General features: G+C 71.3%; 51 protein-coding genes and 1 pseudogene (2 of these 52 cut by a window edge). 30 read left to right on the plus strand and 22 right to left on the minus strand.

The genetic code is table 11. From position 1 onward, the window contains the following. The 3 genes in view from IGS69_RS26410 to IGS69_RS26420 are tightly spaced (at most 58 nt apart) and all read left to right on the plus strand, a layout consistent with a single transcriptional unit that may run on beyond the window. Positions 1-395, plus strand: partial view of a DUF5998 family protein gene (locus IGS69_RS26410; protein WP_190902971.1) — the 3' portion only. It extends 193 nt beyond the left edge of the window; only the last 395 of its 588 coding nucleotides appear in the window; the start codon falls outside the window, past its left edge; its stop codon occupies positions 393-395. Further along, complete coding sequence (locus IGS69_RS26415) at positions 395-1,591, plus strand: alkaline phosphatase family protein (RefSeq protein ID WP_190902972.1); 1,197 nt, start codon at positions 395-397, stop codon at positions 1,589-1,591. The genes IGS69_RS26410 and IGS69_RS26415 overlap by 1 nt, the downstream gene beginning before the upstream one ends. A gap of 58 nt (positions 1,592-1,649) precedes the next feature. Beyond that, positions 1,650-2,300: a thymidine kinase gene (locus IGS69_RS26420; protein ID WP_190902973.1), complete on the plus strand. Its 651-nt coding sequence runs from the start codon at positions 1,650-1,652 to the stop codon at positions 2,298-2,300. 13 nt (positions 2,301-2,313) lie between these two features. On the opposite strand, the gene IGS69_RS26425 is transcribed toward IGS69_RS26420, so the two are convergent. Then, positions 2,314-3,117 carry a VOC family protein gene (locus tag IGS69_RS26425; RefSeq protein WP_190902974.1) on the minus strand — a complete coding sequence of 268 codons (804 nt, stop codon included), beginning with the start codon at positions 3,115-3,117 and terminating at the stop codon, positions 2,314-2,316. A gap of 251 nt (positions 3,118-3,368) precedes the next feature. On the opposite strand from IGS69_RS26425, the gene IGS69_RS26430 reads away from it, so the two are divergent. Beyond that, on the plus strand, positions 3,369-4,217 hold the full coding sequence (locus IGS69_RS26430; RefSeq protein WP_190902975.1) for a sulfurtransferase: 849 nt from the start codon (positions 3,369-3,371) through the stop codon (positions 4,215-4,217). A gap of 135 nt (positions 4,218-4,352) precedes the next feature. Here the strand turns inward: IGS69_RS26430 and sepH are convergent, their stop codons facing one another. From sepH to IGS69_RS26445, 3 genes and pseudogenes are all read right to left on the minus strand, one after another. Then, positions 4,353-5,381 carry a septation protein SepH gene (gene sepH / locus IGS69_RS26435; RefSeq protein WP_190902976.1) on the minus strand — a complete coding sequence of 343 codons (1,029 nt, stop codon included), beginning with the start codon at positions 5,379-5,381 and terminating at the stop codon, positions 4,353-4,355. A gap of 484 nt (positions 5,382-5,865) precedes the next feature. Continuing rightward, positions 5,866-7,185, minus strand: a complete 1,320-nt coding sequence (locus IGS69_RS26440) for a D-arabinono-1,4-lactone oxidase (protein ID WP_190902977.1) — start codon at positions 7,183-7,185, stop codon at positions 5,866-5,868. Beyond that, positions 7,148-8,386: pseudogene (locus IGS69_RS26445) on the minus strand (MFS transporter); the annotation flags it as partial. The pseudogene IGS69_RS26445 and the gene IGS69_RS26440, both read right to left, overlap by 38 nt. Before the next feature lie 170 nt (positions 8,387-8,556). On the opposite strand from IGS69_RS26445, the gene IGS69_RS26450 reads away from it, so the two are divergent. Further along, positions 8,557-9,684 carry a ferrochelatase gene (locus tag IGS69_RS26450; protein WP_190902978.1) on the plus strand — a complete coding sequence of 376 codons (1,128 nt, stop codon included), beginning with the start codon at positions 8,557-8,559 and terminating at the stop codon, positions 9,682-9,684. 8 nt (positions 9,685-9,692) lie between these two features. Next, positions 9,693-10,508 carry an inositol monophosphatase family protein gene (locus tag IGS69_RS26455; protein ID WP_190902979.1) on the plus strand — a complete coding sequence of 272 codons (816 nt, stop codon included), beginning with the start codon at positions 9,693-9,695 and terminating at the stop codon, positions 10,506-10,508. Between the two features lie 61 nt (positions 10,509-10,569). On the opposite strand, the gene IGS69_RS26460 is transcribed toward IGS69_RS26455, so the two are convergent. Beyond that, positions 10,570-10,743: a hypothetical protein gene (locus IGS69_RS26460; RefSeq protein WP_190902980.1), complete on the minus strand. Its 174-nt coding sequence runs from the start codon at positions 10,741-10,743 to the stop codon at positions 10,570-10,572. Between the two features lie 416 nt (positions 10,744-11,159). Between IGS69_RS26460 and IGS69_RS26465 the strand changes: the two genes are divergently transcribed. The 4 genes from IGS69_RS26465 to IGS69_RS26480 all read left to right on the plus strand — a co-directional run bounded on the left by IGS69_RS26465 (position 11,160) and on the right by IGS69_RS26480 (position 14,719). Next, the gene (locus IGS69_RS26465) at positions 11,160-11,813 is read left to right on the plus strand and encodes a response regulator transcription factor (RefSeq protein WP_190902981.1); all 654 of its coding nucleotides are present in this window, start codon (positions 11,160-11,162) and stop codon (positions 11,811-11,813) included. A 6-nt stretch (positions 11,814-11,819) separates the two neighbouring features. After that, positions 11,820-13,052: a sensor histidine kinase gene (locus IGS69_RS26470; protein WP_190902982.1), complete on the plus strand. Its 1,233-nt coding sequence runs from the start codon at positions 11,820-11,822 to the stop codon at positions 13,050-13,052. A 406-nt stretch (positions 13,053-13,458) separates the two neighbouring features. Further along, positions 13,459-13,755, plus strand: a complete 297-nt coding sequence (locus IGS69_RS26475; protein WP_003993510.1) for a DUF4193 domain-containing protein — start codon at positions 13,459-13,461, stop codon at positions 13,753-13,755. A gap of 13 nt (positions 13,756-13,768) precedes the next feature. After that, positions 13,769-14,719, plus strand: a complete 951-nt coding sequence (locus tag IGS69_RS26480) for a hypothetical protein (RefSeq protein WP_190902983.1) — start codon at positions 13,769-13,771, stop codon at positions 14,717-14,719. 93 nt (positions 14,720-14,812) lie between these two features. Here the strand turns inward: IGS69_RS26480 and IGS69_RS26485 are convergent, their stop codons facing one another. Continuing rightward, positions 14,813-15,271 (minus strand): DUF3093 domain-containing protein, encoded by a 459-nt coding sequence (locus IGS69_RS26485; protein ID WP_190902984.1) that lies wholly within the window; start codon positions 15,269-15,271, stop codon positions 14,813-14,815. A 58-nt stretch (positions 15,272-15,329) separates the two neighbouring features. Between IGS69_RS26485 and IGS69_RS26490 the strand changes: the two genes are divergently transcribed. From IGS69_RS26490 to IGS69_RS26525, 8 genes are all read left to right on the plus strand, one after another. Next, positions 15,330-15,914 (plus strand): PaaI family thioesterase, encoded by a 585-nt coding sequence (locus IGS69_RS26490; RefSeq protein WP_190902985.1) that lies wholly within the window; start codon positions 15,330-15,332, stop codon positions 15,912-15,914. A gap of 116 nt (positions 15,915-16,030) precedes the next feature. After that, positions 16,031-16,600: a dUTP diphosphatase gene (dut, locus tag IGS69_RS26495; protein ID WP_190904653.1), complete on the plus strand. Its 570-nt coding sequence runs from the start codon at positions 16,031-16,033 to the stop codon at positions 16,598-16,600. 1 nt (position 16,601) lies between these two features. Next, positions 16,602-17,354, plus strand: a complete 753-nt coding sequence (locus IGS69_RS26500; protein ID WP_190902986.1) for a DUF3710 domain-containing protein — start codon at positions 16,602-16,604, stop codon at positions 17,352-17,354. Positions 17,355-17,513: 159 nt separating this feature from the next. Then, positions 17,514-18,689, plus strand: a complete 1,176-nt coding sequence (locus IGS69_RS26505; RefSeq protein ID WP_190902987.1) for an alginate lyase family protein — start codon at positions 17,514-17,516, stop codon at positions 18,687-18,689. 175 nt (positions 18,690-18,864) lie between these two features. Further along, a complete protein-coding gene (locus IGS69_RS26510) occupies positions 18,865-21,408 on the plus strand; it encodes a sensor histidine kinase (RefSeq protein ID WP_190902988.1) in 2,544 nt (847 codons plus the stop codon). Then, positions 21,405-22,088 (plus strand): response regulator, encoded by a 684-nt coding sequence (locus IGS69_RS26515; protein ID WP_190902989.1) that lies wholly within the window; start codon positions 21,405-21,407, stop codon positions 22,086-22,088. Before IGS69_RS26510 ends, IGS69_RS26515 begins: the two co-directional genes overlap by 4 nt. A gap of 96 nt (positions 22,089-22,184) precedes the next feature. Then, entirely contained in the window at positions 22,185-22,583 is a 399-nt protein-coding gene (locus IGS69_RS26520) for an OB-fold nucleic acid binding domain-containing protein (protein WP_104781211.1), read from the plus strand. A gap of 3 nt (positions 22,584-22,586) precedes the next feature. Continuing rightward, the gene (locus tag IGS69_RS26525) at positions 22,587-23,321 is read left to right on the plus strand and encodes a DUF3159 domain-containing protein (protein ID WP_190902990.1); all 735 of its coding nucleotides are present in this window, start codon (positions 22,587-22,589) and stop codon (positions 23,319-23,321) included. A 175-nt stretch (positions 23,322-23,496) separates the two neighbouring features. Here IGS69_RS26525 and IGS69_RS26530 read toward each other — a convergent pair whose 3' ends face one another. Together IGS69_RS26530 and IGS69_RS26535 are read right to left on the minus strand one after the other, a co-directional pair. Further along, positions 23,497-24,171, minus strand: coding sequence for a potassium channel family protein (locus IGS69_RS26530; RefSeq protein ID WP_190902991.1), 675 nt, complete (start codon positions 24,169-24,171; stop codon positions 23,497-23,499). Then, positions 24,171-24,842, minus strand: a complete 672-nt coding sequence (locus tag IGS69_RS26535) for a potassium channel family protein (RefSeq protein ID WP_094053911.1) — start codon at positions 24,840-24,842, stop codon at positions 24,171-24,173. Before IGS69_RS26535 ends, IGS69_RS26530 begins: the two co-directional genes overlap by 1 nt. A gap of 248 nt (positions 24,843-25,090) precedes the next feature. Here IGS69_RS26535 and IGS69_RS26540 point away from each other — a divergent pair, with 248 nt between their 5' ends. The 3 genes from IGS69_RS26540 (at position 25,091) to IGS69_RS26550 (ending at position 29,830) form a co-directional block, all read left to right on the plus strand. Next, positions 25,091-26,029: an adenosine kinase gene (locus IGS69_RS26540; protein WP_190902992.1), complete on the plus strand. Its 939-nt coding sequence runs from the start codon at positions 25,091-25,093 to the stop codon at positions 26,027-26,029. A 299-nt stretch (positions 26,030-26,328) separates the two neighbouring features. After that, positions 26,329-28,380 carry an APC family permease gene (locus tag IGS69_RS26545; protein WP_190902993.1) on the plus strand — a complete coding sequence of 684 codons (2,052 nt, stop codon included), beginning with the start codon at positions 26,329-26,331 and terminating at the stop codon, positions 28,378-28,380. Between the two features lie 121 nt (positions 28,381-28,501). Next, the gene (locus IGS69_RS26550; RefSeq protein ID WP_190902994.1) at positions 28,502-29,830 is read left to right on the plus strand and encodes a class I SAM-dependent RNA methyltransferase; all 1,329 of its coding nucleotides are present in this window, start codon (positions 28,502-28,504) and stop codon (positions 29,828-29,830) included. 202 nt (positions 29,831-30,032) lie between these two features. On the opposite strand, the gene IGS69_RS26555 is transcribed toward IGS69_RS26550, so the two are convergent. From IGS69_RS26555 to mftA, 10 genes are all read right to left on the minus strand, one after another. After that, positions 30,033-30,596: an adenylate kinase gene (locus tag IGS69_RS26555; protein WP_190902995.1), complete on the minus strand. Its 564-nt coding sequence runs from the start codon at positions 30,594-30,596 to the stop codon at positions 30,033-30,035. A gap of 129 nt (positions 30,597-30,725) precedes the next feature. Continuing rightward, entirely contained in the window at positions 30,726-31,400 is a 675-nt protein-coding gene (locus IGS69_RS26560) for an SDR family NAD(P)-dependent oxidoreductase (protein WP_190902996.1), read from the minus strand. Positions 31,401-31,442: 42 nt separating this feature from the next. Further along, positions 31,443-33,383 (minus strand): acetate--CoA ligase, encoded by a 1,941-nt coding sequence (gene acs / locus IGS69_RS26565; protein WP_190902997.1) that lies wholly within the window; start codon positions 33,381-33,383, stop codon positions 31,443-31,445. Between the two features lie 343 nt (positions 33,384-33,726). Continuing rightward, positions 33,727-35,229, minus strand: a complete 1,503-nt coding sequence (gene mftF / locus IGS69_RS26570) for a mycofactocin biosynthesis glycosyltransferase MftF (protein WP_190902998.1) — start codon at positions 35,227-35,229, stop codon at positions 33,727-33,729. Further along, a complete protein-coding gene (locus tag IGS69_RS26575) occupies positions 35,226-36,011 on the minus strand; it encodes a mycofactocin-coupled SDR family oxidoreductase (protein WP_190902999.1) in 786 nt (261 codons plus the stop codon). The genes mftF and IGS69_RS26575 overlap by 4 nt, the downstream gene beginning before the upstream one ends. Further along, entirely contained in the window at positions 36,008-36,757 is a 750-nt protein-coding gene (gene mftE, locus IGS69_RS26580) for a mycofactocin biosynthesis peptidyl-dipeptidase MftE (protein ID WP_190903000.1), read from the minus strand. Before mftE ends, IGS69_RS26575 begins: the two co-directional genes overlap by 4 nt. Before the next feature lie 40 nt (positions 36,758-36,797). Continuing rightward, on the minus strand, positions 36,798-37,970 hold the full coding sequence (mftD, locus tag IGS69_RS26585) for a pre-mycofactocin synthase MftD (RefSeq protein ID WP_198427728.1): 1,173 nt from the start codon (positions 37,968-37,970) through the stop codon (positions 36,798-36,800). Between the two features lie 46 nt (positions 37,971-38,016). Then, positions 38,017-39,240: a mycofactocin radical SAM maturase gene (gene mftC, locus IGS69_RS26590; protein ID WP_190903002.1), complete on the minus strand. Its 1,224-nt coding sequence runs from the start codon at positions 39,238-39,240 to the stop codon at positions 38,017-38,019. Further along, positions 39,240-39,563, minus strand: a complete 324-nt coding sequence (mftB, locus tag IGS69_RS26595) for a mycofactocin biosynthesis chaperone MftB (RefSeq protein WP_232543648.1) — start codon at positions 39,561-39,563, stop codon at positions 39,240-39,242. The genes mftC and mftB overlap by 1 nt, the downstream gene beginning before the upstream one ends. 9 nt (positions 39,564-39,572) lie before the next feature. Beyond that, on the minus strand, positions 39,573-39,686 hold the full coding sequence (gene mftA, locus IGS69_RS26600; protein ID WP_190903003.1) for a mycofactocin precursor MftA: 114 nt from the start codon (positions 39,684-39,686) through the stop codon (positions 39,573-39,575). 379 nt (positions 39,687-40,065) lie between these two features. Between mftA and mdo the strand changes: the two genes are divergently transcribed. The 4 genes from mdo to mftM all read left to right on the plus strand — a co-directional run bounded on the left by mdo (position 40,066) and on the right by mftM (position 45,166). Then, on the plus strand, positions 40,066-41,358 hold the full coding sequence (gene mdo, locus IGS69_RS26605) for an NDMA-dependent methanol dehydrogenase (RefSeq protein ID WP_190903004.1): 1,293 nt from the start codon (positions 40,066-40,068) through the stop codon (positions 41,356-41,358). A 76-nt stretch (positions 41,359-41,434) separates the two neighbouring features. After that, entirely contained in the window at positions 41,435-42,613 is a 1,179-nt protein-coding gene (locus IGS69_RS26610; protein ID WP_190903005.1) for an AAA family ATPase, read from the plus strand. Between the two features lie 26 nt (positions 42,614-42,639). Further along, complete coding sequence (locus tag IGS69_RS26615) at positions 42,640-44,163, plus strand: VWA domain-containing protein (protein WP_232543649.1); 1,524 nt, start codon at positions 42,640-42,642, stop codon at positions 44,161-44,163. A gap of 28 nt (positions 44,164-44,191) precedes the next feature. Further along, entirely contained in the window at positions 44,192-45,166 is a 975-nt protein-coding gene (mftM, locus tag IGS69_RS26620) for a mycofactocin oligosaccharide methyltransferase MftM (protein WP_190903007.1), read from the plus strand. A 70-nt stretch (positions 45,167-45,236) separates the two neighbouring features. Here mftM and IGS69_RS26625 read toward each other — a convergent pair whose 3' ends face one another. The 3 genes from IGS69_RS26625 to IGS69_RS26635 are packed head-to-tail and all read right to left on the minus strand — an operon-like array spanning position 45,237 to position 48,554. Next, on the minus strand, positions 45,237-45,902 hold the full coding sequence (locus IGS69_RS26625; RefSeq protein ID WP_190903008.1) for a MadR family response regulator transcription factor: 666 nt from the start codon (positions 45,900-45,902) through the stop codon (positions 45,237-45,239). After that, positions 45,899-47,269, minus strand: coding sequence for a MadS family sensor histidine kinase (locus tag IGS69_RS26630; RefSeq protein WP_190903009.1), 1,371 nt, complete (start codon positions 47,267-47,269; stop codon positions 45,899-45,901). The genes IGS69_RS26625 and IGS69_RS26630 overlap by 4 nt, the downstream gene beginning before the upstream one ends. Positions 47,270-47,279: 10 nt before the next feature. Further along, positions 47,280-48,554: an iron-containing alcohol dehydrogenase gene (locus IGS69_RS26635; protein WP_190903010.1), complete on the minus strand. Its 1,275-nt coding sequence runs from the start codon at positions 48,552-48,554 to the stop codon at positions 47,280-47,282. Positions 48,555-48,779: 225 nt separating this feature from the next. Between IGS69_RS26635 and IGS69_RS26640 the strand changes: the two genes are divergently transcribed. The 5 genes from IGS69_RS26640 to IGS69_RS26660 all read left to right on the plus strand — a co-directional run bounded on the left by IGS69_RS26640 (position 48,780) and on the right by IGS69_RS26660 (position 53,496). Next, positions 48,780-50,021 (plus strand): helix-turn-helix domain-containing protein, encoded by a 1,242-nt coding sequence (locus IGS69_RS26640; protein ID WP_190903011.1) that lies wholly within the window; start codon positions 48,780-48,782, stop codon positions 50,019-50,021. Between the two features lie 247 nt (positions 50,022-50,268). After that, positions 50,269-51,786, plus strand: a complete 1,518-nt coding sequence (adh, locus tag IGS69_RS26645; RefSeq protein WP_190903012.1) for an aldehyde dehydrogenase — start codon at positions 50,269-50,271, stop codon at positions 51,784-51,786. Beyond that, positions 51,786-52,190 (plus strand): DUF779 domain-containing protein, encoded by a 405-nt coding sequence (locus IGS69_RS26650; RefSeq protein ID WP_190903013.1) that lies wholly within the window; start codon positions 51,786-51,788, stop codon positions 52,188-52,190. Before adh ends, IGS69_RS26650 begins: the two co-directional genes overlap by 1 nt. A 432-nt stretch (positions 52,191-52,622) precedes the next feature. Beyond that, on the plus strand, positions 52,623-52,916 hold the full coding sequence (locus tag IGS69_RS26655) for a hypothetical protein (RefSeq protein ID WP_190903014.1): 294 nt from the start codon (positions 52,623-52,625) through the stop codon (positions 52,914-52,916). A gap of 364 nt (positions 52,917-53,280) precedes the next feature. Further along, entirely contained in the window at positions 53,281-53,496 is a 216-nt protein-coding gene (locus IGS69_RS26660; protein ID WP_190904783.1) for a hypothetical protein, read from the plus strand. A 76-nt stretch (positions 53,497-53,572) separates the two neighbouring features. Here IGS69_RS26660 and IGS69_RS26665 read toward each other — a convergent pair whose 3' ends face one another. Then, positions 53,573-56,937, minus strand: partial view of an AAA family ATPase gene (locus tag IGS69_RS26665; RefSeq protein WP_190903015.1) — the end only. The gene runs 4,921 nt beyond the window's last position; only the last 3,365 of its 8,286 coding nucleotides appear in the window; the start codon falls outside the window, past its right edge — the gene reads right to left on this strand; its stop codon occupies positions 53,573-53,575.

The raw sequence follows: 56,937 nt of genomic DNA on the forward strand, positions 1-56,937 counted from the left end.
ACAACCGCTTCATCGTCAGCCACACCGACGAGCAGGCCGCCGACAGCACCTCCCCGACGCCGTACGCGACGACGTCGACGGAGTCCGTGAAGATCGGCCGCATCTCGTCGGTCGTGGTCAGCCGCGTGGTCGCCAATCCCGAGTCGTACAAACCGGGGACCCTGCCCCGCGAGGTCGTCCTCACCATCGGCTGGGGCGCCGTCTCCCGCATCGACCTGGAGCCGGCCGCGTGCGGCGACCCCAACTGCGAGGCGGACCACGGCTACACGGGCAACTCGACGGCGGACGACCTCAGCCTGCGCGTCAGCGAGGCCGGGGACGGACCGGAGACCGTGCGCGAGGCGCTCGCCTTCGCCCAGTCCCTCTCCGAGGCGACCGCGGACACGACCCGCTGATGGCACAGCCCAAGACGGCCTGGGACGACCACCCCGAACCGCTCACCGTCGCCTCCGCGCCCGTCCCCGAGTACGGCAGCGGATCGCTCGCCGACCTCCTGCCCACCCTGGCCGCCGGACTGGGCGTGCCGGGCATGAGCGCCGCGATCACCGAGCTGACCCCCGCCGACCGGAACTGCGTGTTCTTGATCGACGGCCTCGGCTGGGAGCAGCTGAAGGCGCACCCCGAGGACGCCCCCTTCATGACGTCCCTGCTCGCCACCTCGCGCGGTGGCACCGGGCGTCCGCTCACCGCCGGCTACCCGGCGACCACGGCGACCTCGCTCGCCTCGGTCGGCACCGGCCTGCCCCCCGGCGCGCACGGCCTGCCCGGCTACACCGTCCGCAACCCCGACACCGGCGAGCTGATGAACCAGCTGCGCTGGCAGCCGTGGACCCCGCCCGGCCCCTGGCAGCCGTACCCCACGGTCTTCCAGCTGGCGCACGCGGCCGGGGTGCACGCCGCGCAGGTGTCCTCGCCGACCTTCGAGAACACCCCGCTGACCAGGGTCGCGCTCAGTGGAGGAACGTTCCTCGGGCGGCTGCCCGGCGAGGACCGCATCGACCTGGCGGCCGAGCAACTGGCCGCGGGCGACCGCTCCCTGGTGTACACGTACTTCGCGGAGGTCGACGGCGCCGGCCACCGCTTCGGCGTCGACTCCGATGCCTGGCGCGGCCAGCTCATGTACGCCGACCGCCTGGTCCAGCGCCTGGCCGAGCAACTGCCGCCGCGCAGCGCGCTCTACGTCACCGCCGACCACGGCATGATCGACGTGCCCTTCGACGAGCAGCACCGCATCGACTTCGACGAGGACTGGGAGCTGAGCGCCGGGGTCGCCCTGCTCGGCGGCGAGGGCCGCGCCCGCCACGTCTACGCGGTGCCCGGCGCGGCGAACGACGTCCTGACCTGCTGGCGCGAGGTGCTCGGCGAGCAGTTCTGGGTCGCCTCGCGCGACGAAGCGATCGCGGCCGGCTGGTTCGGTCCGCGGATCGACGAACGGGTGTACGGCAGGATCGGTGACGTGGTCGCGGCCGCGCGGGACGACGTCCTGCTCATCGCCTCGGAGCGGGAGCCGAAGGAGTCGGCGATGGTCGGCAACCACGGTTCGATGACCCCCGCCGAGCAGTTGGTCCCCCTGCTCGAAGTACGCTCCTGAAACAGCCGCACTCCACGCCCCACCTCGTCCTCCCACGCCGAAAGGTGCTCAACTCCACATGCCCGAGCTGGTGTTCTTCTGCGGAACGATGGACTGCGGGAAGTCGACGCTGGCTCTCCAGATCGAGCACAACCGCTCGGCGCGCGGACTGCAGGGCATGATCTTCTCGCGCGACGACCGCGCCGGCGAGGGCAAGCTGTCCTCACGCCTCGGCCTGGTGACGGACGCGGTGGAGGTCGGTGACGGGCAGGACCTCTACGGCCACCTCGTCGACCACCTGTCGCAGGGCGGCCGTGCGGACTATGTGATCGCCGACGAGGCGCAGTTCCTCGCGCCGGAGCAGATCGACCAACTGGCGCGGGTGGTCGACGACCTGAGCCTCGACGTCTACGCCTTCGGCATCACGACGGACTTCCGCTCCAAGCTGTTCCCCGGCTCGCAGCGCCTGGTGGAACTGGCCGACCGGGTGGAGGTCCTCCAGGTCGAAGCCCTGTGCTGGTGCGGAGCCCGTGCCACGCACAACGCCCGCACGATAGGCGGGGTGATGGTCGTCGAGGGCGCCCAGGTGGTGGTCGGCGACGTCACCCACTCCGCCGACGAAATCGGGTACGAGGTCCTGTGCCGCCGTCACCACCGCCGCAGGATGACGGCGGCGACGTCCCGCGCGGCGGCCCTGTCCCCGGACGTGCTGCCGGTGACCTCCGCCTGACGGCCGGACCAGGTCAGCTCGGCCGCTCCAGCAGCGCGAACCGCGCTCCCTCCGGATCCGCCACCCTCGCCACCCGCCCCCGGGCGGTGTCGTGCACCGGCTTCAGGACGTGCCCGCCCAGGTGGACGAGATGGTCCAGCGCGTCGTCGACGTCGGCGACCTGGAAGTACGTCACCCAGTGCGGTCCCTGGTCGCGGGGCAGGGCGTGCCCCACGCCGTGGATGCCGGCGACGGGTTCGCCGCCCAGGTGCAGGGTCACGTAGTCGAAGTCGGCGGAGACCACCGGCTCCTCCTCGTACCCGAACACCAGCCGGTAGAACTTGGCGACGCTCGCCGACTCGAAGGTCAGCAGCTCGTTCCAGGCGGGCGTGCCGGGAACGCCCGAGATCGCGGTGCCGAGGTGCGCGGCGGCCTGCCAGATGCCGAACACCGCCCCCGAGGGGTCGGAGCCGATCGCGAGGCGGCCGGCGTCGGCGGCGTCCAGCGGGCCCACGCCGATCGTGCCACCGCGGCTGCGTACCGTCCCGGCCGTGAGATCCACGTTCTCCGAGGCGAAATAGGGCGTCCATGCGATGGGCAGATGGCGGTCCGGAGGCAGCCGTCCGATGCCGGCCACCTCCCGCCCGTCGAGCAGGGCGCGCACATACGGGCCGAGTTGCTCGGGCCCCGGTCGGAACTCCCAGCCGAACAGCGCTCCGTAGAACTCCTCGGTCGCGTCCAGGCCGTGCACCATCAGGCTCACCCAGCAGGGCGCGCCGGGCGCGTGCCGAGCGGGTGTGTCACCGTTCGGCCCGGCGGACCCCCGTGCGTCGGTCATCGTCACTCTCTTCTCGGCCTCGCGGTGGCCGTGCTCTCCGCAGCCTGGCGGGGCGGCCCTTGTGGGGCGTCCCTTGTCCGGGAGAATGCCCGATGTGCGGGCCCCGTCCCTCGCGGCGCGCTTGTCGGCATGTGTCGTTCAGCTGTACAGCATGTGCTTGTTCCCGTACGCCGCGTGATCGCTTCGCTCCGGCCGAGCAGAGTAGCCGGACACGGACGGCTCGGCCACCCCCGTGCGCGAGGATGGGGACCATGAACGCCATCATCTCCGCATCCGACCTCGCCAGGGATCTCGCGGGCGCCCGGCCGCCGGTCCTGCTCGACGTCCGCTGGCAGCTCACCGCGGCCAAGGCGGCCGGGGAGCCGCCGTTCGACGGCCGGGCCGCGTACCGGGCGGGGCACCTGCCGGGGGCCGTATACGTCGACCTGGACCGGGAGTTGGCCTCCGCGCCGGGCAAGGGCGGCCGGCACCCGCTGCCCGACCTCGAACACTTCGGTGCCGCGATGCGCCGGGCGGGCGTGTCGGCCGGGACGCCGGTGGTCGTCTACGACGGCGGCCAGGGGTGGGCGGCCGCCCGGGCATGGTGGATGCTGCGCTGGACGGGTCACCCGGACGTGCGGGTTCTCGACGGCGGGTTGCCGTCCTGGGAGGGGCCGTTGGACCAGACCGTGCCGGCTCCGGCGGAGGGCGACTTCGTGCCCGAGCCGGGTGCGGGGCTGCTCGACGCGGATGCCGCCGCGGCGCTGGCACGGTCCGGGGTGCTGCTGGACGCCCGGGCGGGGGAGCGGTACCGGGGCGAGGTGGAGCCGATCGATCCGGTGGCGGGGCACATCCCGGGCGCGGTGTCGGCGCCGACCACGGAGAACGTGGGGGCCGACGGGCGTTTCCTACCCGCCGGGGAACTGCGGGCGCGGTTCGAGGGACTTGGCGTGACCGAGGGGGTGCGGGTCGGCGTGTACTGCGGTTCGGGGGTCTCCGCCGCCCATGAGGTCCTGGCGCTGGCGGCCGCCGGCATTCCGGCGGAGCTGTACGTGGGGTCCTGGTCGGAGTGGTCCTCGGACCCGGACCGGCCGGTGGCCGTCGGCCCGGACCCGCGGTGACCTGACAGGAAGAGCCGTACACGAGGAGCCGCACACACAGAGAGCCGTACACGAAGAGCCGTACACGAAGGGAGGGCCGCGCCCGGACAGCGCGGCCCTCGTCCTTCGGCAGCCGGCTCGGCTACTCCTGCTTCGTTACTCCTGCTTCTTGCGCCGCGTCCCGAACACGATCTCGTCCCAGCTCGGGACGGCCGCCCTACGGCCCGGACGCACTCCGTCCGCCTCGGCCTGGCGGTCGGTGGCACCGATGAGCCGGTCGCGATGGCTGCCCACGGAACGCGGCATGAGGACGTCGGCGTAGGCGGAACCGGCCGAGGCCGCGGGAGCCGGAGGCTCCTCCTCCTCGACCTCCGCGACGATGGGCTCCTCCTCGGGCTCCGCCGGGGGGAGTTCCGGAACCACCAGGTCGCCGCGGAAGCTCGGCACCGCCTCGAGCAGGCTGGTCAGCGAGTCGCGTTCGCCCGTGCTCTCCTCGATCGGTTCGGACGCCTGCGCGGGCAGGCTGGGGCGCTCGGGGCGGTCCAGCGGTCTGTCGCGCGGCAGCCGGGCGATGCGGGGGACGAACGGGAAGCTGGGCTCGGGCGCGGCCAGGTCGTCGGACTCGCCGATCAGGGAGCGCGCCTCGTCGTCGACGGCCTGGACGAGCCGCCGGGGCGGGTCGTACGTCCAGCTCGCCGCGTGCGGTTCGCCCGCGACGCGGTAGACCAGCAGGACTTCCCACGTGCCGTCGTCGCGGCGCCATGAGTCCCACTGGACGGTGTCCTTGTCGGCACCGCGCAGCAGCAGCCGCTCCTGCACGGCCTCGCCCAGGGGCGGACCGGAGTTCTCACCGGGGCGGCGGACCGGGGTCTTGCGGGCCCGTTCGGCCATGAAGGCGCGCTCGGCGAGCACGGGACCCTCGAAGCGGCGTACCCGGTCGACGGGGATGCCGGCCATCTGCGCGACCTCTTCCGCGGTCGCGCCTGCACGTATACGCGCCTGGATGTCGCGCGGGCGGAGGTGGCTTTCGACCTCGATCTCGATCTGGCCGAGACGCGGACGGTCGCCGCGCACGGCGGCGCGCAGGCGTTCGTCGATCGGAAGCGTGTACTCCGTAGAGTCGGCAGCCTTCAGCACCAGCCGTGTGCCGTCATTCGAGACGGCCACGACACGCAGTTCGGGCATGGGGACCTCCCGGGTGGTGCCTGCCGACGTCACGTGCGTCGCTGCTTCCGCTAGTCGAGTGTGGCCTGCCCGGGTGCAGCCTGCCACAACCTTGCCGAGTTGCCCGGCGTGTCGGGCGCTGGCCCTGGATCGCCGTTATGGCACGGTTACCTATTCGCAACGCTAAGTGACGAACTCTGTCACCCTGTGCAACTAGCCCCCTCCCGGCGGTCCTTAAAGGCCCTGTGCACCCTCAACGGGCGACCGGACCCAGGGCTCGCAACAGTACTCCATTCGGGCCACCTGCGTGGATTGGCGCGCCGCCCAACTTCTCGCAAGGGGTGGGACTTGGCCGCCCCATGCCCCCGTTCCGGGATCTTGAACGTGGGGAACTTCACGCAGCCACAAGAATCGGAACTAACAGGAACTGGAGGCGGCCTGTGCTCGAGGCGGTGGCCGTCTTCGGCGTGACGATGGCCGGAATCAGCACTCCCCGGTGCCCCCTCTACGCCCCCAGGACCCTCCGCAAGTAGTCGTTCTGGAACCGCCGATCAGGATCGAGACGATCCCGCAGCGCCGTGAACTCGCCGAAGCGCGGATACACCCGGGAGAAGTACTCGGCGTCCCGCGTGTGGATCTTGCCCCAGTGCGGACGGCCCTCATGGGCGGTGAAGATGCGCTCGGCGGCCGTGAAGTAACGCTGGAAGGGCGTCCCCTGGAACATGTGGACGGCGATGTACGCGCTGTCCCGGCCGGAGGCGGTGGACAGCGCGATGTCGTCGGCCGGCGCGGTGCGCACCTCGACGGGGAAGCTGACCCGGAGGCCGGAGCGGTCGACCATCGCTTTCAGCTCGCGCAGCGCCCCGACGACGGCCGCCCGCGGAACGGCGTACTCCATCTCCACGAAGCGCACCCGGCGCGGGGACGTGAAGACCTTGTAGGGGATGTCCGTGTAGGTCCGCGCGGACAGGGCCTTGCTGGAGATCCGGGCGATGGCGGGGATCGTGGCCGGCACCGCGCGGCCGACCCAGTTGGTCACCTGGAAGACGCCGTTGGAGAGGAACTCGTCCTCGATCCAGCTCTTGAGCTGCGGCACCGGCTTCTCGGGACCCGCGCTGCGGTTGTTGCGCTTGGTGTTGGTGCTGCCGGTGTGCGGGAACCAGTAGAACTCGAAGTGCTCGTTCTCGGCCCAGAGTTCCTCGAAGTCGGAGAGGACCTTGTCGAACGGCATCGGCTCTTCGCGGGCCTTGAGCAGGAAGACCGGCTCGACGGCGAAGGTGATCGCGGTGACGATGCCCAGGGCGCCGAGGCCGACGCGGGAGGCGGCGAAGACCTCCGGGTTCTCCTTCTCGGAGCAGCTCAGCACCGAGCCGTCGGCGGTGACCAGCTCCAGGCCCTTGATCTGGGCGGCGATCGAGCCCGAGTCGCGGCCCGTGCCGTGCGTGCCGGTGCTGGTGGCCCCGGAGACCGTCTGCTCCATGATGTCGCCCATGTTCGTGAGCGACAGACCCTCGCGCGCGAGAGCGACGTTGAGCCTCTTGAGCGGCGTGCCGGCCTCCACCGTGACCGTCATGTTCTCGCGGTCGATGTCGCGTATCCCGGTCAGCAGTTGAGGGCGGATCAACACACCGTCGGTCGCGGCTATGGACGTGAACGAATGCCCGGCACCGACGGCCTTCACCCTGAGCCCGTCCTCGGCGGCCCGCCGTACCGCGGCGGCCAGCTCGTCGACCGAGGCCGGGGTGACCTCCCGCGCGGGACGAGCCGAGACGTTGCCGCCCCAGTTTCGCCACGTGCCGTTCTTTCCGTTCGCTGTGCTGCTCAACGGAGCCTCCCCGACGCGGTGCCGGTCGCTTGAGCCGGCGGAACCCGAGGAAACCCACCGCGACCGCGACGGCGCCGGCCACCGCCGGAACCCCGTACCCGGCACGCGCCCCGGCCGCGTCGATCACCCAGCCGGCCGTGGAGGAGCCGAGTGCGACCCCCGCCGTGAGCCCGGTGCTCACCCAGGTCATGCCTTCGGTGAGCTGCGCGCGTGGTACGTGCTCTTCGATGAGGGACATCGTCGTGATCATCGTGGGAGCGATGGACAGACCCGCAACGAACAGCGCCACGGCCAGAAACGGCAAGTTTCCGACCAGTAGGAGGGGGATCATACTCACGGCCATGGCGCAGACGCCCAGCAGCCACCGTCGTTCCGGTGCCCCGGCGAAGTGCAGCAGCCCGAACACCATGCCCGCCACACAGGAACCCGCCGCGTACACCGCGAGGACGAGGCTCGCCGCGGCCTTGTGCCCCTCCTCGTCGGCGAAGGCCACGGTGACCACGTCGACGGCCCCGAAGATCGCCCCGGTGGCGACGAAGGTGGCCACCAGGACCTGGAGCCCCGGCGCGCGCAGCGCGCTGCCGCCGCCGCCCTTCCGCTCGCGCGGGTGCGGCTCGGGTTCGGTGGCGCGCTGCGAGGTCAGCCAGAACACGCCGACGGCCAGGAAGCAGGCGGCGAGCAGCGGACCGGCCTCCGGGAACCAGGCCGTGGACAGCCCGATGGAGATGATCGGCCCGAAGATGAAGCACACCTCGTCCACCACGGACTCGAAGGAGTACGCGGTGTGCAACTGCGGCGTCCCCCGGTACAGGGCCGCCCAGCGGGCCCGGACCATCGCGCCGACGCTCGGCACGCAGCCGATGCCCACGCACGCCACGAACAGCACCCAGTCCGGCCACCCGTAGTGCGCCGCACACAGCAGCAGGGCCGCAGCGGTCAGTGAGATCAGCGTCGCCGGGCGCAGCGCGCGCCGTTGCCCGTACTGGTCGGCCAGCCGCGACACCTGCGGTCCGGCCACGGCGGCGGACAGCGCGACGGTGGCCGACAGGGCACCGGCCAGGCCGTACCTCCCCGTCAGCTGGGAGATCATCGTGATCACGCCGATGCCCATCATCGACACCGGGAGCCGACCGAGGAAGCCCGCAGCGGAGAAACCCTTGGAGCCGGGGGCTGCGAACAGGGCGCGGTAGGGGCTGGGCACGGGGTCTCCGAAGGCTCAGTAAGCTGCGAACGCAGTCGACACAGCTTACGGCCCGGGGCGCCCCGACACACCCGTCCGGAGCAGCCTCGCGGCGCCCGCGGGGCCTGCCTGCCGCGCCGGCGCCACCCCGCCGTTTCCCGGCTGTCAGTGCAGGGTGGCAGGATCGACTCATGCACGACGCGCGCGATGCCAGCCCCTACGACGCCCTGCTCCTGCTCTCGTTCGGCGGCCCGGAAAGCCCGGACGACGTGGTTCCGTTCCTGGAGAACGTGACGCGTGGGCGAGGCATCCCCAAAGAACGCCTCAAGGAAGTCGGGCAGCACTACTTCCTCTTCGGCGGAGTCAGCCCGATCAACGACCAGAACCGCGCCCTGCTGGACGCCCTGCGCAAGGACTTCGCCGAGCACGGCCTGGACCTGCCCGTCTACTGGGGCAACCGCAACTGGGCGCCGTACCTGACGGACACGCTGCGCGAGATGGTCCGCGACGGCCGCCGCCGCATCCTGGTCCTCGCCACCAGCGCCTACGCCTCGTACTCGGGCTGCCGCCAGTACCGCGAGAACCTCGCCGACGCGCTCGCGGCCCTGGAGGCGGAAGGCCTGGAGCCGCCGAAGATCGACAAGCTCCGGCACTACTTCAACCACCCGGGCTTCCTGGAGCCCATGATCGACGGGGTGCTCCGCTCCCTCGCCGAACTCCCCGAGGACGTCCGCGACGGAGCGCACCTCGCCTTCTCGACGCACTCGATCCCGACGGCCTCCGCCGACACCTCCGGCCCCGTCGAGGAGCACGGCGACGGCGGCGCGTACGTGAAGCAGCACCTGGACGTGGCGCAGCAGATCGCCGACGCCGTGCGGGAGCGCACCGGCGTCGACCACCCCTGGCAGCTCGTCTACCAGTCCCGCTCCGGCGCCCCGCACATCCCGTGGCTGGAGCCCGACATCTGCGACCACCTCGACGAGCGGCACGCGGCCGGCGTCCCGGCCGTCGTCATCGCCCCCATCGGCTTCGTCTCCGACCACATGGAGGTCCTCTACGACCTCGACACGGAGGCCAAGGCCCGGGCGGAGGAGCTCGGCCTGCCGATGCGGCGCTCGGCGACCGTCGGCGCCGACCCCAGGTTCGCCGCCGCGATCCGCGAGCTCGTCATGGAGCGTGCCGCCGTCGAGCGCGGCCAGGACGTCACGCCGTGCGCCCTCGGCGCCCTGGGAGCGAGCCACAACGTCTGCCCGGTCGGATGCTGCCCGGCCCGCGCTCCCCGGCCCGCCGCCGCGGGCGCCGACAGCATCTACGCGTGAGGAGCCCCGTGACCGACCCCCTGCACACGGACCTGCTCGCACTCGCCCAGGAGGCCGCCCGCCGCGCCGGCGCGCTGCTGCGGGACGGGCGTCCGGCCGACCTCGCGGTCGCCGCGACCAAGTCCAGCCCCATCGACGTCGTCACCGAGATGGACATCGCGGCGGAGAAGCTGATCACCGGCCTGATCGCCGAGCGCCGCCCGGACGACGGCATCCTCGGCGAGGAGGGTGCCGCCACGGAGGGCACGAGCGGCGTCCGCTGGGTGATCGACCCGCTCGACGGCACCGTGAACTACCTGTACGGGCTGCCCACCTGGGCCGTCTCCATCGCCGCCGAGCAGGACGGCGAGACCGTCGTCGGAGTGGTCGCGGTCCCGATGCGCGGCGAGACCTTCCACGCCGTGCGCGGCCGGGGCGCCCGGGCCACCGGCGCCTGGGACGGCGAGCGCACCCTGGCCTGCCGCCCCGCGCCGCCGCTGGACCACGCACTGGTCTCGACGGGCTTCAACTACGTCGCCGACGTCCGCGCCCACCAGGCGGATGTGGCGCGGCGGCTGATCCCGCTGCTGCGCGACATCCGGCGTGGTGGCTCGGCAGCGGTCGACCTGTGCGACGTGGCCGCGGGCCGCCTCGACGGCTACTACGAGCGCGGCCTGCACCCCTGGGACCTCGCCGCGGGGGACCTCATCGCCCGGGAGGCGGGCGCGCTGACCGGTGGGCGCCCCGGAGAGCGCCCGTCCGGCGAGCTGGCAGTGGCGGGTACCCCCGGCGTCTTCGAGCCCCTCCAGCGCCTCCTGGAGGACTTCGGCGCCTGGCACGACTGAGCAGCGACGACGAAGCGGGCCCCGGCGCTGGATTCGCCGGGGCCCGCTTCGTACTGCCTGATCAGGCGCTCGTCGCGCTGACCACCACTCCGTGCTCGGCAGCGAGTCGGCGCAGGTCGTCGAGCTCGCCCTGCTCCACATCGACGAGGAACTCGTCGCCCTCGTCGCGAGCCCGGGACAGATCGGACTCGGTCGCCCTTATGCGCTGCAGAAGTCCTGCGGTGAATGCGTCCATGCTGCGCCCCCTCGTCCTGGGTCGTGGGTCGATGGCACGGGGGTGTGCCGTTCGGAAGGGACGATCACGCCGCATGTGGATGCCCAGCGCCGCTCGGCCGGGCGGCGACGGTGCCGGACACCCACGCCCGCCCTGCGGAACAGCGGATCGATGCGCACCGCATGGTGGTGCGGCGCCAGCAGAGCGTGATCGTGGGATGTAAAGCCGTCCTCCCCAAGCTCCCTTCCGTGGAAACCTAACCGGAGGAGAAAATCTCGTATTCCCTCCCGGCGGCAGTGCCTCTCACCCGCCTTACCTCCGACTTATGGCCGAAAAGGGCAGGATGGAGGGCAACACACCAAGGCACCGTCGAAGACCCCTGCCCACGTGCGCCCGGTGCCGGGCGGCGCGGGTGGACATGAGGAAGGACCAGGAACGTGCGCGTACTCGTCGTCGAGGACGAGCAACTGCTCGCCGATGCGGTGGCCACCGGACTGCGCCGGGAGGCCATGGCCGTCGACGTCGTGTACGACGGCGCGGCCGCCCTGGAGCGCATCGGCGTCAACGACTACGACGTGGTCGTCCTCGACCGCGACCTCCCGCTCGTGCACGGCGACGACGTCTGCCGCAGGATCGTCGAACTGGGCATGCCGACGCGCGTGCTGATGCTGACGGCCTCCGGTGACGTCAGCGACCGGGTCGAGGGACTGGAGATCGGTGCCGACGACTACCTGCCCAAGCCGTTCGCCTTCACTGAGCTCATCGCCCGCGTGCGCGCCCTCGGCCGGCGCACCAGCGTGCCGCTGCCGCCCGTGCTGGAGCGGGCCGGGATCAAGCTCGACCCCAACCGCCGCGAGGTCTTCCGTGACGGCAAGGAGGTCCAGCTCGCCCCCAAGGAGTTCGCGGTCCTGGAGGTGCTGATGCGCAGCGAGGGCGCCGTCGTCTCGGCGGAGCAGCTCCTGGAGAAGGCCTGGGACGAGAACACCGACCCGTTCACGAACGTCGTGCGCGTGACGGTCATGACCCTGCGCCGCAAGCTGGGCGAGCCGCCCGTCATCGTCACCGTCCCCGGCTCCGGCTACCGGATCTGATACCCCGTGGCAGCGACCCCCGCGCCCCCGCAGGCGCCTCCCAAGCCCACCTGGGACCCCAGAAGGCCCGTGCCGCCCTTCCCGTGGCTGCGCCCGACCATCCGCATAAGGCTCACGCTGCTCTACGGCGGCATGTTCCTGATCGCCGGCATCCTGCTGCTGTCGATCATCTACCTGCTGGCCGCGCAGGCCCTGAACGTGGGCAGCGACCTGCCGTTCAAGATCGTCGAGGGCAAGGTCACCAGCGACATCTGCAACCTGCCGGACCAGGCGTCGCCCTCCGAGTTCAACAACGCCATGAACGCGTGCGTCAACGAGCAGCGCCGGCACGCCCTGGACAGCCTGCTCAGCCGTTCGCTGCTGGCGCTGCTGGGCCTGGCGGTCATCGCCTTCGCCTTCGGTTACGCCATGGCCGGGCGGGTGCTCTCCCCGCTGGGCCGGATCACCCGCACCGCCCGCGCGGTGGCGGGCTCGGACCTCTCCCGCCGCATCGAGCTGGACGGCCCGGACGACGAGCTGAAGGAGCTGGCCGACACCTTCGACGACATGCTGGAGCGGCTGCAGCGGGCCTTCACCGCCCAGCAGCGCTTCGTCGGCAACGCCTCCCACGAGCTGAGAACGCCCCTGGCGATCAACCGCACGCTCCTCGAGGTGCACCTGTCCGACCCGAAGGCCCCGATGGAACTCCAGCAGCTCGGCAAGACGCTCCTGGCCACCAACGAGCGCAGCGAGCAGCTCGTCGAGGGCCTGCTGCTCCTCGCCCGCAGTGACAACCAGATCGTCGAGCGCGGACCGGTGGATCTCGCCGAGGTCGCCGAGCAGGCCGTCGACCAGGTGCACGGCGAGGCCGAGAGCAAGGGCGTGGTGATCCGGGGCGAGCAGAAGCCGGCGGTCGTCCAGGGCAACGGCGTGCTGCTGGAGCGGATCGCGCTCAACCTGGTGCAGAACGCCGTGCGCTACAACATCACCGAGGACGGCTGGGTCGAGGTCACCACCGACGTCCAGCACGGGCAGGCGGTCCTGGTCGTGTCCAACACGGGCCCGGTCGTGCCGGCGTACGAGATCGACAATCTCTTCGAGCCGTTCCGGCGGCTGCGCACCGAGCGGACGGGCAGCGACAAGGGCGTCGGGCTCGGGCTCTCCATCGTCCGGTCCGTGGCCCGGGCGCACGGCGGGCACATCTACGCCCAGCCGCGTGAGGGAGGTGGACTCGTCATGCGCGTCACGCTGCCGATCTGAGATCATGTCGCCGATCAACTCGGCGGCAAACGGGGATGTTCGCTTTGCGCGGAATTTCTGAGGCTGCACCGCGCGCGCACCGTGTGTGATCGATCACAGGGACGCCTTTCCGGCCATCTACTCTCCGTGATCATGCACGCTGTCGGAAAGCCGGGAAAATCCCGGTTTTCGGGGGTCTTGATCACGGGAAGTACAGGGTGAGACGCCTTTGGCGTGCAGCATTCGGACCGTGTACGGTCCCCATCGCCATCCAAGCCGATCACTCGTCAGGAGTCCGGTTGGGTGTCGATTGAGTAACAGACCTTGATGTGAGGCAAAATCTCCGCCTCAGGTCGGGCACAAGTCCGGCCTCTCACGCGTTACGTGCGCTGAAGACACCGCAGACACCCAGAGGGGGAGAGCGACCATGGCCACCGATTACGACACTCCACGCAAGACCGACGACGACGTCGACTCGGACAGCCTCGAAGAGCTGAAGGCTCGGAGGAACGACAAGTCGGCCTCCGCCGTGGACGTCGACGAGTTCGAGGCGGCAGAAGGCCTCGAGCTGCCCGGAGCCGACCTCTCGAACGAGGAGCTGGCCGTCCGGGTGCTCCCGAAGCAGCAGGACGAGTTCACCTGCATGAGCTGCTTCCTGGTTCACCACCGCAGCCAGCTGGCCCGCGAGAAGAACGGTCAGCCGATCTGCCGCGACTGCGACTGAGGACGGGTCGGCCGTGACCGGCTCGACCCCTCCCTGGAAGCGCCGCTTCTCCAAGCGGAAAGCGGACGAAGGGCCGGTGGACGGCCCGCGGTACGGCGCGCGTGACGACGAGCGAGGCTCCACCGGTACAGGGGCGGCCTCGCTCGAACCGGCAGGCCGGGGTGACCTCCCGGCGTCCGTGGACGTCCCCGCACCCGTCGCGAGACGGCGGGCGGGGGCGATCCGGGAGCGGGCCAGGGAAGGCGCCCGCAAGGGCGGCGACCGGGCCCGGGCCGGACTCGCCTATCTCGCCGACCGCATCATCGAGCTGGCCCCGCGCGTGCCCGTACGGGACCTGGCGACGCTGCGCAGACAGTTCCCGGGCCTCGGACCCGAGGAGCTCGCGGACAAGCTCGTGGCAGGCGCCGCGCACGCGACGGCCACGGTCGGAGCCGGTGTCGGCGCGGCCGCGATGCTCCCCGTGCCCCCGGCGATGCCGACGGAACTGGCCGCCGAGGTCACCGGCGTCGCGGCGATCGAGCTGAAGCTGATCGCCGAACTCCACGAGGTGTACGGCGTACGGCCGCCCGGCAACCTCAAACAGCGCAGCACCGCGTACCTCGACTCCTGGTCGGGGGAGCGCGGGATCGACGCGACCAAGCCGTCGACGCTCAGCGTGGCGCTGAACAGCCGCATGAAGCGCGAACTGCGCCAGCGGATCATGAAGCGCATGGTCCGCGGCATGCCGAACCTGATGCCGTTCCTGGTGGGCGCCGCCGTGGGAGCGGTCATGAACCGCGGCGAGACGAGAAAGCTCGCCGGCCGGATCCGCCGGGACCTGCGCAAGATCCAGGTGCCCTGGGAGGCCCTCGAGGCGCTCCCCGCCCTGGAACGTCCGGCGGACGCCCTGGAGATGGGCGAGATCACCGAAGACCCCCTGGGCCGCCACGAAGGTCACCGGCCCGACGGCGGACACGGCGGGTAGCGCGGCGACGACGGACCCGCCGGCAGTACGGCGACGGGCGCTGAGACCTGCCGTCCGTCGCACGGCGGCCGGGTGACATCCCGCGCGGGTGTGCTACGCCGGTGTCTGCGTCCGCAGCGCCTGCGCCAGTCGCTCCGGCTCGCGCGTGGACAGGTACAGATACGGCGTCGGGTCCTGCGGGTCCGTGACCTCCACGCGCAGGGCCGTGGGGATGTACGCGCGCAGCAGGAGGAAGGCGCGCGGATCGGCCTTGTGGGTGCGCCAGGCACGGGCCTCCTCCGCGTCCAGCACCTCCGCCTCGCCCAGCGCCATCAGCGGGATCTTGGCCTCGCCCGCGATCAGAGAGTCCCCGACCACCCGGATGCGGACCGAGCCGTAGGAACTCGCGGCGACGGCCGCGACCGCGGTGCCCCCGGCGAGGCCGCCGAGCATCGGCAGCGTGCCGAACGGGAGCAGGACCAGGGCCATCGAGACGCCCACGAGGAACGAGATCAGCCACCAGGTCCGCGGGGCGGTGAGGCGTTCTTCGTACGGGGCGGCGGAGAGCTGCATGAGGCCAAGCTTGACACGGTGTCGGGAAGGGGCCGACGCGCGGGTAAGGTCTCCGCCTGTGAGTGGTACTTCCGCAGCTCTTCAGCCTCCGGCCGACGCCGTGCAACCGGTGCGACACCCGGACGCACCCGCGCCCGGCGAGCTCCTCGGCGCGCACTACGGCCAGTGCTTCGGCTGTGGCGGCGAGCAGCCGCACGGGCTGCACCTGGAGGCCCGGGCCGGCGAGGGCGTGTCGCTCACCGCCGAGTTCACCGTGCAGCCCGCCCATCAGGGCGCCCCGGGCCTCGCGCACGGTGGCGTGCTGACCTCCGCCCTGGACGAGACCCTCGGCTCGCTGAACTGGCTGCTGCGCACGATCGCGGTGACCGGGCGGCTGGAGACCGACTTCGTACGGCCCGTGCCCGTCGGCACCACGCTGTACCTGGAGGCGGAGGTGACGGCGGTCGCCGGGCGGAAGATCTACTCCAGCGCGACCGGACGCGTCGGCGGCCCCGACGGGCCCGTCGCGGTGCGCGCGGACGCGCTCTTCATCGAGGTGAAGGTCGACCACTTCGTCGACCACGGCCGCCAGGAGGAGATCCAGGCCGCCATGAGCGACCCGGACCAGGTCCGGCGCGCTCGCGCCTTCGAGGTGAACCCGTGAGCCCGATCGGACGCGTGAGCGCCACCGGTCCCATCGGGCCCGACAGCACCACGAGCGTCGGCAGCACCACCAGCCCCGACGGCGGCATCACCAGCCCCGTGAGCCCCGAGAACCCCATGACTCCCACGAGCCCCGCGAGCAGGCCGCCGCTGGACGTGCTGATCCGGCGAGTCGATCCGGACGTACCGCTTCCGTCGTATGCGCAGCCCGGTGACGCCGGAGCCGATCTGCGCACCACCGAGGCGTGCCAACTGGAGCCGGGCGAGCGGGCCGTGCTGCCCACGGGAGTGTCTGTGGCGCTGCCGGAGGGGTACGCGGCCTTCGTGCACCCGCGGTCCGGCCTGGCCGCCCGCTGCGGCGTCGCCCTGGTGAATGCCCCGGGGACGGTTGATGCCGGGTACCGTGGGGAGATCAAGGTGATCGTGGTGAATCTCGACCCGCGCGAGGCCGTGCGGTTCGAGCGCTTCGACCGGATTGCCCAACTGGTAGTCCAGCAGGTCGAGAAGGTTCGCTTCCAAGAGGTGGCAAAACTTCCCGACTCGGCGCGGGCCGAGGGGGGCTTCGGATCCACCGGAGGCCATGCGGCGGTGGACGGGACGAGCGGCACAAGCGGTCAGGCCGCCATGGGCGGTCAGGCGGGTGGGAATCGATACGCTTCGGTCGTATCCGACCGGGAAGGACAGTGACGTGTTCGGACGTCGCAAGAAGAGGGATGCCGCCGAGGACGCGGCCGGCGAGGCCGAGCAGGTCGTCGACGGTGTCGACACTGAGGCGGACGAAGAGCGCGAGCGCCTGAGGCTCGAGCCCGCGCCGCGCCCCGACGGACCCTGGGACGCCTCGGAGGTCCGTGACCCGGGCGAGGGCCGGGTCGACCTGGGCGGCCTGTTCGTGCCGGGCGTCGACGGCATGGAGCTCAGGGTCGAGGTCGCGGGCGACGCGATCGTCGCGGCCACGGTCGTGCTGCGCGACAGTGCCATCCAGCTCCAGGGCTTCGCCGCCCCCAAGCGCGAGGGCATCTGGGGCGAGGTGCGCGAGGAGATCGGCACCGGCATCACCCAGCAGGGCGGCATTGTCGACGAGGTCGAGGGGCCGCTGGGCTGGGAGCTGCGCGCCCAGGTGCCCGTACAGCTGCCGGACGGCACCGGCGGCTTCCAGGTCGTGCGGTTCGTCGGTGTGGACGGCCCCCGCTGGTTCCTGCGCGGGGTCATCTCGGGCCAGGGCGCGGTGCAGCCGCAGGCCGCCGGGCTGCTCGAGCAGATCTTCCGGGACACGGTCGTGGTCCGCGGCGAGGGCCCCATGGCGCCCCGCGACCCGATCGTCCTGAAGCTGCCGAACGACGCCCAGATGGTCCCCGAGGGCGTCCAGCAGGAAGAGGGCTCCCGTTTCGCCGGCGGAATGGGCCAGCTCCAGCGCGGACCGGAGATCACCGAGGTCCGCTGACCCCGCAGAGACACCAGGGCCGTACTCCACCGGGGGTGCGGCCCTTTGTCGTGCGCGGAACCTTGACGACGCATTGGTCTGTACCTACCGTCTCCGTCCAACGCGTCTGTTCATAAAGGCGCTTCACGTTCACATACGAGAACGGAAGGCCCCCCACGTATGCGCAGAACCGCTCTCCTCGCGGCCTCGGCCGTCCTCGTCGCCGGTCTCCTCGCCTGGCCCGCCGATGCCGCTCCCAGCGCCCCCGCCGCCTTCGCCCATCCCGGAGTCACCGTCTCCAAGAGCCAGTTGGACTTCACCCGGTCCAAGGTCAACGCCGGCGCCCAGCCCTGGAAGGGCGCCTTCGACCAGATGATGGCGAGCAAGTACGCCGACCTGAACCGCACGCCCAAGCCCCGGGCGGTCGTCGAATGCGGCTCGTACTCCAACCCCAACCTCGGCTGCACCGACGAGCGCGAGGACGCGATCGCCGCCTACACCCACGCCCTCGCCTGGTACCTCACCCGCGACGAACGGCACGCCCGCAAGGCCATCGAGCTGATGGACGCCTGGTCCGCCGTCATCAGGGACCACACCAACAGCAACGCACCCCTGCAGACCGGCTGGGCCGGCTCCTCCTGGCCGAAGGCCGCCGAGATCATCAGGTACACGTACACCGGCACCTGGGCGAACTCCGGCCGCTTCGCCACCATGCTCCGCACCGTCTACCTGCCCGAGATCATCAACGGCTCGAACTCCAACGGCAACTGGGAGCTGTCGATGATGGAGGCCGCCGTCGGCATCTCCGTCTTCCTGGAGGACAAGGCGTCCTACGACAAGGCCATGGCGAAGTTCCGCACGCGCACGGCCGCCTACGTCTACCTGGAGTCCGACGGCGCGCTGCCGAAGACCGTGCCGAGCCAGAACCTCAACACCCGGGAGAAGGTCGTCACGTACTGGCAGGGCCAGTCGACCTTCGTCAACGGACTCAGCCAGGAGACCTGCCGCGACTTCACCCACACCGGCTACGGCCTCTCGGCCATCTCGCACGTCGCCGAGACCAGCCGCATCCAGGGCCAGGATCTCTACGGCACCGACGTGGGCGAGAGGCTGCGGCACGGGCTCGGCTTCCACGCCAAGTACCAGCTCGGCGCCGGTGCCGAGGGCTGGCTGTGCGGCGGCTCGCTCAAGCTCGGGCTCGGGCCGGTGACCGAGGTCGGCCACAACGCCCTGGCCCACCGTCTCGGGCACGCCATGACCAACACCGCGACGCTGACCCAGCGCGGCCGTCCCGCGGGCAGCAACAACCTCTTCGTCGCCTGGGAAACCCTCACGCACGGCGACAACCCCGCCTGACCTCCCGGCCGACCGGGCGCCGGGCGGGAACCCCGGCGCCCGGTCCACCCGGCCCGGCCGCGTCAGAGTTCCGTCAAAGTGCGCCCCGCAGCCGGGCCGGGAGCCCGAACCCCGTGCCTGCCGGCCGTAGGGTCGACGCTGCGCAGTCGGCACACCACCGGAAGACAATGGGGCCATGGCACGCGGCGAGCTTCGGATCCACCTGGGTGCGGCACCGGGCGTCGGCAAGACCTACGCGATGCTCTCCGAGGCACACCGCCGCGTCGGGCGGGGCACGGACTGCGTGGTGGGCTTCGTGGAGCTCCACGGACGGCCCCGCACCGAGGTGCTGCTGCACGGCCTGGAGCAAGTGCCGCGCCGGGAGCTGGAGTACCGCGGCGGCGTCTTCCCCGAGATGGACCTCGACGCCGTCCTCGCGCGCCGCCCCCAGGTCGCCCTGGTGGACGAACTCGCCCACACGAACGTCCCCGGCGCCCGCAACGCCAAGCGCTGGCAGGACGTGGAGGAGCTGCTCGCCGCGGGCATCGACGTGGTCTCGACCGTCAACATCCAGCACCTGGAGTCCCTCGGCGACGTCGTCGAGTCGATCACCGGGGTGCGGCAGCAGGAGACCGTGCCGGACGAGGTGGTGCGCCGGGCCGACCAGGTCGAGCTGGTCGACATGACGCCCGAGGCGCTGCGGCGGCGGATGGCGCACGGCAACATCTACCAGCCCGACAAGGTCGACGCCGCCCTGTCGAACCACTTCCGCCCCGGCAACCTGACCGCCCTGCGCGAGCTGGCACTGCTGTGGGTGGCCGACCGGGTCGACGCCCACCTCACGCGGTACCGCAGCGAACACCGGGTGTCGGCGATCTGGGGCTCGCGCGAGCGGATCGTCGTCGGCCTGACCGGCGGGCCCGAGGGCCGCACGCTGATCCGCCGGGGCGCCCGGCTGGCCGAGAAGGGCGCCGGTGGTGAGGTGCTGGCCGTCTACATAGCCCGCAGCGACGGGCTGACCTCGGCCTCGCCCAAGGAACTGGCACTGCAGCGAACCCTGGTCGAGGATCTTGGCGGAACGTTCCACCATGTCGTGGGCGACGACATACCCGCCGCACTGCTCGCCTTCGCCCGCGGTGCGAACGCCACCCAGATCGTGCTCGGCTCCTCCCGCCGCAAGACGTGGCAGTACGTCTTCGGCCCCGGGGTCGGCGCGACGGTCGCCCGGGAGTCCGGGCCCGACCTCGACGTGCACATCGTCACCCACGACGAGGTCGCCAAGGGACGCGGACTGCCGGTGGCCCGGGGCGCGCGTCTCGGGCGCTCCCGGCGGGTGTGGGGCTGGATCGCCGGTGTCGCCGGCCCGCCGCTCCTCGCGGTGCTGCTCAACGCCGTCGACCTCGGCCTCGCCAACGACATGCTGCTGTTCCTGGCGCTGACGGTGGCGGCGGCGCTGCTCGGGGGGCTGCTGCCCGCCCTGGCCTCGGCGGCGATGGGCTCCCTGCTGCTGAACTACTTCTACACACCGCCCCTGCACCGGTGGACCATCGCCGACCCGAAGAACATCGTCGCCATCGTGATCTTCGTGGCGGTCGGCGTGGCGGTGGCCTCCGTGGTCGACCTCGCCGCCCGCCGCACCCACCAGGCCGCCCGGCTGCGGGCCGAGTCCGAGATCCTCGCCTTCCTCGCCGGCAACGTGCTGCGCGGCGAGACCGGCCTGGAGGACCTGCTGGAACGGGTCCGGGAGACCTTCGGCATGGAGTCCGCGGCCCTGCTGGAACGGGCCGGCGACGTCGAGCCGTGGACCTGCGCCGGGCGTGTCGGCCGGGGACGTCCCGTCGGGCGGCCCGACCAGGCCGACGTGGACATACCCGTCGGGGACCACATGGCCCTGGCGCTGACCGGCCGTGTGCTGCCCGCCGAGGACCGCCGGGTGCTGGCCGCCTTCGCCGCCCAGGCCGCCGTCGTCCTGGACCGCCGCCGGCTCCAGGAGGAGGCCGGCCGGGCCCGCACGCTCGCCGAGGGCAACCGCATCCGTACGGCCCTGCTGGCCGCCGTCAGCCACGATCTGCGGACGCCCCTGGCCGGCATCAAGGCGGCCGTGACCTCCCTGCGCTCCGAGGACGTCGAGTGGTCCGAGGAGGACCGCGCCGAGCTGCTGAAGGGCATCGAGGAGGGCGCCGACCGCCTCGACCACCTAGTCGGGAACCTCCTCGACATGTCCCGGCTCCAGACCGGCACCGTCACCCCGCTGATCCGCGAGATCGACCTCGACGAGGTGGTGCCGATGGCGCTCGGCGGCGTCCCCGAGGGCAGCGCGGGCCTGGACGTGCCCGAGACGCTGCCCATGGTCGCCGTCGACCCCGGGCTGCTGGAGCGGGCGGTGGCCAACCTCGTCGAGAACGCCGTGAAGTACAGTCCGCCCGGCGCGCCCGTGCTGGTCGCCGCCAGCGCGCTGGCCGACCGGGTCGAGGTGCGGGTGGTCGACCGGGGCCCGGGCGTCCCGGACGAGGCCAAGGAACGCATCTTCGAGCCCTTCCAGCGCCACGGCGACGCCCCGCGCGGTGCGGGCGTCGGACTGGGGCTCGCGGTGGCGCGCGGCTTCGCCGAGGCCATGGGCGGCACCCTGAACGCCGAGGACACCCCCGGCGGCGGTCTCACCATGGTCCTCACCCTCCGCGCGGCGGGAACCCGCCCGGAGCTCCACCCCGCGGCAGAACCGGAAAGGCAGGCCTCATGACCCGCGTCCTCGTGGTCGACGACGAGCCGCAGATCGTGCGCGCCCTCGTGATCAACCTCAAGGCACGCACCTACGAGGTCGACGCGGCCCATGACGGCGCCACCGCCCTGAAGCTCGCGGCCGCCCGCCACCCCGACGTGGTCGTCCTCGACCTCGGACTGCCCGACATGGACGGCGTCGAGGTGATCAGGGGGCTGCGCGGCTGGACCCGGGTGCCGATCCTGGTGCTGTCCGCCCGGCACTCCTCCGACGAGAAGGTCGAGGCACTGGACGCGGGCGCCGACGACTACGTCACCAAGCCGTTCGGCATGGACGAGCTGCTGGCGCGGCTGCGCGCCGCCGTCCGCCGGGCCGAACCGGCCGGTGGCGGCGAGGACGACGTGATCGTCGACACCGGCGAGTTCACCGTGGACCTGGCCGCGAAGAAGGTCAACCGGGCCGGCAGGGACGTACGGCTGACCCCCACCGAATGGCACCTGCTGGAGGTGCTCGTGCGCAACAGCGGCCGCCTGGTCGGGCAGAAGCAGCTGCTCCAGGAGGTGTGGGGTCCGTCGTACGGGACGGAGACCAACTATCTGCGTGTGTACATGGCGCAGTTGCGGCGGAAGCTGGAGGCGGATCCCTCGCATCCGAAGCACTTCGTCACCGAGCCGGGGAGGGGATATCGGTTCGAGAAGTGAGGGCATCGCCGGGGTGTCCGCCCGGGAAGTTGAGGCACATCGCGTGGGGAATCGGGCTCCTCGCCCTTCGTCAGCAGGCCCCGGTACGCTTCAGATATGAGTGCTGTTCCTCGTTCCGAAAAGCCGGTGGGCCGGTTCCGGCGCATGCTCGACCGGCTCTCCTCGTCGCAGGAGGACCTGGAGTCCGAGGAGCTGCGGGAGGACACCGAGACGGCCGGCTGCATCCGGATCGGAGACTGCCAGGACCGGCAGATAGTGACGGTTACTGGTACCTTGCGCACGGTCACCCTTCGGCCGCGCGCCGGAGTCCCGGCCCTGGAGGCCGAGCTGTTCGACGGCTCCGCCGCGCTGGACGTGGTGTGGCTCGGCAGGCGCTCCATCGTGGGGATAGAGCCGGGGCGCAAGCTGATCGCATCGGGCCGGATCTCTATGAGCCGGGGCCGCCGGGTGCTGTTCAACCCCAAGTACGAACTGAGACCCCTCGGACGGGAGTAGCCGGTGACGTCGCTCGACAAGCCGACCGAAGAGACATCTGCGGACGACGCCCGGGCGGTGACCGAGGCCGCCCTGTTCGAGGCGTTCGGCGGCGTGCGGGGCATGGTGGAGACGGTGGTTCCCGGTCTCCTCTTCGTCACCATCTACACGATCAACAAGGACCTGCACCTGTCGGCGATCGCGGCGCTGGCCGTGTCCATGGTGCTGGTCGTGGTCCGGCTGGTGATGAAGGACACCGTCAAGCACGCCTTCAGCGGTGTCTTCGGTGTGGCCTTCGGTGTCGTCTTCGCGATGATGACCGGCAACGCCAAGGACTTCTACCTGCCCGGCATGCTCTACACGCTGGGACTCGGCCTCGCCTACATCATCACCACCCTGTGCGGCGTGCCGCTGATCGGGCTGATCCTCGGCCCGGTCTTCAAGGAGAACCTCTCCTGGCGCACCCGGAACCCCGGCCGCAAGAAGGCGTACCAGAAGGCCAGCTACGCGTGGGGGGCCATCCTGCTCGCCAAGTGCGCGATCCTCTTCCCGCTGTACTGGTGGGCCGACACCACGCAGCTGGGCTGGGTCCTGGTCGCCCTGAAGATCCCGCCGTTCCTGCTCGCGGTGTATCTGACGTGGGTCTTCCTGGCGAAGGCGCCCGCGCCCATCGACGTGTTCGCGGAGATGGAGGCGGAGGAGAAGGCGGCCGAGGAGCGGGACCGGCAGGCCGCCGCCGCTCGGTCCGCCGAGCAGTGAGCCGCCACCGCCGAGCAGTGAGCAACCACCGCCGAGCAGTGGGCCGCCACCGTCGAGCAGTCGGCCTCCACTGCTGATCAGTGGGCCTCCACCGCTGACGGAGAGCCTTCACAGCTGACGGAAGGGGCGTCCCGAGTGCTCGGGACGCCCCTTTTCCGTTCGCTCCGCGACCGGCTCAGCCCGCCGCGTCGCGCCGCACCGACAGCAGGTCCTCCAGCTGCTCCTCACGGGCCTGGGCGGCCACGAAGAGCAGTTCGTCGCCGGCCTCCAGGGAGTCCTCCCGGGAGGGGGTCAGGACGCGGTTGCCGCGGATGATCGTCACCAGGGACGTGTCCTGCGGCCACTCGACGTCGCCGACCTGCGTGCCGGCCAGGGCCGACTCCTCCGGCAGGGTCAGCTCGACCAGGTTGGCGTCGCCGTGGCTGAAGCGGAGCAGGCGGACCAGGTCGCCCACGCTCACCGCCTCCTCGACCAGGGCCGACATCAGACGCGGGGTGGAGACGGCCACGTCCACGCCCCAGGACTCGTTGAACAACCACTCGTTCTTGGGGTTGTTCACCCGGGCGACGACGCGCGGGACGCCGTACTCCGTCTTCGCCAGCAGGGACACGACCAGGTTCACCTTGTCGTCGCCCGTCGCGGCGATCACGACGTTGCAGCGCTGCAGCGCCGCCTCGTCCAGGGACGTGATCTCGCAGGCGTCGGCGAGCAGCCACTCGGCCTGCGGGACGCGCTCGACCGAGATGGCGGTCGGCGCCTTGTCGATCAGCAGGATCTCGTGGCCGTTCTCCAGCAGTTCGCCCGCGATCGAGCGGCCGACGGCGCCGGCTCCGGCAATGGCGACCCTCATCAGTGACCGCCCTCCTCTTCGGGACCCTTGGCGAACGCCGCCTCGACCTTGTCGACCTCGTCGGTGCGCATCATCACGTGCACCAGGTCGCCCTCCTGCAGCACCGTCTGCGAGGTGGGCAGGACCGCCTCGCCGAGCCGGGTCAGGAACGCGACGCGCACGCCGGTCTCCTCCTGGATCCGGCTGATCTTGTGGCCGACCCAGGCGGTGGAGGTGTGCACCTCGGCGAGCTGGACGCCACCGGTGGGGTCGCGCCACAGCGGCTCGGCGCCGGAGGGGAGCAGACGGCGCAGCATCTGGTCGGCCGTCCAGCGGACCGTCGCGACGGTGGGGATGCCCAGGCGCTGGTAGACCTCCGCGCGGCGTGGGTCGTAGATGCGGGCGGCGACGTTCTCGATGCCGAACATCTCGCGGGCCACGCGCGCGGCGATGATGTTGGAGTTGTCACCGCTGGAGACGGCGGCGAAGGCGCCGGCCTCCTCGATGCCCGCCTCGCGCAGGGTGTCCTGGTCGAAGCCGACACCGGTGACCCGGCGGCCGCCGAACGAGGAGCCCAGCCGGCGGAAGGCGGTGGGGTCCTGGTCGACCACGGCGACCGTGTGACCCTGTTGCTCCAGGTTCTGGGCCAGTGCGGAACCCACCCTTCCGCACCCCATGATGACAATATGCATCGCGTCACACCGCGCTTCCTGCAGGCCCTCTGGCCTTCATGGATGTCGTGCTCATGTCTCTCTTTCGGCTCGCCAGGCATCACGTCGCGGCCTGCGTGCGGGCCGCCGGGCAACATCATGCCGGTGGAATCAGGCCATGATGCCCTCCGGGGGCGGTGCCGCGTTCGGCTGCCCGACTCCAACGTATCCGCAAAGTCGAGGGGGTTGCCGAGGGCCCTGCCGGGCCCCCGGCCGGGGGAGGAACTGCCATGAGCACCGAGATCGACGTCCTCGTGCTGGGCGGAGCGGGCGTGGACACGATCGTGCACGTGCCCGAGCTGCCCGTGCCGTTCGCGGACAGCCACATGATCCGGCCCGGGATCGTGACCCGCGCCGGCCAGAGCGGCGACTTCGTGGCCCTCGGAACGACCGCGCTGGGCCTGCGCACCCACCACCTCGACCTCCTCGGCGACGACCCCGAGGGCGACCTCGTCCGGGCGCTGCACCGGGAGCACGGCATCGGGCTCACCGCCGTCCCGCAGCCCCTCGGCACCAAACGCGCGGTCAACCTCGTCGGCCCCGACGGCAGGCGCTCGTCCCTCTACGACGCCACCCGGGCCGCCGGCACCGACCGGCTGCCCGGGGACGCGGTCCGCGCACTCGCGGCCGTCAGCCGGCACGCCCACGTCGTCATCACCCAGCCGTGTGCCCAGGCGCTGCCCGCCCTGCGCGAAGCGGGCCTCACGATCTCCACCGATCTGCACGACTGGGACGGCGCCAACCCCTACCACGAGCCCTTCGCCCACCAGGCCGACCTGGTCTTCCTGTCCAGCTCGGCCCTGACCGACCCGGAACGGACCATGCGGCGGATCACCGAGCGGGGCCGGGCCCGCGTCGTCGTCGCCACCGCCGGGGCGGACGGGGCGTACCTGCTGGCCGACGGGGAGCTCACCCACGTACCCGCCGCCGTGCCCCCGGCGCCGGTCGTCGACTCCAACGGCGCGGGCGACGCCTTCGCCGCCGGATTCCTCCACGCCTGGCTGGACGGTGCCCCACCCCGCCGCAGCGCCCTGCACGGCACCGTGGCCGGCGCCTACGCCTGCACGATCCCGTCGACCCGGGCCGCCGGTATCGGGCCGGAGGAGCTCCGTGCGGGGGTGGCGGAACTGGAGCGGCACGGTCCTCCCCGGCCTCCCGGCGGCTTTTAGCGCGCCCCCGGCGACACGTCCTTGCGGCGGCTGATGCTGCGCACGCTCGCCACCGTCAGGATTCCGAGGGCGACGAGGGTGGCCGCGGCGCCGATCAGCTGGGCGGGCGTGTGCATGGGACCTCCAGGGGCGGCGACGGCCGGGAAACGGACGGGGCTCAGTCATATAGGCATGCGAAGCGGATGACCTGCGGAATCCGCAGCCGCATGCGCCTGTGAATTCACCCGGAGAGCAGACGGAACGCCGATGAGGGGTGGCGGGTGGGCGACCCCGCAATCGAACGCCTACGATCCTCTGTTGTGTCCAAACTGACCGACGTGCCCAAACGGATCCTGATCGGGCGCGCACTGCGCAGCGACCGGCTGGGCGAAACGCTCCTGCCGAAGCGCATCGCACTCCCCGTCTTCGCCTCCGACCCGCTCTCCTCCGTGGCGTACGCGCCCGGCGAGGTGCTGCTGGTCCTGTCGATCGCGGGCGTGACGGCGTACCACTACAGCCCGTGGATCGCCGTCGCGGTCGTCGTGCTGATGTTCACCGTGGTGGCCTCGTACCGGCAGAACGTGCACGCCTACCCCAGCGGCGGCGGCGACTACGAGGTGGCGACCACCAACCTCGGGCCCAAGGCCGGACTGACGGTCGCGAGCGCGCTGCTCGTCGACTACGTCCTCACCGTCGCGGTGTCGATCTCCTCCGGCATCGAGAACCTCGGCTCCGCGATCCCGTTCGTCGTCGAGCACAAGGTGCTCTGCGCGATCGGCGTGATCGTGCTGCTGACGCTGATGAACCTGCGCGGGGTGAAGGAGTCCGGCTCGCTCTTCGCGATCCCGACCTACGTCTTCGTCTTCGGCGTCTTCACCATGATCGCGTGGGGTGCCTTCCGCGGGCTGGTCCTGGACGACACCATGCGCGCCCCGACGGCGGACTACATCATCAAGCCCGAACACCAGGGCCTGGCCGGCTTCGCGCTGGTCTTCCTGCTGCTGCGCGCCTTCTCCTCCGGCTGCGCCGCCCTCACCGGCGTCGAGGCGATCTCCAACGGCGTCCCGGCCTTCCGCAAGCCCAAGTCGAAGAACGCCGCGACCACCCTCGCCATGATGGGCCTGCTGGCCGTCACCATGTTCTGCGGCATCATCGCGCTGGCCGCCGCCACCGACGTCCGCATGGCGGAGAACCCCGCCAAGGACCTCGTCCACAACGGTGTCCCGCTCGGCCCGGACTACGTCCAGAACCCGGTGATCTCGCAGGTCGCGGAGGCCGTCTTCGGCAAGGGCAGCGTCCTGTTCATCATCCTGGCCGCGGCCACCGCGCTGGTGCTGTTCCTCGCCGCCAACACCGCCTACAACGGCTTCCCGCTGCTCGGCTCGATCCTCGCCCAGGACCGCTACCTGCCGCGCCAGCTGCACACCCGCGGCGACCGGCTGGCCTTCTCCAACGGCATCGTGCTCCTCGCCGGCGCCGCCGCACTGCTGGTGGGGATCTACGGCGCCGACTCGACCCGGCTGATCCAGCTGTACATCGTGGGCGTGTTCGTGTCCTTCACGCTCAGCCAGACCGGCATGGTCCGGCACTGGAACCGCCACCTGGCCACGGAGAAGGACCGGGCCAAGCGCCGCCACATGATCCGCTCCCGCGCCATCAACGCCTTCGGCGCCTTCTTCACCGGTCTCGTGCTGGTCGTCGTCCTCCTCACCAAGTTCACGCACGGCGCCTGGGTCGCCCTGCTCGGCATGGTGATCTTCTACGCGACGATGACGGCCATCCGTAAGCACTACGACCGCGTCGCCGCCGAGATCGCCGCCCCCGAGGGCCCGAGCGACGACCTCGTGCGGCCCTCACGGGTCCACTCGGTCGTGCTGATCTCCAAGATCCACCGCCCCACGCTGCGCGCCCTGGCCTACGCCAAGCTGATGCGCTCGGACACCCTGGAGGCGCTGAGCGTCAACGTCGACCCGGCGGAGACCAAGGCCCTGCGCGAGGAGTGGGAGCGGCGCGGCATCGACGTACCGCTGAAGGTCCTGGACTCGCCCTACCGGGAGATCACGCGGCCGATCATCGAGTACGTCAAGAGCCTGCGCAAGGAGTCCCCGCGGGACGCGGTGTCCGTGATCATCCCCGAGTACGTGGTCGGCCACTGGTACGAGCACCTGCTGCACAACCAGAGCGCCCTGCGGCTCAAGGGCCGGCTGCTGTTCACCCCCGGGATCATGGTGACCTCGGTGCCGTACCAGCTGCAGTCCTCCGAGGCGGCCAAGCGGCGGGCCCGCAAGCAGCAGGACTGGACCGCGCCGGGCTCGGTGCGGCGCGGTCCCGCGCAGGTGCGGTCGAAGGAGTCCTCCGAGCACAAGAGCTGACGATCTCCCGAGACGACGGCTCGTGTGAAACGGCCGGGTGGCAGCCACGTAGACTGGTGGGCTGTTGTCCGGCCGTGTCCGTTCGGCCCTTCCCCCTCACGCGTTTTGGAGTCACCCCGCCATGCAGGCAGAACCGAGGAAGTCGCTGGTGGGGGAGGAGTACGAGGTCGAGGTCGGCCCCGTCGCCCACGGCGGTCACTGCATCGCCCGCACGTCCGAGGGCCAGGTGCTGTTCGTCCGGCACGCGCTGCCCGGCGAGCGGGTCGTGGCGCGGGTGACGGAGGGCGAGGAGGGCGCGCGGTTCCTGCGCGCCGACGCCGTGACCGTGCTCGACGCCTCCAAGGACCGGATCGACGAGCCCTGCCCGTTCGCCGGCCCCGGCCGCTGCGGCGGCTGCGACTGGCAGCACGCCAAGCCGGGCGCGCAGCGGCGCCTGAAGGCCGACGTCATCGCCGAACAGCTCAAGCACCTCGCCGGGCTCACCCCGGAGGAGGCCGGCTGGGACGGCACGGTGCTGCCGGCGGAGGGCGACAAGGTGCCCGCGGGCCAGGTCCCCGCGTGGCGCACCCGCGTCCAGTACGCCGTCACAGCCGACGGCCGGGCGGGCCTGCGCCGGCACCGCTCGCACGAGGTGGAGCCGATCGACCACTGCATGATCGCCGCGGAGGGCGTCAGCGAGCTGGGCATCGAGAAGCGGTCCTGGACCGGCATGGACTCCGTCGAGGCGATCGCGGCGACGGGTTCCCAGGACCGCCAGGTGATCCTCACCCCGAAGCCGGGCGCGCGCCTGCCGCTAGTCGAACTCGACCGCCCCGTCTCCGTCCTGCGCGTGGACGAGCGCTCCGGCGGTGTCCACCGGGTGCACGGCCGCCCCTTCGTGCGCGAACGCGCCGACGGCCGCACGCACCGCGTCGGGGGCGGCGGCTTCTGGCAGGTCCACCCGAAGGCCGCGGAGACCCTGGTGACCGCGGTCATGCAGGGCCTCCTGCCGCGCAAGGGCGACATGGCGCTCGACCTGTACTGCGGCGTCGGCCTCTTCGCCGGCGCCCTCGCCGACCGCGTCGGCGACCAGGGCGCCGTCCTCGGCATCGAGTCCGGCAAGCGAGCGGTGGAGGACGCGCGGCACAACCTCGCCGACTTCGACCGCGTCCGCATCGAACAGGGCAAGGTCGAGAGCGTGTTGCCGCGCACGGGCATCGAGGAGGTCGACCTGATCGTCCTCGACCCGCCGCGGGCGGGCGCGGGCCGCAAGACGGTGGGCCATCTGGCGTCGCTGGGAGCGCGGCGGATCGCGTACGTGGCGTGCGATCCGGCTGCGCTGGCGCGGGACTTGGCGTACTTCCGGGACGGGGGGTACCGGGTACGGACGCTGCGGGCGTTCGATCTGTTCCCGATGACGCACCATGTGGAGTGCGTGGCGATTCTGGAGCCTGCGGCGAAGGGCCTCTGACCAGCTGGTTCTCCACGTTCGCAGGTTCCGGGCGGGGTACGTCGACATGGGTGTGGGATTCACCGTGACGGCGCAGATCGAGCGCCCGGTCTCCGGTGCCCGGCCCGACCGCCCGGGCCAGGTGATGATGCGGGGCTTGTGAGCACCGATCCCGACTGCCGGGATCGCCTGCCCCGCAGCGCTGACCGAACACGGCCGGCGGCTACCCGGCCCGTCGTCCCGTGGCGGACAGGCCATCCAGGGCCCGTGCCGTGATCTCAGCCACCGGTCCGACGGCGGGGACCGTCACGAGGATGTCCGAGTAGTGGGCGAGGAGGGGCGCGGTCCGGTTCCGGTACACCCGCTGCCGGTTGCGGACGACCTCTTCGGTGTCGTCCGTCCGACCGCGGCTCAACAGCCGTGCGAGCACGACCTCTTCGGGGGCCGACAACTCCAGCACCGCGTCCAGTACGGTGCCGGTGGCGCCCAGGATGCTGGAGAGTTCCTGCGCCTGCGGCACCGTGCGGGGGAATCCGTCGAGGAGGTAGCCGTTCCGGGCGTCGGGGCGCTGGAGCCGTTCCCGCACCATGCCGCCGGTGACGTGGTCGGGGACGAGTTCGCCGGTGTCGAGACAGTGCTGGGCGTCCTGCCCGAGCGGGGTCCGGCGCGCGACATGGTCCCGGAACAGGTCTCCGGTGGAGATGTGGGGGACGCCGAGCCGCTCGCTGAGTGCACCGGCCTGGGTGCCCTTGCCTGCTCCAGGAGGCCCGATGAGGATGATTCGCATGGGTTGCGCGTACCTTTCGGTGATGGCTGTTCGTTCATGGCCTGTTCGGCCGCCGATTTGATCGGAGATGTCCGTTCTTCGACTCGCGGGAGGGCTGCGGTAAGGGTCGGTTCCGCCGGTCGACGGTGGTCAGGCGGCCCGGGAAGGGCAGGCGGGTTCCGCGCTCAGGACGAGCACCGGGCCCTGGGCGGGATCCGTCCGGTGGGTCAGCAGGTCGCACAACACCTCGGCAACGCCCACCCGGTATGCCTCGGCGCCCAGTGACGGGCTGGGGATCAGGGTGTGGACGTCCACCAGGGGTGCCAGTTCGGCGGCCAGTGACTCGGTGAGTTCGGTCAGACCGGCCAGGGCGGCGTCCCGGGGCCCGCCACGCCCCATGGCCGCGACCACGTTGACCACCGAGCCGCCGTGCGTGGCCATCCAGCGCCAGTAGGCACGCTGGACGACGGTCAGCGGAGTCACCAGGTCCCGCTGCAGCACATCGCGCAGCGCCAGCGGATCCAGTTCCATCAGCGCACCCGTACAGGGGTGGGCCGCGACCAGGTTCACCAGGTGGTCCAGGCGGCCGAGCCGCTCCACCACCGCGTCGACGGCCCGGCCGGGTCCGGCGGTGTCCGTGGGAGCACAGGGCAGTGCGAGCACCGTGGAGCCCGGCGGAGCCGCCGGGCGGTTCGCCTCGGCGTCGGCACCGGCCAGCGCCACGCGTGCGCCGCGCGCCAGGAGGCTTGCCGTCACCGAGGCCGCGAGATCGCCTTCGCCGGTGACGAGTACGACCCGGCCGGTCAGCGTGCTGGTGTGTCCCATCTCCGTCCCTCCTGGTGGTGGTCGCAGGACAGGCCCCGGGGGTCAGTCGCCCTGCCGGGACGCATCGGCGAGACCGGTGTGGATGCGCTCCATGACCGAGACGTCCGAGAGCGTGGTGACATCGCCGACCTTCCGGTTCTCCGCGACGTCCCGCAGCAGCCGGCGCATGATCTTGCCTGAGCGGGTCTTGGGCAGCTCGGGGACGACCATGATCTGGCGGGGCTTGGCGATGGGACCGATCTCCTGCGCCACGTGCTCGCGCAGGGCCTGGGTGGCCACCTCGTCCCCTGCGCCCGCGCGCAGGATGACGAAGGCGACGATGGCCTGCCCGGTCGTCGCGTCCGCGGCACCGACCACGGCCGCCTCGGCCACCGCCGGGTGGGAAACGAGTGCCGACTCGACCTCGGAGGTGGAGATCCGGTGCCCCGACACGTTCATCACGTCGTCGACGCGGCCGAGCAGCCAGATGTCGCCGTCGTCGTCGTAGCGGGCGCCGTCCCCGGCGAAGTAGTGGTCCTGCGCGGCGAACCGGGACCAGTACGTCTCCCGGTAGCGCTCGTCGTCACCCCACACCCCGCGCAGCATCGACGGCCACGGCTGGTCCAGGACCAGATAGCCGCTCTCGCCCTTCCCGACCTCCCTGCCCTGGTCGTCGACCACCTTCGCGGAGATCCCCGGCAGCGAGGTCTGCGCCGAACCGGGCTTGAACGCAGAGGAGTCGGGCAGTGGCGCGATCATCACCGCGCCCGTCTCCGTCTGCCACCAGGTGTCCACGACCGGTGCCCGCCCGGCCCCGATGTGCTCGCGGTACCACCGCCACGCCTCCGGATTGATCGGCTCGCCGACGCTGCCGAGCACCCGGATCGACGAGAGGTCGTAGCGGGCCGGGATGTCCTCGCCCCACTTCATGAACGTCCGGATGAGCGTGGGGGCCGTGTAGTACACGGAGACGCCGTACTTCTCGATGATCTCGAAGTGCCGTCCCTCGCTCGGGGTGCTGGGCGTGCCCTCGTAGAGCACGGACGTCGTACGGTTGGCGAGCGGCCCGTAGACGATGTACGAGTGCCCGGTGATCCAGCCGATGTCGGCGGTGCACCAGTACACGTCGGTGTCCGGGTCGAGGTCGAAGACCGTGCGGTGGGTGTATGCGGCCTGGGTGAGGTAGCCGCCGGAGGTGTGCAGGATGCCCTTCGGCCGGCCCGTCGTACCCGAGGTGTAGAGGATGAACAGCGGGTGCTCGGCGTCGAACGTCTCGGGCGCGTGCCGGTCCGACTGGGCGTCCACCAGTTCGTGCCACCACAGGTCGCGGCCCTCGGTCCACGGCACCTCGGTGCCGGTGCGGCGGACCACCAGGACGTGCTCGACGCCGGGCGTGGCGGAGGTCGCCTCGTCGGTGTTCGCCTTCATCGGCTCGGCCCTTCCCCGGCGGTACTGGCCGTCCGAGGTGATCAGCAGCCGTGCCTCGGCATCCTCGATACGGGACTGGAGCGCGGCCGGTGAGAAACCGCCGAAGACCACGCTGTGCGGCAGTCCGAGCCGCGCGCAGGCCAGCATGGCGAACACCGCCTCGGGGATCATCGGCAGCTGGATCGCGACCCGGTCCCCGGCCCGCAGACCGAGAGACAGCAGCGCGTTGGCGGTACGGCAGACCTCTCGCCGCAGCTCCGCGTACGTGATCGTGCGGGTGTCACCCGGCTCGCCCTCCCAGTGGAAGGCCACCTGGTCGCCGTGCCCGGCCGCCACATGCCGGTCGACGCAGTTGTACGCCACGTTCAGCTTCCCGCCGGTGAACCAGCGCGCGTAGGGGGCATCCGTCCAGTCGAGGACCTCGGTCCACTCGGTGTCCCAGTCCAGCTGTGCCGCCTGTTCCGCCCAGAACGCCAGGCGGTCGTCCCCGCTCTGCGCGGACGGTACGGGCCGCGCTGTGCCCTCGAGGGGGTGCGGGCTCTGCGGGCGGACCTGGTGGTCGGAACGGGGAGACATGCGGATCCTCCAGTGAGGTGCGGGTGCCGGGGACGGCTCACCCGGGGGCGGACCGTCCTCGGGGGCCACAGTGGCCGGACAGGGTTGGCGGCAGGTTGGCGGTCGCGGGACGTGCCGGGGCTAGGGCCTGTCGTTTGGATCAGGTCGCAGGGAATCGGCGGTGCTTCTCGATGCCGGTGAGCGGGGCCTGGTGCGTGTAGCTGCAAGGCGGAGAAGGGCGTCAACGCGATGGGGGTCCCTCCCGCGCGAGCGCAGCCGAGCGTGGGGGAGTTGACAACCGACGACAACGCGGCAGATGCGCGTGCCAGGCCCCGCGTCTGCGACCTGATCCGAACGACAGGCCCTAGGGCTGACGTCGTGCGCCGGTCCAGCGGCTCACCATCCGGAGCGCGAGTCGTGGCCGCAGCGGGGCGGCGGTCCTGTGGCGCACCGCGCCCTGCCACACGCCCCAGCCGTAGGCCAGGTCGTCCAGGCGGCGAAGCGCCGTGTGCGCGAGAGGCGAGAGCGAACTGCCCGAGCGTCGGTGGTCGAGCAGTCCGTCGGCGACGGCGGCGGCGATCAGCACCCGCCGTGCGCGGCGGTCGAGGCCGGCCGCGGCGAGTGCGACCGGCCAGTGATGGCGGGTGGCACAGCGCAGCAACTGTTCGGCGGTGCCCCGCAGCGTGGCGAGCGACAGCAGGACGCCCGCGCGGGCCGGACGGTCGGCGTCGGGCATCCGGCGGGCCACCCGTACGGCGGTCACCCCGGTCAGCACCGCGGCGGCGGCCACCGGCACCGGCCGGCCCCGCAGCAGCAGGGCACAGGTGGCCAGCGACCACGGTGCGGCGTACAGCGGCGGCACCTGCCCGGGGTGACGCAGCGCCAGGGCGGCGGCGCCGGTGCCGTATCCCGCGCGCTGCGCGAGCCAGCTGCGCAGATGAGTGCGGTGGCGGTGGCCGACCCGGGCCGAGGGGACATAGCGCAGGCGCCAGCCCGACGCGTGCAGCCGCATGCACAGGTCGACGTCCTCCCCGACCCGCAGCGCCGCGTCGAATCCGGCGCCGACGGCCGTCCTGCGCACCACGATCGTCGCGCTGGGCACGTAGGACAGCGCCGACACGGGCACCACCGGTCCTTCCGTCGCGCCCATGTCCAGCGGCGAGCGGACCTCCTCGTACCGGTCCAGGGGCCCCGGTGAGGGCACCGGCAGCGCGACCACCCGCGGCGCGACGAGCGCCACCGCCGGATCGTCGAACTGCGCCAGCAGCGGTGCCAGCCAGCCCGGTTCGGGCACCACGTCGGAGTCGCAGAACGCCACGTACGCGGTACCGCAGTGCCGCAGTCCGGTGTTGCGGGCCGCCGCGGGGCCCCGGTTGTACGGGTGCACCAGCAGCCGGGCACCGTGCCGACGGGCCGCGTGGGCCACCGCGGCCGGGGCGTCGGAACCGTCGTCGACGACCAGCACCGGCAGGGAGGCGGTCGCCGGATCGGAGTGCAGGGCGCCCAGCAGGCGGTCGAGCTGGTCGGCGCGGTCGCGGACGGGGATCACCACCGTCGTGTCCCGCACCGGAGCCGAGTCCGGAGCGCGGGCGGGGCGCGGGTGCACGACCCCGGCGTCCAGCAGCCGCCGGGCGAGGGCAGCGCTCGGGGCGTCCGTCACGGAGAACCGGCCATCGCCGAGGCGGCGGACGGCCGCCTCGGTCAGCCGGATCAGCCGCAGCGGCGAGCCGCCGGTCATGAGCCGTCCGTCCCGCGACCGGTGGGTGCCGGCGGCGAGTTCGACGGTGAATCCGTCGGGAAGCGTGTCGTCCGCCGGAGGAGCGAGAAGGTCCGGCGAGGCAGGTGCGAGGGAGCGTACGAGCGTCATGCCGTGAATCCCCCGTCCGCGTGGAGTACGGAGCCGGTGACGGAGAAGGAGTCGGCCGAGCAGGCCCAGGCCACCACGGCGGCCACCTCCTCCGGTTCCAGTGGGCGACCGGTGAGCTGCCGGTCGGCGAGGTCGTCGACGTCAGGCAGGCCGTACAGGTCGGCGGTGGCCCGCAGCATGTCCGTGCGCGTGGAGCCGGGGGAGACGGCGACCGCGTTGACCCCGGTGTCGCGCAGGTCGCAGGCGAGCCCGCGGACCAGGCCGACCACGGCGTGCTTGGCGGCGCAGTAGGCGCCCAGCCGCCACAGCCCGCGGTGCGCCGCGGCCGAGGCGAGGGCCACGAACCGGCCGCTGCGGGGCTGCGGCCGGCGCAGCAGGGCGGGCACGGCGGCGCGGGCGAGCCGGGTGACGCCCATGACGTCCACGTCGAGCAGGGTCCGCCACTGCGCGTCGGTCTGCTCCCACAGCGGGCCACCGCCGAGCATGACGGCAGCCGAGGCCACGGCGGCGTCGAGTCCCCCGAACTCGCGCTCGGCGACGTCGACGGCCGCGCGCAGCGCGGGCTCGTCCCGGACGTCCGCCCGGACCGTCCGCACCAGCTCGAACTCCTCGGCGAGGGCGTCCAGCCGACCGGGCTCGGCCAGCGGATACGGCACATCGGGGTCGTCGGCGCAGCGGTCCACGGCGACCACCGCCCAGCCGGCGCCGGCCAGCCGGCGTACGGTCGCCGCTCCGATGCCCCGGGCGGCGCCGGTGACCACGGCGACTCTGCGGCCGGTCATCGCTCCGCCCCCGCCGCGGCCGGCTGCCGCTCGGGCAGCCCGAGACGGCCCCGCGCGCAGACGCGCCAGGCGCGGATGTCGGCGGCGAGGCGGTCCGCCATGCCGTCGAGGAGCCGTTCGCCCTCGCTCGCGCGGGCCCCGGCGGGATCGCCGAGGACACCGGACGGGCTCACTGCGCGGACGGACTCGGTGACCAGTCTGTCCATCAGCAGATGGACCGGTTCGGTCGGTCCGGCCACGGCCCGTTCCCGCCGGACCGCCGACGACCGTAGCCGCAGCATCATCGAGGTCTCGGCGTGGCCCGCGTGGGCGTCGGAGCCCGGCGGCAGACACGGCCACCAGGCCGCGTCCCGGCTCTCGCGCCGCAGCCCGCTCACCGCGTCGGCCAGACTCACCAGATTGCCGCCGTGCCCGTTGACCACGAGCAGCCGGCCCGCCCAGCGCAACATCGAGCGGCCGATCTCCGTGACCAGCAGGCGCAGCGCGTCATGGCCGACGGACACCGTGCCCGGGAACCCCTCGTGCTCGCCGCTCGCACCGTAGGGCTGGCACGGCGCGACCAGCACATCGGCCTCGCCGCGCAGCCGCTGGGCGGCACGCGCCGCGACCACGCAGGCCACGGTGGTGTCGGTGTCCAGCGGCAGGTGCGGGCCGTGCTGCTCGCAGGAGCCCAGTGGCAGCAGCACCAGCGGGGCCCGGTCGGTCAGGTCGGGCCAGGCGAGGTCGGCCAGCCGGGGCGCCGACATGGTCTGCGCCCCTTCCGCCGCGGCGGGACCGGCCGCCATCTCAGACCGCCCCCAGGGTCCGGGTGAAGCCCGGCGGGATCACCACGTCGTCGCGGGTCAATTCCTGCACCGAGGAGCGGCCGAGGCCCAGCAGCGCGGAGTCGATGCCGCCGCGCAGGATGTCCAGCACGTTCTCCACGCCGGTCTGCCCGCCCGCGGCCAGGCCCCACAGGTAGGCGCGGCCGATCATCACGGCCCGGGCGCCGAGGGCCAGCGCCTTCACCACGTCACTGCCCCGGCGCACACCGCTGTCCACCAGGATCTCGACCTGGGAGCCCACCGCGTCCGCGATCGCCGGCAGCGCGCGGATGGGGGCCGGCGTGCTGTCGAGGTTGTTCCCGCCGTGGTTGGACACCGAGATGGCGCTGACGCCGGCGTCGACCGCACGCAGGGCGTCGTCCACCCGGCACACGCCCTTGAGCAGGAACGGTCCGTCCCACTGCTCACGCAGCCAGCGCAGGTCCTCCCAGGACGGGGGCGGGGTGCCCATCCACTCGCCGTAGGCCCCGAAGAACGTGGGCGCTTCCCGGCCGGGGTCGGCGAGGTTGGGTGCGGTCAGGTCGGGCAGGCGGCCGGACTTGACGAAGTCCAGCAGCCAGCGCGGACGGGCGAGCGCCTCCGGGGCGAAGCGTGCCATCGCCTTGAGGTCCAGCCGCTCGGGGATCTTGGGGCTGCCCCAGTCGCGGCCGTGCGAGAAGGACCAGTCGAGGGTGACGATCAGCGCCTTGGCGCCCGACTCGTACGCGTGCTGGACACGGCGCAGCATCGCGTCCTTGGAGCCCATCCAGTACATCTGGAAGAACGTCTGCTGATTGGCGGCGACGACATCCGTCAGCGCCTTGCTCGCGAACGAACTGAGACCCATCGCCGTGCCCCGCGCCGCGGCCGCGCGGGCCACCGCCACCTCGCCGTCGGGGTGCACGGCCTGCACACCGGTCGGGGAGATGATCACCGGCAGGGAGATCTGCTCGCCCAGCACGGTCGTCGACTGGTCACGCTTCGCCGACAACCCGGCGACGTGGGGCGCGAAACCCAACTCCGCGAACGCCTTGGTGTTGTCGTCGTACGACGTGCCCTTCTCGGAGCCGGCGAGCAGCGCGCTGTACACGGACTTCGGCAGTCGCTTGCCGGCCCTTCGCTGGGCCTCGGCGACCGTCTCGAACCACCCGCTCATCACCATTTCTCCTTCTCCTGGAGTCCTTCGGGATCCTTGTCCGTCATCACAGGGGCGGGTTCGTCGGAAGCCCCACCAACGGGCTCTCGTCGCAGCGGCGGTCGGGTCGCGCGGTGCGCACCGCGGGCATGCCGAGGGGCACGGTCCGGTGCGAGTGGTCGTTGCCCTGGCGCGGCAGTGCGTCCGCGCTCACCGACGCGAGGGCGGTGGCGCCGTGACCCTTGACGCACTCCGGGTCGGGGCCGTCCAGCGGCAGGCCGGTGAAGAACTTCGCGGCCATGCAGCCGCCCTGGCAGGAGTCGTACGCCGGGCAGCCCGAGCAGGCGCCCGCGGTGGTGGGCCTGCGCAGGTCGGCAAAGAGCGCCGACTCGCGCCACACCCCGTCGAACCCGCCCGGGGAGCGGACGTTGCCCGCCTTGAACGCGTCGTGGATGGCGAACGGGCAGGCGTACACGTCACCGACCGGGTCGATCAGGCACACCACGCGTCCGGCACCGCACAGGTTCAGGCCGGGCAGAGGATCGGAGCCCAGCGCGTTGAGGTGGAAGAAGGAGTCACCGGTGAGCACCCGCTCGCCGTGACCCAGCAGCCAGGAGTAGATGTCGTACTGCTGCTCCGCGGTCGGATGCAGTTCGTCCCACACGTCGGCACCGCGCCCGGACGGACGGAGCCGGGTGATGCGCAGCTGGGCGCCGTAGCGGTCGGCGATCGCGGCGAAGTCGTCGAGTTGCGCGACGTTCTGACGCGTCATGACGACCGAGATCTTGAAGTCGCGGAAGCCCGCGTCGGAGAGGTTCCGCATGGCCCGTATCGCCATGTCGTACGAACCCCGTCCGCGCACGGCGTCGTTGACCTCGCGGGTGGCGCCGTCCAGGGAGATCTGGACGTCGACGTAGTCGGTCGCGGCCAGCCTGCGGGCCCGCTCCGGGGTCAGGCGCAGCCCGTTGGTGGAGAACTTCACGCCGACCTGGTGGCCGATCGCGTAGTCCAGCAGCTCCCAGAAGTCGGGGCGGACGGTGGGCTCGCCACCACCGACGTTGACGTAGAAGACCTGCATGCGCTGCAGTTCGTCGATCACGGACTTGATCTCGTCCGTGGACAGCTCCAGCGGGTCGCGCCGCCCCGACGAGGACAGGCAGTGCGCGCAGGACAGATTGCATGCGTACGTCCACTCCCAGGTCAGGCAGATCGGGGCGTGCAGGCCGCCCTTGAACTGCTCGACGAGAGCGGGTACCCGCTCGGTGGACGGGGGATCGTGCAGGGTCGTCATCACTGCGCTCCGGTTCCACTGTGCTGGGGGATGATCATGTCGGCGGCGGCCAGGGAGGCCAGGGCGCGCAGGAAGACGGCCCGCCGGGCCTCGGGCACGCCGGCGAGGGCGTGCCCGACGCTGGGATGGCGGTCGAGTCCCCGTACCAGTTCGACGAGTTCCGGTGCCTTCAGGAAGGACAGCCGGCGGTTGCCGAAGTGGTAGGCGAGCGCCCCGAACGGCTCGGGGCGCAGCGCGACGGAGGGATTCAGCCGGTACGGCACCGCCATGTCGAGCGCGGCGGTCGTCGGGGCGGTCGTCGGGGCGTTCGCGGGGGTGGTCATGGCGCGGGGTCAGTAGACGCCGCACATGCCGTCGATGGACACCTCTTCGACGAGGACCTCCTCGACGAGGTCGTCGGCGTTGTTCACGGTGTCCAGCTCGGCCCTGATCTGTTCCTCGTGCATGGCAACCCTCCTGAAGGAGACGGAAGTAGGGGGAAGGCGGCCGGCGCCGTCGCCCGGTGACCGGCCGCCTTTGACGCTACGGGCGGGCCGCCGCGCCGCTCACTCTGCTTCCGGCCGCCCTCGCCCTGACCGGTCGGACAGGTGTGCCCCCGCCGGGGCCGGTGCCTGCCGCGTGCCCCCTCCGATCGGACAGGTCGCGCCCCCTCCGTCCGCACCCCGCTGCCGTCCGAGCGGCCGGTGTCGCCGGTCGGCGCGTTCCCGGAGGGTGAGTCACGCCACGAACACCGGCACGTCCGTGCTCCACCCGGACCCTGCGCCGCCGGCGACGGAGCAGTCGACGCTGTACGCGCCTTGTCGCGCGGAGAGGAATGTCGCGATCATGCAGGTCGAAGAACTTCTCAAGCCCTTCCCGATCAAGGAGTTCCACCCCTTCCCCCGGGCGTTGATGGGCCCGGGCGCCCATGAGCTGATCGGTCCGGAGGCCAAGAAGCTGGGATTCCGCCGCACGCTGGTGATGACCACCGGTCTGCGCGGCAGCGACACCGTGCACAAGATCGTCGAGTCGATGAAGTACCACGGCCTCGAGGTCGTCCTGTACGACAAGGTCGAGTCGAACCCCAAGGACTACAACGTCATGGACGCCGTGGCGCTGTACCAGGAGAACAAGTGCGACTCGTTCGTGTCGATCGGCGGCGGCTCGTCGCACGACGCGTGCAAGGGCGCCCGCATCTCCGTCGCCCACGACGGCCGCAACGTCAACGACTTCGAGGGCTTCAACAAGTCCGAGAACCCCAAGAACCCGCCGCACATCGCCGTGTCCACCACGGCCGGCACCGGTTCGGAGACGTCCTGGGCGTACGTCATCACCGACACCACCACCGACCCCGACAACCCCCACAAGTACGTCGCGTTCGACGACGCCTCGGTGGCCAGCCTCGCCATCGACGACCCGACGCTGTACTACGACTGCCCGCTGGACTACACCGCCCAGTGCGGCTTCGACGTCCTCGCGCACGCCTCCGAGCCGTACGTATCGCGGCTGAACTTCCAGCCGTCGCTGGGCAACGCGCTGCACGCGATCCGGCTCACCGCACGCCATCTGCGCCAGGCGGTGTGGAACGGCCAGGACCTGGCCGGCCGCGAGGGCATGATGTACGCCCAGTACATCGCGGCGCAGGCCTTCAACTCCGGTGGCCTGGGCGTCATCCACTCCATCTCGCACGCGGTCAGCGCGTTCTACGACACCCACCACGGCCTCAACAACGCCATCGCGCTGCCCCGTGTCTGGGCGTTCAACATGCCGGCCCACTACGAGCGGTTCGCGGACATCGCCGAGGCGATGGGCGTCGACACGCACGGCATGACCAAGGTGCAGGCCGCCGAGGCGGCGCTCGCCGCGGGCATCCGGCTGCTGCGTGACGTCGGCATTCCGGAGAAGTTCACCGACGTTCAGCAGGACACGTACTCCAAGAACCGCCTCGGCCAGGGCCCGACGAAGTTCTACGAGCAGGCCAGGGTCATCAAGGGCGACGCGGAGGACGTCGACCGCATCACGAACCACGTCCTCGGCGACGCCTGCACCCCGGGCAACGCAAAGGAGTGCACGTTCGACACCGTCCGACCCGTCGTCGAGCACTGCATGACCGGCGACCTGGACGACCTGCTCGGCTGAGCACCTCGTACCCGGGAGCGGGGGGACGCACTCTGGGAGGTCACCCCCCGCTCCCGCCCCATCGGACGGAGGAACCGTGCCCGCCACACCCCAAAGCCCCTTCGGTTCGGTCGACGACGTCACCGAGCGGTTCGCCGCCCACGGTTACATCGCCGACCGACGGCTCGCCACGACCGTGTACCTGCAGACCAGACTCGACAAGCCGCTGCTCCTGGAGGGCCCGGCCGGCGTCGGCAAGACCGAACTCGCCCGGACGCTGGCCGCCGCCACCGGCCGCCGGCTGCTGCGCCTGCAGTGCTACGAGGGCCAGGACGAGAGCCGCGCCCTGTACGAATGGGACTACGGCAAGCAGCTGCTGTACACCCAGATGCTGCGCGAGAAGATCGGCGACCTCACCGCCGACGCGCCCGACCTGGCCTCCGCCGTACACCGGATCGAGGAGCAGGACAGCGTCTTCTTCTCCGACCGGTTCCTCGCGCCGCGCCCGCTGCTGGACGCCGTGCGCGGCGAGCAGCCCGCCGTCCTGCTGATCGACGAGGTCGACCGGGCGGACGAGGCGCTGGAGGCCGTCCTTCTGGAATGCCTCGGCGAGTACCAGGTGTCGGTGCCCGAGATCGGCACGTACACCGCGAAGGTCCCCCCGTACGTCGTGCTCACCTCCAACAACACCCGCGACCTGTCGGCTGCGCTGAAGCGCCGGTGCCTGCACCTGTTCCTCGACTACCCGGACTCGGAGCGGGAGTTGGAGATCGTCCGGGCCAAGGACACCGGCCTGCCCGAGGCCGCCGCACGCCATCTGGTGGATGTGGTGCGTGGCCTGCGCGAGCTGCCGCTGCGCAAGAGCCCCAGCATCTCCGAGACAGTCGACTGGGCACGCACCCTCGCCGTGCTCGGCGTCGACGAACTCGACCCGGCGATCCTCGCCGACACCGCCAACGTGGTCCTGAAGTACGAGCGGGACCTGCACCGGGCGCTGGACGTGCTGCCCCGCCTGGTCGACCCCAACCGCACGCTGCCCGAACCCGGCCACCAGCACGACGGCCACCATCACCACCACGGGCACCACCACGCTCCCGGGCACGACGAGCCACAGGAGCCCGACGGGCGCACGGTGCGGGCGGCCATGGACCGGCAGGGCCGGCACGACGAGGGCTACTACGGCGCCCCGGGCGCCGGTCCGACGCACCGCACCACCACGGGCACCGGCCAGGGCGCCCGCTCGTTCGCCGCCGTCGCGCGGCGCCGCACCGACTGATCCGGGAGGCGTGCATGGAAGCCGGCGTGCACCGATTCGTCCGCGTACTGCGGCTGTTCGGCCTGCGGGTCTCCGTGGCGGAGGCGATGGACGCCATGCGCGGGGCGGCCCAGCCCGGTGTGCTGGGCGAGCGCGAGACGCTGCGCGAGGCCCTGCGCATGACGCTGGTGAAGGACCGCCGCGACCACGCGCTGTTCGACGACCTGTTCGCGGCGTTCTTCTCGCTGCGCCCGGTGGACGGCGCCGCCGACGGCCACGGGCACGGCCACGAGCACGACGACCTGACCGACACCGGCGAACTGGAGTCGTTCACCGTCTCCGACGAGCCCTCCGAGACCCCGCAGCAGGGCCACAGCCACGGGAAGCCGGCCGACATCCGCGACTTCTTCGACCAGCAGGACCTGGCCCAGCAGTACAACCTGCACCAGGAGGCCAACAAGATCGACCTGGCTTCGATGACCGACGAGATCGTCCTGTCGAAGGACGGTGCCACGGGAGGGCGTGACGACACCCCGTCCGTCCAACTGGAGACCGAGCGGCTGCACGGCGCCGGCGTCCCCGGACGGCTGGCGGCGACGTCCGGGCAGCCGATCGACACCACCCTGACCGTCGCCCAGCACGACGCCCTGCTCGGCTGGCTCGCCGGCGAGGACGACGACCCTGACGCCGACGACTTGCACGCATTGCGCCACCAGTTGACGGGTGTTGTCGAGAACCTGCCGGAACTGCTCAAACGTCATCTGGACCGGCTGGCCGAACTGCAGTCGGTGGCCGTGGAGTCCGCCCGGATCGCCGAACGCGCCCGTCTCGAAACGGTCGACGAGGACCAACGCGTCCAGCTGGAGGAGGCACTGCGCCGGGTCGGCCGCACCGTGCGCGGCGCCCTGACGAGCCGCAGACGCATCACGCCCGCCGGGCGCGTCCATCCGGGCCGCACCATGCGGCACAACATGCGCTACGACGGCGTACCGTTCCGGCCCGTCACCGTCACCCGCGCCGAGGACCGGCCCCGCCTGATGGTCCTCGCCGACGTCTCCCTGTCCGTGCGGGCCACCGCCCGCTTCACCCTGCACCTGGTGCACGGACTGCAGTCCCTGTTCGGGCAGGTGAGGTCGTACGCCTTCGTCGACGAGCCCACCGAGATCACCGAACTGTTCGCCGAACATCCCCTGGAGCGGGCGCTCGGGCTGGTCTTCGACGGGCTGCCGGCCGGCGGTCTGCTGGACGTGGACGCCACCTCCGACTACGGCAGGACCTTCGAGACGCTGCTGAGCGACCACGCCCCGGCGCTGGGCCGCCGGACCACGCTCCTGGTGCTCGGCGACGGCCGCGGCAACGGAAACCCGCCGCGGACCGAGGCGTTCGCCGAGATCACCCGCCGGGTGCGCCAGACCCTCTGGCTGACTCCGGAACCCCGCTACTCCTGGGGTCTGGGCAGCTGCGACCTGCCCGCCTACGCCGAACACTGCGACCGCGTGCAGGTGGTCGCCGACCTGGCCGGCCTGGAACGCACCGCCCACCGCATGGCGGCGGAGGCGTCGGGCCGATGAACACCTCATACCGTCCGGGGGAGTCGTCGTGAGTGTCCCGAGCCCGCACAGCACCGTCGCCGCGCGCCGCATCGACCCGCTGGCGCCGAGCGCGCCCGGCCTCTACACGGACCACCTGGTCCGGGTCGTCCACCACCATCGCACCACCGAGGAGGCGCCGTCCGGACCGGACAGCCGCCGCGGCCGCGCGGCGCGGGACGTCCCGCCCCAACCGATCGTCCGCACCGAGCACTTCGTCCTGCGCCGCCGTGGCCGCCGCATCGAACTGAGCCACCGCATGCGTCCCGAGCAACTCGACAACGACCTCGCCGGACTGCTCGCCGAGGAACTCTTCGCGCCCGGCTGGCTGTCCGGCAGCGACGTCTTCGAGCGGGTCTTCACCGGAGTGGTGCGCTCCTGCGTGGACGGTCCGCTGCCCGCCTGGACCACGTTCTACGGCAACACGCTGACCCGCATCAGACAGTACTGGCAGAGCCCCGAACAGGCCGTGCACTCCTCGATCGCGGGCTTCGCCCCCGTCTACCGGCGCACGCTGGATCTCGTGGGATCCGGCTCCGTGCTGGACCTGGGCTCGTGCTTCGGCTTCCTGCCGCTGCTGCTCGCCGAGCGGGAAGGACGCACGGTGATCGCCTCCGACCTCTCCCGGGGCACGATGCGCCTGCTCGGCACCGTGGCCGGCGCCCGGGGCCTGATGCTGGAGGTACTGGTCTGCGACGCGGCCCAGGTGCCGCTGCCGGACGGTGCGGTCGACACCGTCACCGTCATCCACGTGCTGGAGCACCTCGACGCCGACCACGGCGACGCCGTCCTGCGGGAGGCGCTGCGGCTGGCCCGGCGGCGCGTGGTGGTGGCCGTACCGTACGAGGACGAGCCGACCGCCGCGTACGGACATGTCCGGTGCTTCAGCCCGCGGCAGCTGACCGACCTGGGCCGCCGCACGGGTCACCCCTTCCACGTCGGCACCCACCACGGCGGCTGGCTGGTCGTCGATCCCCGCCGTTGACGCGGCCGCTGATGATCCGACAGCGCGGAGCCGGGCCGGTCGCGACAGCGTCGGCCCCGGCTCCGCACAGTCAGATCACACCCAATTTGCTGGCCTCGTACACCACTTCGGCCCGACTGCCGGCGTCCGTCTTGCGCATGATGTTGCGGACGTGGAACTTCACCGTCGTTTCGGAGATGTACAACTCCGCGCCGATCTCCCGGTTGCTGAGCCCACGGGCCAGCAACTGCAGAACGCTCAGCTCCCGTTCGGTGAACTGCGGCCGGTCGGGCTGGACGCGCATGGAGCGCACCATCGCACCGGCCGCGTGCGAGTCGAAGGCGCTCTCGTTGCGGGCCACCGCGCGGATGGAGCGCAGCAGCTCCGTGGTGTCGACATCCTTGACCACATAACCGCGCGCGCCGTGATGGATGGCCTGCACCACCAGCGCGTCGTCGAGGAAGGTGGTGAGGACCAGCACCGCCAGGTCCGGGTGACGCTGCGTCAGCCGCGCGCACAGATCCAGGCCCTCGGTGTCCGCCGCCGTGGACAGCTTCAGATCGAGCAGCACGATCGCCGGACGCGTCCGCTCCACGACGGCCGCGGCCTCGCCGGCCGCGCTCGCCTCCCCGACCACCTCCAGATCGCTCTCGCGTTCCAGGATGGACCGCAGCCCGTGCCGGACGATCGCATGGTCGTCGACCAGTACGATCCGCAGCGCCTCGGTGGGCGCCTCCGCCCGCTGTTCCATGGTCATCCACTGCCTCCTACAGCGTGCTTCACCGGCAGCGGGACGTCGACCCGCAACAGGACGCCTCCCATCCCCGACCGTCGGATGGACAGTCTGCCGGCGAGCTCCTCCACCCGGGCGACCATGTTCGCCAGACCGCGGTGGCGTCCGCCCAGATCGGTGGCCCTGGACAGGCGCAGCGCACGCCGCAGCTGAGCCGGATCGCCGACGCCGTCGTCGGACACGGTCAGCACGATCGCGTCGGGCAGATAGCGCAGCCGGACGAGGGCCCGGCCGGCCTTGCCGTGGGTGGCGGAGTTGAACAGGGCCTCGCCGGTCAGCCGCAGGATCGACTGCTCGGCCTCGGGTGGCAGCGGCATCGGCCGGCCCGCCACCTGCACCCGTACGTCGAAATCCATCGGCAGGTGCACGGTGGACAGCCGCTCCAGCATCACCGGCAGCGGCCCGACAGGCTCCTGCGAGGTCCGGTTGAGGGCGTAGATCGCGGCCCGCAGCCGCTCCACGGCCTGCCGGTTGAGGTCCTTGGCGCCGGCCAGGCGGTCGGCGAGGTCCGCGGCCGGCCCACCCAGGGCGGCCAGCTCGGCCCGGCACACCTCGAGGGTCATGCCCGCGCTGAGCACGTACTGGGAGACGCTGTCGTGCAGCTCGCGCGCGATCCGGCGCCGCTCGTCGTCCAGCGCCTGCCGCTGCATGGCGTCCAGCAGCCGTGACTGTGTCTCGGCCAGCTCGGCGCTGCGCGCGGCCAGGTCCCGGGCCTGCTGCTCGGCAGCCTCGGACAGCTCGTCGGCACGGCCGCGCAGGGCGGTGGCCGCGTGGAACAGGAACGTGTGATGCAGCGCCACGGCGGCCTGGTTGGCGAGCACCCGCAGGATGGCCAGGTCGGTGTCCGCGACCTCGACACCGGCGCCCGGCCGGGCGGCGATCCCGCCGACCGGTTCGTCGTCCAGAGTCATCGGCGCGCGCACCCAGTCGCCGCCCTGGCCGGGTCCCTGGGCTTCCCAGGGCCGGGTGCGCAGCAGCTCCAGGTGGTGCCGTGCCTCGGCCGGTATCAGCGTCTCGTCGTCGATGAGGACGTCGTCCGTGTAGAGCAGGAACCTGGGCCGGGCGGCCCGCAGCGCGCCGTCCGCCACGGCCAGCAGCAGCCAGCGGGCCCGCAGATGCTCGGCGGCGGTCCGTACGACCGTCTCGACCAGGGTGCGCGGGCCCTCCGCCGTGCGCACCAGGGCGCGGGAGATGCCGTCGAGGGCCTCCACGGTCCGCTCCAGGCGCTCGGTGGAGCGCACATAGGCCGGGTAGTACGACCGCTTGCCCGACCGCAGTCCGGTGAGCACCCCGAGGTCGGCGGTCCGGGGTGACTGTTCGAGCTCGCTCACGGGAACCGCCTCACAGCGCTTCTCGGAACAGTGTCTCCACGTCCCGCAGTTCGACGATCCGGGGGTTGGTGGCCATGCAGGCGTCCTTCAGCGTCGTACGCGCCAGCACCGGCACATCGCGCTCGGCGACCCCGAGGCTCGCCAGGCCCTTCGGGACGCCGACGTCGTCCGCCAGGGCCCGCACCAGGTCCGCGAGCTGGGCCGCCACCTCGTGGGGCGGCACACCGGCGGTCGGCAGTCCGGCCGCCGCGCCCAGCGCGACGAAACGGTCCGGCCACGCCTCGGCGTTGAACCGGATCACATGCGGCAGCAGCACGCCGTTGACGACGCCGTGCGGGGCGTCCAGCAGACCGCCGACCTGGTGGCTCATGGCGTGCGTCGCCCCCAGGATGGCGTTGGTGAACGCCATCCCGGCCTCCAGCGCGGCCTGTGCCATCGCGAGGCGGGCCCCGAAGTCCCGGGGGTCGATCTGGGTGCGCACCAGGTTCCCCATGATCAGTTCGACCGCGTGCAGGGCGTGGATGTCCGTCAGCGGGTTGTGCGCCCGGGACACGAACGCCTCGATGGCGTGCGTCAGCGCGTCCAGTCCGGTGGCCGCGTTGAGCCAGGCCGGCATGGTGGTCAGCAACCGTGGGTCGATCACCGAGATCTCCGGCACGAGCGTACGGCTCACGATGGTGATCTTGATGTGTTCGGTGGTGTCGGTGATCACCGCGAACTGGGACACGTCCGCCCCGGTGCCGGACGTGGACGGCACCATCACGGTCGGCGGAATCGGCTGCAAGACCTGGTCCACGCCCTCGTAGTCGAGGATCCGCCCGCCGTGGCCCGACAGGATCGCCACGCCCTTGGCCGCGTCGATGACGGAGCCGCCACCCACGCCCACGATCACGTCGCAGCCGCTCTCGGCGTACCGTTCGAATCCCGCCTGGACCTCATGGTCCTTCGGATTGGGGGTCACGTCGGACCACACCACGGGCCGCAGACCCGCCCGCTTCAGATGGGCCGCCGCCTCGTCCGCCCAGCCCGCCGCCATCAGTCCGGGGTCGGTGACCAGGAACGGACGGCGACCGCCCAGGCGCACCGCGCAGTGTCCCAGCTCGGCGAGCGAGCCGGGACCGAAGACGATCTCGGGTACATGGAACTTGGCCAGCCGCGCCGACTGCCGCACGGCGTCCGTGCTCGTCTCCTGCGGTCCCAGGAGCTCGCACTGGCACTCGTCGCGGCTCCAGTCGCCGCTCGGGTCGTTCCCGCCCGTCACGATCGCCTCGGACGTGAGCGACATGCGACCTCCCAAGGGCGTGAAGCCCGCAATGCAGACGCAACCTTGATTTCACCGCCGGAGTGGCTGATAACACTGGCGTCCGACCGAAGACCACGCTATGCGCGCGCTACCGGATGCGACACCTGTCCGATCGGACAGGTGTCGAAGGCCCGGCCGGACGGGTGTGCCGGCGCGGTCAAGGCGGACAATAGTCGGTTGTTCCCGTTCTACGGCAGGGAAAAGCACATGTCACACCGTAGTGACCTGCGGCGGCGCAGGGTCAGGCTGGAGAGCGAGTGGTCCCGCTGGGTGCCGCGGCTGAAAGCGGCGGGATCGAACCCGGTCGGCGTGGAGGCGCTGCGCCGTGATGTGACCGAGTCCTGGATGCGGTCGCTGAGCAGTGTGGATCCGGCCCAGGACAGTGCCCCGGTCACCGACGGCGGGCGGGTGCAGCACCGCTGGAGCGGCTCGCCGCTGCGCCGGCCCGTCGACGGCCTCGCCGACGAACTGCGCGCCATCGCGGACGACGCGGGATTCGTCACCGCCGTCACCGACGAGTCCGGCACCATCCTGTGGACCTGCGGCGGACCGACCATGCGCCGCCGTGCCGAGCGTGTCAACTTCGCACCCGGCGGCCGGTGGGACGAGCGAGCCATGGGCACCAACGCCCTGTCCCTCGCCCTGCGCACCGGCCGCCCCGCCTCCGTCTTCTCGGCCGAGCACCTGGTCACCGTCCTGCACGGCTGGGTCTGCTACTGCGCCCCCGTCCACGGCCCGGACGGACGCATCCTGGGCGTGCTGGACATGTCCACCACCTGGGACCGGTCCAACCCCCTGGCCATGGCCACCGTGCGTTCGCTCGTCGCCACCATCGAGTCCCGGCTGCGCACCGAACTGCCCCGTCAGCTGCAACGGAACACCAGCCCCGTCAGCCTCACCTGCCTCGGCAGCGAGCAGGCGCTCCGCGACGGCGTACCGCTGCCCCTGCGCCCCCGCCAGGTCGAGATCCTGGCGCTGCTCGCCCTGGAGCCTGACGGCTTCCCACCCGACCGTCTCCGCGGCGCCCTCTACGGCGACCGGGCCGTCACCGCCTCGACCTTCAAGGCCGAGATCTCCCATCTGCGCCGGGCTCTCGACGGTGGTGTCGCCACCCGCCGCTACGCGCTGACCACCCCTGTGTCCTGCGACGCGGCCGAGGTGCTGCGCGCACTGGAGCGGGGCGACACCGAGACCGCGCTGCGCCTGTACCGCGGCCCGCTGCTGCCCCGGTCCGAGGCGCCCGGCATCGAGGAGTGGCGCACCCACCTGGAGGTGTCCGTCCGGGCGGCCGTGCTGGCGAGCACCAGCCCCGAACACGCCCTGCGCTACGGCGAGCGAGCCCCGTACGACGCCGAGGTGCACGAACACGCGCTGAGCCTGCTCGACCCGCGCGACCCCCGTCGCGCCATCGCGGCCGGACGCCGCGCTGCGGCCTTGCGGGAGGAGTGACCGCCCGGGCCGGACGCCGCGCTGCGGCCTTGCGGGAGGAGTGACCGCCGGGGCCGGTCGCCTCGCTGCGGCCTTGCGGGAGGAGTGACCGCCCGGGCCGGACGCCTCGCCGCGGCCCTCGGGACGAACCGCACGGGCCGGGCGGGCGGGGCGGCGCCAACCTCACGCCAACCCGGCGGTCGCACAGTGCGGTGCAGTACGACGGCACGGGCCGTCGCAGCACCGCACTTCACCGAGGAGAGCCGCCATGGTGTACGCGCAGCCGGGAACAGACGGCAGCATCGTCAACTTCGCCCGGCGATACGACAACTTCATCGGCGGCGACTGGGTCGCCCCCGTCGAGGGCCGGTACTTCGCCGACACGACACCGGTGACCGGCAAGACGTTCTGCGAGGTCGCCCGCTCCTCCGCCGCAGACGTCGAACTCGCCCTGGACGCCGCACACTCGGCCGCGCCGCGCTGGGGCCGCACCTCGACGACGGAGCGGGCGAACATCCTGATCCGGATCGCCGACCGCATCGAGGAGAACCTCGAGAAGATCGCGGTCGCGGAGAGCTGGGAGAACGGCAAGCCGGTGCGCGAGACGCTGGCCGCCGACATCCCGCTGGCGATCGACCACTTCCGCTACTTCGCCGGAGTGGTCCGCGCCCAGGAGGGCAGCATCGCCGAGATCGACGACGACACCGTCGCCTACCACTTCCACGAGCCGCTGGGCGTGGTCGGCCAGATCATCCCCTGGAACTTCCCGATTCTGATGGCCGCCTGGAAGCTGGCGCCCGCACTGGCTGCCGGCAACTGTGTGGTCATCAAGCCGGCCGAGCAGACGCCCGTCAGCCTGCTGTACGTGATCGACCTGATCGCCGACCTGCTCCCGCCCGGCGTCCTCAACGTCGTCAACGGCTTCGGCGTCGAGGCGGGCAAGCCGCTCGCCTCCAGCTCGCGCGTGGCCAAGGTCGCCTTCACCGGCGAGACCACGACCGGCCGCCTGATCATGCAGTACGCCAGCGAGAACATCATTCCCGTCACGCTGGAACTGGGCGGCAAGAGCCCCAACATCTTCCTGCCCGACGTCATGGCCGCCGACGACGACTTCCTGGACAAGGCCGTCGAAGGCTTCGTGATGTTCGCGCTGAACCAGGGCGAGGTGTGCACCTGCCCGTCCCGCGCGCTCGTCCACGCGTCGATCTACGACGAGTTCATGGCCCGCTGCGTCGAGCGCACCAAGGCCATCGTCAGCGGCGACCCGCTGGACCCGGCGACCATGATCGGCGCCCAGGCCAGCAACGACCAGTACGAGAAGATCCTTTCCTACATCGACATCGGCCGGCAGGAGGGCGCCGACCTCCTCACCGGCGGCGGCCCGAGGGCCGTGGCCGGTCTGGAGGGCGGCTACTACATCGAGCCCACGATCTTGCGCGGCACCAACGACATGCGGATCTTCCAGGAGGAGATCTTCGGCCCGGTCGTCTCGGTGACCACGTTCGACTCGGTCGACGAGGCCCTGAAGATCGCCAACGACACGCTGTACGGACTCGGCGCCGGTGTGTGGACCCGGGACGGCAACACCGCCTACCGCCTCGGCCGCGGCATCAAGGCGGGCCGCGTGTGGACCAACTGCTACCACGCGTACCCGGCGCACGCGGCGTTCGGCGGCTACAAGAAGTCCGGCATCGGCCGCGAGAATCACAAGATGATGCTCGACCACTACCAGCAGACGAAGAACCTGCTGGTCAGCTACTCCGGCCAGAAGCTCGGGTTCTTCTGATGGCCGCCCGCACCAGGCGCGTCGGGCTGACGCCGGCCGCCGAGGACCTGGTGCGACGGCTCGCCGCGACGCACGGACCGGTGATGTTCCATCAGTCCGGCGGCTGCTGCGACGGCAGCGCACCCATGTGCTATCCGCGCGGCGAGTTCCAGGTCGGCGCCGCGGACGTGCTGCTCGACCACGTCGCCGACGGTACGCCCTTCTGGATGAGCGCCGACCAGTACGTGTACTGGCGGCACACCCACCTCACCATCGACGTGGTCCCGGGCCGGGGAAGCGGGTTCTCCCTCGAATCACCCGAGGGCGTGCGCTTTCTGATCCGCTCCAGGGTCCTCACCGACGAGGAGTGGGAACGCCTTGCCGGGGAGCCCCCGCTCCCGACCGGGGCGGACACCGCCGGCTGACCGGCGCCGCCCGTAACGGCGGCACACCCGGGGACCACCGAGCCGGGGCGCCGCAGTCGTTTTCACCTGGTGCGAGAGGACGGGTCTGGGCAGAGTCGGGGGTGGCAGCTAGTCTGTAGGGAACGCGTCAAGTTTTGGGCGTGGGGTGTGCCGGGAAGTCTGGTCGGCGTTTTCAGGGGCTGTGTGCCCGTTCGTCGATGTTTCCCGGAGGCGTCACCGTGAGACTGTCCGCCAAAAGGCATTTCGGCATCGCCTTGGTAGTCGCAGGAGCACTGATGTGCCTTGCCGGAGCTGCGCTCTACGTGATGCCCGGCCCTGGTTTCCCCGTTCTCGCGCTCGGCCTGGCTGCCGTCGTCATCGGGCTCTTCCTGCTCGCCGCGCTCCGCCGCGAGTGACGGCCGACTCAACTCTCCGACAGGAGCCCAGGTACTGATGCTTTGGCAGTGGATCGGCCTTGCCGTCTTTTCCGTCACCCTGTTGCCCGCCGGCGTCGCGCTGCTGACCGGCCGCGTACCACGGCGGCTGCGTCCTCGCCTGGACCCGATGCGCCCGCGCGGCCTGGCGGTTCTCGCCTTCTACGCCGCTGCTCAGCTCAATGCCATTCCCCGCCTGGCCGGCGCCTCGCCCGTGGCTACTCTGGCCGCCACGGGCCTGGCGATGATGGTGACACTCGCGGGTTGCATCGTGGTGATGGTCGCCACCCAGAGGACCAGGGCCACCCGATGATCGGCCGTACCCGCTTGGTGCGGCATGCCTGGTCCCTGACCGTCTGGTGGTTGCTGCTGGCCCTGGCTCTGTGGCTCCTTGGCCAGGCCTTCGGCCAGACCTCTTCCCTCATGGCATGCGCCGCTTCCTCAGCGTTCCTGGTCGGCATCGGGGAGATCGGTGACTGGCTGCGTCGGCGTCTGGCAGCTCACCGGAGGCGGACGGGGCACGCACTCAAACGGTCCCGCTGAATGCACTTCCAGGGGGGGGGTCTGATGCTCTCCCGTTGGTGATATGCCGAGGGCGACGAGTTCACCGCGCACATCGGAGGGCTCGGCACGGTCACCACCGCGTTCGCCTCCGCCGCCACGGAAGGAGCCGTCGCATGAGTACGAAGGTCGCCGTCATCGGGCCGGGCAACATCGGTACCCGCCTGATGGTCAAGATCCTCCGGCTCTCCGACCCGATTCGTGATGCGCTCCAGCCGCAAGCGGCACCCGACGGTGCGCCGTCCGCTGCCCGACGACTCCTGCCACACCGCGGTCCTCCCGCGCCGCTGCCGTGCCAGGGCGGGCGGCAGCGGGTGGGGAAGCGTGGCTGACCGTTGTCTTGGCCGACGGCACGCGGCGCACCGAACTGCGGCGGCTGTTGACCAGCCGCCTGCGGCCGGGAAAGCGTCAACCGCTGACAGCTTCGACAATCTGTGTGGCAGCCGTGAATGCCGTAGCGGCTCCAGCGACCGTCTCAAGCGTGTCGCGCAGGAAGCCGGCGAGACGGGCGACCCTGCCGGGGTTCGGCTGCTCGTTCTGCACCTCGCCCTCAAGCCGCTCGAGCGTAGTCACCACATCGTTTGCGTCGCCGCCGTCCATCTGGTCATGGATCCGCTCGATCTCCGCCCGGAGTTCGGCGACCAGCTTGCCCAGGTCCTGCTTCTCAGCGGTCGCGTCCGGACCGACGGACGACGTATTGGTGACTTTGGCCTTGCTCTTGTGGCCGATCGCATTTCCTTGCAGGGTGGAACGCTCGATCTTGATGCTGCTGTCAGTCATGGAGTCCTCCTGGATGGAACGGGCTGAGGCGGTGACGTAGTTGATGACCGGTGGCGGGGATGGTGAGGGAAAGACCGGCATTGCCTTGTAGGCGTGTTCGTTCAGATGAACCTCGCTCGGGCCTGGAGGCGCCTCCCGCGGACCGAGTTCGGCCGGAAGCGCGTTGATCAGTGCTTCTGCGAGATCTGACGGGGATCGGTACCGACGGGCTGAATGCGGGTGCAGGGCATCCTTCAACAGCCACTGCATGGCCGGCGGAACCCCCGGTAGGTCGTCGCGGACCAGCGCCTCCGCGTCCACAGAATTGTCCGGCTTCAGCGGCAACTGGTGTTCGGGATGGACCAGTTCGTACAGTACGGCCACCAGCGCACGGGCGTCGTGCTCGGGCCCTCGGATGTCGCCGTCGCCCATCGCCGATCGGTAGTAGCGCGAACCTTGCGGGGTCAGCAGCGGGCGGGGCTCGGGTCCCGCACTCACGCACCCGTACCCCCAGCCGACCACGAACACCTCTCGATTGTCGTTCTGCGCGTCGCCGGACAGGATCAGGTTGGCGGGGCGGATGTCCCCGTGCGACATGCGCTGGTTCTCCCACACATTCTGGAGTGTCCAGCATGCCATCAGCACCCAACGGGCGGCTTTCACCGGATCGATGGACGGGGTCGATACAAGGTGATCGCCCAGTGAGAATCCGTTGACCCGCTCGTAGACGAGCCAGCTTCCCCGGACTTCCCAGCGTGGAGGAACTCCCTGCATCTGTTCGTATGCGTCGCCACCGAGCACCCTCGTGATCTCGCGAAGCACGTTGCGATCCGCTTCGGGGTAGTACTTGGCGATGTACTTGGTCGACGGATCGTCCCGGTGCACGACCACGCAGGACCGCTTGTCGGACGGAGAGATGCGATCCTGCACCTGGTAGCCGGCAGTGCGCAGCTCTCGCTCATGCGGGTGCATCCCGTCCGGGTCTTCCTCCGGAGGGCCGCTCTGCTCCTTGAGCCATCCCTGCACGATTCCATTCGCCCAGGAAAGGCAGTTGCCCTCGAGGACCAGCAATCCGTAGTCCAGGTAGTCGTCCAACTGCCGCCGTTCCTCCTCGGTGAGAGCACGGCGCACCTGCAGTTCGTCCGGATCGGTGTCCAGTTCGCTGTCGATCTTGAAGAACAGGTCCGGGATCCGGGCGCCGCTCGCGTAGGGGTCCGCGATGTCCAGCACGGCTTGACGCTGCCTCCTGACCCACTCGCCGGCCTCGTCCACGAGCTGTTGGTCGATGACCGTACGATTCAGCTGCTCAAGCAGCTCGGCGAGCCTCTTGCCCATCATGTGGACGTGCTGAGGATGCCCCCGTGTCTTGTCATAGACGAGCTCGGCAGCAGAGGCGAGCACTTGGACGGTGTTGTCGAAGCCCTGGTGAACGATCTGCAGGGTCGCCTGACGGTCCAATGGACCGATGCGCATGGGCTGGGAGAAGTCCTGCTGCGACAGCGTGCCTTCGAGGGACTGGCGCAACTGTTCGGTGGTGCAGGAGCCGCTGAAGAGCAGAGCCAGAGTTCCGTCGAGTTTCAGCGCGCGCAGAACGCCCATGTCGTTCGCCTTGGCCTGAGCGTTCGGATAGCGGTTCAGCAGTTCCTGGAACTCGTCGACGACGATCAGCAGAGCGATCTCCTCGTTCGGCCACACCTCGCGGCGCAGGCGCCGCCACCAGCGGCGGAAGTTCACACTGTTGTCCCCGGGAAGCTCCACGCCGCTGAGGTCGCGGCCGTACACGTCCTCGATCCGGTCCAAGACCGAGTTGGCGATCTGCTGAAGCATCGGGGCCGACCCCGGATTCGTCTCCTGTCCGTCGACCAGAACGGTGAGGGCACGGGGAATGCGCCATTCCGCCGGCGTCAGCAGCTCGCCGCCTGCCCCGCTGTGCATGCGCATCAGTTCATGGATGATCGATGTCTTGCCGGCTCGCCGAGAGCCCATCATGACGAGTGACGGCACCGAGTGCCGGTGAGCATCCGCGTACACGGTGCGCAGACGTTCAAGCTCGCTCGTGCGTCCGACGAACATGCCCGGCACTGCCGGTTCGCCCGGCCGGAACTTGGACACGACTGCTTCCTGACGCACGAGCTGCTTCACCTGCACGGTGAACAGTGCCGTTTCCGTCTCGTCCCCGTTGGCCGGCGTCCCGGAGAGCTCGACGGTGAGTTCGCGGTCGGAGGCGGGGACCGCGAGGAAACACCCGACGGTGTTCGACGCCTTCAGCTCCCCCAGAGACCTCTCGTGGCCGAGCACCGTGACCTTGGTGTCACGCAGATCCCGGCCTGCGCGCACGACGAGTTGGAGCTCGACCGGCCCGTTGCTGAGCCGTGTCGCGGTAGATCGCCGCAGGGTGACGGAGCCTTCGGACGACGTCGCACCCGACAGCAGTTGATCGCGGCCGTAGTCGTCCCACACCGCGCGCAGCGCGTCCTGCGTGGCCTTGGCGTGGACGCCGAGCGGCTCGGAGAGATCCGGGATCAGCGCCTCTCCCGTGCGAATCCGGCTCTCGGTCTCGACTGTGTGGTCTTCGAGCGTCTCCGCCGACGCTCTGCTCGTCGGCCGAGCCTGGAACTGCTGCCACTGCTGCTGCCAGCACCTGGCGAGGCTTCGGCTCACCGCCGCGTCGAGGCCGCCTACCGCGCACTCGGCCAGCGCGTCGCCGACTTCCTTGAGGTGGTCTCCGAGCTTCGGACTCCTCAGCAGCTCCTTCGTCGCGGACACCAGAGACGCGAGCTTCTCGGACGGCTCTGCCGCCGCTTCGGCGACCCGCCCGGCCAGAATCTGGTCGGCGTAGGCGTGCGGGTCCGGCAGCCCCGCCTCTTCGAAGGCGCCGGCCAGCCGGGAGCAGACCGTGTGGTGAGGCGCTCCGCTCTTCAGCGCTCGCTCGAAGGCGGCGACTGCGGTCCGGTACTGTCCTCGGCGGGCACAGGCCGTCCCGAGCAGCAAGGCCCGCGTCGTTACTTCCTTCT

The sequence above is a fragment of the Streptomyces tuirus genome (genome assembly GCF_014701095.1).
In the GTDB taxonomy this organism is placed as follows: Bacteria; Actinomycetota; Actinomycetes; order Streptomycetales; family Streptomycetaceae; genus Streptomyces; species Streptomyces tuirus.

What these genes read in the sequence shown, in the direction of transcription:
- IGS69_RS26415 (WP_190902972.1), top strand. Translation starts at nt 395, where the DNA reads ATGGCACAGCCCAAGACGGCCTGGGACGACCACCCCGAACCGCTCACC.
- IGS69_RS26420 (WP_190902973.1), top strand. Translation starts at nt 1,650, where the DNA reads ATGCCCGAGCTGGTGTTCTTCTGCGGAACGATGGACTGCGGGAAGTCG.
- IGS69_RS26425 (WP_190902974.1), bottom strand. Translation starts at nt 3,117, where the DNA reads ATGACCGACGCACGGGGGTCCGCCGGGCCGAACGGTGACACACCCGCT.
- IGS69_RS26430 (WP_190902975.1), top strand. Translation starts at nt 3,369, where the DNA reads ATGAACGCCATCATCTCCGCATCCGACCTCGCCAGGGATCTCGCGGGC.
- sepH (WP_190902976.1), bottom strand. Translation starts at nt 5,381, where the DNA reads ATGCCCGAACTGCGTGTCGTGGCCGTCTCGAATGACGGCACACGGCTG.
- IGS69_RS26450 (WP_190902978.1), top strand. Translation starts at nt 8,557, where the DNA reads ATGCACGACGCGCGCGATGCCAGCCCCTACGACGCCCTGCTCCTGCTC.
- IGS69_RS26460 (WP_190902980.1), bottom strand. Translation starts at nt 10,743, where the DNA reads ATGGACGCATTCACCGCAGGACTTCTGCAGCGCATAAGGGCGACCGAG.
- IGS69_RS26475 (WP_003993510.1), top strand. Translation starts at nt 13,459, where the DNA reads ATGGCCACCGATTACGACACTCCACGCAAGACCGACGACGACGTCGAC.
- IGS69_RS26485 (WP_190902984.1), bottom strand. Translation starts at nt 15,271, where the DNA reads ATGCAGCTCTCCGCCGCCCCGTACGAAGAACGCCTCACCGCCCCGCGG.
- dut (WP_190904653.1), top strand. Translation starts at nt 16,031, where the DNA reads ATGACTCCCACGAGCCCCGCGAGCAGGCCGCCGCTGGACGTGCTGATC.
- IGS69_RS26505 (WP_190902987.1), top strand. Translation starts at nt 17,514, where the DNA reads ATGCGCAGAACCGCTCTCCTCGCGGCCTCGGCCGTCCTCGTCGCCGGT.
- IGS69_RS26510 (WP_190902988.1), top strand. Translation starts at nt 18,865, where the DNA reads ATGGCACGCGGCGAGCTTCGGATCCACCTGGGTGCGGCACCGGGCGTC.
- IGS69_RS26515 (WP_190902989.1), top strand. Translation starts at nt 21,405, where the DNA reads ATGACCCGCGTCCTCGTGGTCGACGACGAGCCGCAGATCGTGCGCGCC.
- IGS69_RS26520 (WP_104781211.1), top strand. Translation starts at nt 22,185, where the DNA reads ATGAGTGCTGTTCCTCGTTCCGAAAAGCCGGTGGGCCGGTTCCGGCGC.
- IGS69_RS26530 (WP_190902991.1), bottom strand. Translation starts at nt 24,171, where the DNA reads ATGAGGGTCGCCATTGCCGGAGCCGGCGCCGTCGGCCGCTCGATCGCG.
- IGS69_RS26535 (WP_094053911.1), bottom strand. Translation starts at nt 24,842, where the DNA reads ATGCATATTGTCATCATGGGGTGCGGAAGGGTGGGTTCCGCACTGGCC.
- IGS69_RS26540 (WP_190902992.1), top strand. Translation starts at nt 25,091, where the DNA reads ATGAGCACCGAGATCGACGTCCTCGTGCTGGGCGGAGCGGGCGTGGAC.
- IGS69_RS26550 (WP_190902994.1), top strand. Translation starts at nt 28,502, where the DNA reads ATGCAGGCAGAACCGAGGAAGTCGCTGGTGGGGGAGGAGTACGAGGTC.
- IGS69_RS26555 (WP_190902995.1), bottom strand. Translation starts at nt 30,596, where the DNA reads ATGCGAATCATCCTCATCGGGCCTCCTGGAGCAGGCAAGGGCACCCAG.
- IGS69_RS26560 (WP_190902996.1), bottom strand. Translation starts at nt 31,400, where the DNA reads ATGGGACACACCAGCACGCTGACCGGCCGGGTCGTACTCGTCACCGGC.
- acs (WP_190902997.1), bottom strand. Translation starts at nt 33,383, where the DNA reads ATGTCTCCCCGTTCCGACCACCAGGTCCGCCCGCAGAGCCCGCACCCC.
- mftF (WP_190902998.1), bottom strand. Translation starts at nt 35,229, where the DNA reads ATGACGCTCGTACGCTCCCTCGCACCTGCCTCGCCGGACCTTCTCGCT.
- IGS69_RS26575 (WP_190902999.1), bottom strand. Translation starts at nt 36,011, where the DNA reads ATGACCGGCCGCAGAGTCGCCGTGGTCACCGGCGCCGCCCGGGGCATC.
- mftE (WP_190903000.1), bottom strand. Translation starts at nt 36,757, where the DNA reads ATGTCGGCGCCCCGGCTGGCCGACCTCGCCTGGCCCGACCTGACCGAC.
- mftD (WP_198427728.1), bottom strand. Translation starts at nt 37,970, where the DNA reads ATGAGCGGGTGGTTCGAGACGGTCGCCGAGGCCCAGCGAAGGGCCGGC.
- mftC (WP_190903002.1), bottom strand. Translation starts at nt 39,240, where the DNA reads ATGACGACCCTGCACGATCCCCCGTCCACCGAGCGGGTACCCGCTCTC.
- mftB (WP_232543648.1), bottom strand. Translation starts at nt 39,563, where the DNA reads ATGACCACCCCCGCGAACGCCCCGACGACCGCCCCGACGACCGCCGCG.
- mftA (WP_190903003.1), bottom strand. Translation starts at nt 39,686, where the DNA reads ATGCACGAGGAACAGATCAGGGCCGAGCTGGACACCGTGAACAACGCC.
- mdo (WP_190903004.1), top strand. Translation starts at nt 40,066, where the DNA reads ATGCAGGTCGAAGAACTTCTCAAGCCCTTCCCGATCAAGGAGTTCCAC.
- IGS69_RS26625 (WP_190903008.1), bottom strand. Translation starts at nt 45,902, where the DNA reads ATGACCATGGAACAGCGGGCGGAGGCGCCCACCGAGGCGCTGCGGATC.
- IGS69_RS26635 (WP_190903010.1), bottom strand. Translation starts at nt 48,554, where the DNA reads ATGTCGCTCACGTCCGAGGCGATCGTGACGGGCGGGAACGACCCGAGC.
- IGS69_RS26640 (WP_190903011.1), top strand. Translation starts at nt 48,780, where the DNA reads ATGTCACACCGTAGTGACCTGCGGCGGCGCAGGGTCAGGCTGGAGAGC.
- adh (WP_190903012.1), top strand. Translation starts at nt 50,269, where the DNA reads ATGGTGTACGCGCAGCCGGGAACAGACGGCAGCATCGTCAACTTCGCC.
- IGS69_RS26650 (WP_190903013.1), top strand. Translation starts at nt 51,786, where the DNA reads ATGGCCGCCCGCACCAGGCGCGTCGGGCTGACGCCGGCCGCCGAGGAC.
- IGS69_RS26655 (WP_190903014.1), top strand. Translation starts at nt 52,623, where the DNA reads ATGCTTTGGCAGTGGATCGGCCTTGCCGTCTTTTCCGTCACCCTGTTG.
- IGS69_RS26660 (WP_190904783.1), top strand. Translation starts at nt 53,281, where the DNA reads ATGAGTACGAAGGTCGCCGTCATCGGGCCGGGCAACATCGGTACCCGC.